Annotated in this window: 52 protein-coding genes (2 of these 52 cut by a window edge); 12 read left to right on the forward strand and 40 right to left on the reverse strand. The window is 35.9% G+C overall.

All coding sequences use genetic code 11. The features are described from left to right. Positions 1–556, reverse strand: the 5' end (the start) of a protein-coding gene (locus JOC48_RS06330; protein ID WP_204498234.1) for a glycoside hydrolase family 13 protein. It extends 1,112 nt beyond the left edge of the window; only the first 556 of its 1,668 coding nucleotides appear in the window; it begins with the start codon at positions 554–556; its stop codon lies beyond the left edge, outside the window. Between the two features lie 24 nt (positions 557–580). Further along, a complete protein-coding gene (locus JOC48_RS06335; RefSeq protein ID WP_476693104.1) occupies positions 581–1,201 on the reverse strand; it encodes an alpha-amylase family glycosyl hydrolase in 621 nt (206 codons plus the stop codon). A 288-nt stretch (positions 1,202–1,489) separates the two neighbouring features. On the opposite strand from JOC48_RS06335, the gene JOC48_RS06340 reads away from it, so the two are divergent. After that, positions 1,490–3,244, forward strand: a complete 1,755-nt coding sequence (locus JOC48_RS06340; protein ID WP_204498236.1) for an alpha-glycosidase — start codon at positions 1,490–1,492, stop codon at positions 3,242–3,244. Positions 3,245–3,411: 167 nt separating this feature from the next. Here the strand turns inward: JOC48_RS06340 and JOC48_RS06345 are convergent, their stop codons facing one another. From JOC48_RS06345 to JOC48_RS06360, 4 genes are all read right to left on the reverse strand, one after another. After that, positions 3,412–4,440 carry a LacI family DNA-binding transcriptional regulator gene (locus tag JOC48_RS06345; RefSeq protein ID WP_204498237.1) on the reverse strand — a complete coding sequence of 343 codons (1,029 nt, stop codon included), beginning with the start codon at positions 4,438–4,440 and terminating at the stop codon, positions 3,412–3,414. A gap of 217 nt (positions 4,441–4,657) precedes the next feature. After that, the gene (locus JOC48_RS06350) at positions 4,658–5,503 is read right to left on the reverse strand and encodes a sugar ABC transporter permease (RefSeq protein ID WP_204498238.1); all 846 of its coding nucleotides are present in this window, start codon (positions 5,501–5,503) and stop codon (positions 4,658–4,660) included. Positions 5,504–5,507: 4 nt separating this feature from the next. Continuing rightward, positions 5,508–6,839 carry a sugar ABC transporter permease gene (locus tag JOC48_RS06355; RefSeq protein ID WP_204498239.1) on the reverse strand — a complete coding sequence of 444 codons (1,332 nt, stop codon included), beginning with the start codon at positions 6,837–6,839 and terminating at the stop codon, positions 5,508–5,510. A gap of 161 nt (positions 6,840–7,000) precedes the next feature. After that, the gene (locus tag JOC48_RS06360) at positions 7,001–8,302 is read right to left on the reverse strand and encodes a sugar ABC transporter substrate-binding protein (RefSeq protein ID WP_204498240.1); all 1,302 of its coding nucleotides are present in this window, start codon (positions 8,300–8,302) and stop codon (positions 7,001–7,003) included. Positions 8,303–8,948: 646 nt separating this feature from the next. Here JOC48_RS06360 and JOC48_RS06365 point away from each other — a divergent pair. Further along, entirely contained in the window at positions 8,949–10,475 is a 1,527-nt protein-coding gene (locus JOC48_RS06365; protein WP_204498241.1) for an alpha-amylase family glycosyl hydrolase, read from the forward strand. Between the two features lie 71 nt (positions 10,476–10,546). Here JOC48_RS06365 and rlmN read toward each other — a convergent pair whose 3' ends face one another. Then, on the reverse strand, positions 10,547–11,617 hold the full coding sequence (gene rlmN, locus JOC48_RS06370) for a dual-specificity RNA methyltransferase RlmN (protein WP_204498242.1): 1,071 nt from the start codon (positions 11,615–11,617) through the stop codon (positions 10,547–10,549). Between the two features lie 476 nt (positions 11,618–12,093). Here rlmN and JOC48_RS06375 point away from each other — a divergent pair, with 476 nt between their 5' ends. Further along, on the forward strand, positions 12,094–13,107 hold the full coding sequence (locus JOC48_RS06375) for an LLM class flavin-dependent oxidoreductase (protein WP_204498243.1): 1,014 nt from the start codon (positions 12,094–12,096) through the stop codon (positions 13,105–13,107). Positions 13,108–13,239: 132 nt separating this feature from the next. On the opposite strand, the gene JOC48_RS21495 is transcribed toward JOC48_RS06375, so the two are convergent. The 8 genes from JOC48_RS21495 to JOC48_RS06410 form a co-directional block, all read right to left on the reverse strand. After that, positions 13,240–13,368 carry a hypothetical protein gene (locus JOC48_RS21495; protein WP_275580717.1) on the reverse strand — a complete coding sequence of 43 codons (129 nt, stop codon included), beginning with the start codon at positions 13,366–13,368 and terminating at the stop codon, positions 13,240–13,242. Positions 13,369–13,386: 18 nt separating this feature from the next. Beyond that, on the reverse strand, positions 13,387–13,608 hold the full coding sequence (locus tag JOC48_RS06380) for a heavy-metal-associated domain-containing protein (RefSeq protein ID WP_204498244.1): 222 nt from the start codon (positions 13,606–13,608) through the stop codon (positions 13,387–13,389). A 38-nt stretch (positions 13,609–13,646) separates the two neighbouring features. Further along, the gene (locus JOC48_RS06385; RefSeq protein WP_204498245.1) at positions 13,647–14,138 is read right to left on the reverse strand and encodes a helical membrane plugin domain-containing protein; all 492 of its coding nucleotides are present in this window, start codon (positions 14,136–14,138) and stop codon (positions 13,647–13,649) included. Further along, positions 14,113–17,103 carry a formate dehydrogenase subunit alpha gene (gene fdhF, locus JOC48_RS06390; RefSeq protein ID WP_204498246.1) on the reverse strand — a complete coding sequence of 997 codons (2,991 nt, stop codon included), beginning with the start codon at positions 17,101–17,103 and terminating at the stop codon, positions 14,113–14,115. The genes JOC48_RS06385 and fdhF overlap by 26 nt, the downstream gene beginning before the upstream one ends. A gap of 193 nt (positions 17,104–17,296) precedes the next feature. Beyond that, positions 17,297–18,541 (reverse strand): L-lactate MFS transporter, encoded by a 1,245-nt coding sequence (locus JOC48_RS06395; protein WP_204498304.1) that lies wholly within the window; start codon positions 18,539–18,541, stop codon positions 17,297–17,299. A 198-nt stretch (positions 18,542–18,739) separates the two neighbouring features. Then, positions 18,740–20,059: a multi antimicrobial extrusion protein MatE gene (locus JOC48_RS06400; RefSeq protein ID WP_204498247.1), complete on the reverse strand. Its 1,320-nt coding sequence runs from the start codon at positions 20,057–20,059 to the stop codon at positions 18,740–18,742. Positions 20,060–20,127: 68 nt separating this feature from the next. Further along, positions 20,128–20,640: a hypothetical protein gene (locus tag JOC48_RS06405; RefSeq protein ID WP_204498248.1), complete on the reverse strand. Its 513-nt coding sequence runs from the start codon at positions 20,638–20,640 to the stop codon at positions 20,128–20,130. After that, positions 20,637–21,113, reverse strand: coding sequence for a hypothetical protein (locus JOC48_RS06410; RefSeq protein ID WP_204498249.1), 477 nt, complete (start codon positions 21,111–21,113; stop codon positions 20,637–20,639). Before JOC48_RS06410 ends, JOC48_RS06405 begins: the two co-directional genes overlap by 4 nt. Before the next feature lie 262 nt (positions 21,114–21,375). Here JOC48_RS06410 and JOC48_RS06415 point away from each other — a divergent pair, with 262 nt between their 5' ends. After that, positions 21,376–22,338 (forward strand): D-2-hydroxyacid dehydrogenase, encoded by a 963-nt coding sequence (locus JOC48_RS06415; protein WP_204498250.1) that lies wholly within the window; start codon positions 21,376–21,378, stop codon positions 22,336–22,338. A 152-nt stretch (positions 22,339–22,490) separates the two neighbouring features. On the opposite strand, the gene JOC48_RS06420 is transcribed toward JOC48_RS06415, so the two are convergent. Both JOC48_RS06420 and JOC48_RS06425 read right to left on the reverse strand, forming a co-directional pair. Then, on the reverse strand, positions 22,491–22,667 hold the full coding sequence (locus JOC48_RS06420) for a hypothetical protein (protein ID WP_204498251.1): 177 nt from the start codon (positions 22,665–22,667) through the stop codon (positions 22,491–22,493). Between the two features lie 202 nt (positions 22,668–22,869). After that, complete coding sequence (locus JOC48_RS06425) at positions 22,870–23,934, reverse strand: C45 family autoproteolytic acyltransferase/hydrolase (protein WP_204498252.1); 1,065 nt, start codon at positions 23,932–23,934, stop codon at positions 22,870–22,872. Between the two features lie 332 nt (positions 23,935–24,266). Between JOC48_RS06425 and JOC48_RS06430 the strand changes: the two genes are divergently transcribed. Further along, positions 24,267–24,467 (forward strand): cold-shock protein, encoded by a 201-nt coding sequence (locus JOC48_RS06430; RefSeq protein WP_204498253.1) that lies wholly within the window; start codon positions 24,267–24,269, stop codon positions 24,465–24,467. A 134-nt stretch (positions 24,468–24,601) separates the two neighbouring features. On the opposite strand, the gene treR is transcribed toward JOC48_RS06430, so the two are convergent. The 8 genes from treR to JOC48_RS06470 all read right to left on the reverse strand — a co-directional run bounded on the left by treR (position 24,602) and on the right by JOC48_RS06470 (position 34,268). Then, positions 24,602–25,315 carry a trehalose operon repressor gene (gene treR, locus JOC48_RS06435; RefSeq protein WP_204498254.1) on the reverse strand — a complete coding sequence of 238 codons (714 nt, stop codon included), beginning with the start codon at positions 25,313–25,315 and terminating at the stop codon, positions 24,602–24,604. Positions 25,316–25,328: 13 nt separating this feature from the next. Then, positions 25,329–27,011, reverse strand: coding sequence for an alpha,alpha-phosphotrehalase (gene treC / locus JOC48_RS06440; protein WP_204498255.1), 1,683 nt, complete (start codon positions 27,009–27,011; stop codon positions 25,329–25,331). A gap of 105 nt (positions 27,012–27,116) precedes the next feature. Then, positions 27,117–28,550, reverse strand: coding sequence for a PTS system trehalose-specific EIIBC component (treP, locus tag JOC48_RS06445; RefSeq protein ID WP_204498256.1), 1,434 nt, complete (start codon positions 28,548–28,550; stop codon positions 27,117–27,119). Positions 28,551–28,817: 267 nt separating this feature from the next. Beyond that, positions 28,818–30,350, reverse strand: coding sequence for an alpha-N-arabinofuranosidase (locus JOC48_RS06450; protein ID WP_204498257.1), 1,533 nt, complete (start codon positions 30,348–30,350; stop codon positions 28,818–28,820). A gap of 65 nt (positions 30,351–30,415) precedes the next feature. Continuing rightward, positions 30,416–31,912, reverse strand: coding sequence for an alpha-L-arabinofuranosidase C-terminal domain-containing protein (locus tag JOC48_RS21655; RefSeq protein ID WP_204498258.1), 1,497 nt, complete (start codon positions 31,910–31,912; stop codon positions 30,416–30,418). 120 nt (positions 31,913–32,032) lie between these two features. Further along, positions 32,033–32,788: a sulfite exporter TauE/SafE family protein gene (locus tag JOC48_RS06460; protein WP_338024240.1), complete on the reverse strand. Its 756-nt coding sequence runs from the start codon at positions 32,786–32,788 to the stop codon at positions 32,033–32,035. 29 nt (positions 32,789–32,817) lie between these two features. After that, on the reverse strand, positions 32,818–33,636 hold the full coding sequence (locus JOC48_RS06465) for an SDR family oxidoreductase (protein WP_204498259.1): 819 nt from the start codon (positions 33,634–33,636) through the stop codon (positions 32,818–32,820). Between the two features lie 233 nt (positions 33,637–33,869). Beyond that, complete coding sequence (locus JOC48_RS06470; RefSeq protein WP_204498260.1) at positions 33,870–34,268, reverse strand: acyl-CoA thioesterase; 399 nt, start codon at positions 34,266–34,268, stop codon at positions 33,870–33,872. 148 nt (positions 34,269–34,416) lie between these two features. Here JOC48_RS06470 and JOC48_RS06475 point away from each other — a divergent pair, with 148 nt between their 5' ends. Then, complete coding sequence (locus tag JOC48_RS06475) at positions 34,417–35,937, forward strand: MDR family MFS transporter (protein WP_204498261.1); 1,521 nt, start codon at positions 34,417–34,419, stop codon at positions 35,935–35,937. A 176-nt stretch (positions 35,938–36,113) separates the two neighbouring features. Here the strand turns inward: JOC48_RS06475 and JOC48_RS06480 are convergent, their stop codons facing one another. After that, complete coding sequence (locus tag JOC48_RS06480; RefSeq protein WP_204498262.1) at positions 36,114–37,241, reverse strand: cysteine desulfurase family protein; 1,128 nt, start codon at positions 37,239–37,241, stop codon at positions 36,114–36,116. A 126-nt stretch (positions 37,242–37,367) separates the two neighbouring features. Then, a complete protein-coding gene (locus JOC48_RS06485) occupies positions 37,368–38,279 on the reverse strand; it encodes an AEC family transporter (RefSeq protein WP_204498263.1) in 912 nt (303 codons plus the stop codon). A 214-nt stretch (positions 38,280–38,493) separates the two neighbouring features. Between JOC48_RS06485 and JOC48_RS06490 the strand changes: the two genes are divergently transcribed. Further along, entirely contained in the window at positions 38,494–39,363 is an 870-nt protein-coding gene (locus JOC48_RS06490) for a Cof-type HAD-IIB family hydrolase (RefSeq protein WP_204498264.1), read from the forward strand. A 151-nt stretch (positions 39,364–39,514) separates the two neighbouring features. Here JOC48_RS06490 and JOC48_RS06495 read toward each other — a convergent pair whose 3' ends face one another. Further along, complete coding sequence (locus JOC48_RS06495) at positions 39,515–40,183, reverse strand: potassium channel family protein (protein ID WP_338024241.1); 669 nt, start codon at positions 40,181–40,183, stop codon at positions 39,515–39,517. Between the two features lie 196 nt (positions 40,184–40,379). On the opposite strand from JOC48_RS06495, the gene JOC48_RS06500 reads away from it, so the two are divergent. Both JOC48_RS06500 and JOC48_RS06505 read left to right on the forward strand, forming a co-directional pair. After that, positions 40,380–41,162: an HAD family hydrolase gene (locus JOC48_RS06500; protein ID WP_204498266.1), complete on the forward strand. Its 783-nt coding sequence runs from the start codon at positions 40,380–40,382 to the stop codon at positions 41,160–41,162. Between the two features lie 370 nt (positions 41,163–41,532). Then, complete coding sequence (locus JOC48_RS06505; RefSeq protein ID WP_204498267.1) at positions 41,533–41,670, forward strand: YjcZ family sporulation protein; 138 nt, start codon at positions 41,533–41,535, stop codon at positions 41,668–41,670. A 235-nt stretch (positions 41,671–41,905) separates the two neighbouring features. On the opposite strand, the gene JOC48_RS06510 is transcribed toward JOC48_RS06505, so the two are convergent. The 10 genes from JOC48_RS06510 to JOC48_RS06555 all read right to left on the reverse strand — a co-directional run bounded on the left by JOC48_RS06510 (position 41,906) and on the right by JOC48_RS06555 (position 53,362). Continuing rightward, positions 41,906–43,246, reverse strand: coding sequence for an ABC transporter substrate-binding protein (locus JOC48_RS06510; RefSeq protein WP_204498268.1), 1,341 nt, complete (start codon positions 43,244–43,246; stop codon positions 41,906–41,908). Positions 43,247–43,726: 480 nt separating this feature from the next. Then, a complete protein-coding gene (locus JOC48_RS06515) occupies positions 43,727–45,058 on the reverse strand; it encodes an ABC transporter substrate-binding protein (protein WP_204498269.1) in 1,332 nt (443 codons plus the stop codon). 621 nt (positions 45,059–45,679) lie between these two features. Beyond that, complete coding sequence (locus tag JOC48_RS06520) at positions 45,680–46,042, reverse strand: hypothetical protein (RefSeq protein WP_204498270.1); 363 nt, start codon at positions 46,040–46,042, stop codon at positions 45,680–45,682. A gap of 53 nt (positions 46,043–46,095) precedes the next feature. Continuing rightward, positions 46,096–46,875: an enoyl-ACP reductase FabI gene (gene fabI / locus JOC48_RS06525; RefSeq protein ID WP_204498271.1), complete on the reverse strand. Its 780-nt coding sequence runs from the start codon at positions 46,873–46,875 to the stop codon at positions 46,096–46,098. 199 nt (positions 46,876–47,074) lie between these two features. Then, complete coding sequence (locus JOC48_RS06530) at positions 47,075–48,088, reverse strand: TIGR03943 family putative permease subunit (protein ID WP_204498272.1); 1,014 nt, start codon at positions 48,086–48,088, stop codon at positions 47,075–47,077. Between the two features lie 13 nt (positions 48,089–48,101). Further along, positions 48,102–49,106: a permease gene (locus JOC48_RS06535; protein WP_204498273.1), complete on the reverse strand. Its 1,005-nt coding sequence runs from the start codon at positions 49,104–49,106 to the stop codon at positions 48,102–48,104. A 58-nt stretch (positions 49,107–49,164) separates the two neighbouring features. Beyond that, a complete protein-coding gene (locus tag JOC48_RS06540; RefSeq protein WP_239584226.1) occupies positions 49,165–50,202 on the reverse strand; it encodes a metal ABC transporter solute-binding protein, Zn/Mn family in 1,038 nt (345 codons plus the stop codon). A gap of 638 nt (positions 50,203–50,840) precedes the next feature. Beyond that, on the reverse strand, positions 50,841–51,551 hold the full coding sequence (locus JOC48_RS06545) for a DUF421 domain-containing protein (protein WP_204498274.1): 711 nt from the start codon (positions 51,549–51,551) through the stop codon (positions 50,841–50,843). Between the two features lie 70 nt (positions 51,552–51,621). Continuing rightward, positions 51,622–52,818, reverse strand: a complete 1,197-nt coding sequence (locus JOC48_RS06550) for a DHH family phosphoesterase (RefSeq protein WP_204498275.1) — start codon at positions 52,816–52,818, stop codon at positions 51,622–51,624. Positions 52,819–52,897: 79 nt separating this feature from the next. Further along, entirely contained in the window at positions 52,898–53,362 is a 465-nt protein-coding gene (locus JOC48_RS06555; protein WP_204498276.1) for a hypothetical protein, read from the reverse strand. A gap of 150 nt (positions 53,363–53,512) precedes the next feature. Between JOC48_RS06555 and JOC48_RS06560 the strand changes: the two genes are divergently transcribed. Continuing rightward, positions 53,513–54,040, forward strand: a complete 528-nt coding sequence (locus tag JOC48_RS06560) for a CBO0543 family protein (RefSeq protein ID WP_204498277.1) — start codon at positions 53,513–53,515, stop codon at positions 54,038–54,040. Between the two features lie 104 nt (positions 54,041–54,144). Here the strand turns inward: JOC48_RS06560 and JOC48_RS06565 are convergent, their stop codons facing one another. Then, positions 54,145–54,654, reverse strand: a complete 510-nt coding sequence (locus JOC48_RS06565; RefSeq protein WP_239584227.1) for a hypothetical protein — start codon at positions 54,652–54,654, stop codon at positions 54,145–54,147. 109 nt (positions 54,655–54,763) lie between these two features. Between JOC48_RS06565 and JOC48_RS06570 the strand changes: the two genes are divergently transcribed. Beyond that, on the forward strand, positions 54,764–55,951 hold the full coding sequence (locus JOC48_RS06570) for a site-2 protease family protein (protein ID WP_204498278.1): 1,188 nt from the start codon (positions 54,764–54,766) through the stop codon (positions 55,949–55,951). A 154-nt stretch (positions 55,952–56,105) separates the two neighbouring features. Further along, the gene (locus JOC48_RS06575) at positions 56,106–56,612 is read left to right on the forward strand and encodes a CBO0543 family protein (RefSeq protein WP_204498279.1); all 507 of its coding nucleotides are present in this window, start codon (positions 56,106–56,108) and stop codon (positions 56,610–56,612) included. Between the two features lie 129 nt (positions 56,613–56,741). Here the strand turns inward: JOC48_RS06575 and JOC48_RS06580 are convergent, their stop codons facing one another. Further along, positions 56,742–57,671, reverse strand: partial view of an EAL domain-containing protein gene (locus tag JOC48_RS06580; RefSeq protein ID WP_204498280.1) — the 3' portion only. The gene runs 279 nt beyond the window's last position; the window shows 930 of its 1,209 coding nt (coding positions 280–1,209); the start codon falls outside the window, past its right edge; its stop codon occupies positions 56,742–56,744.

Below are 57,671 nucleotides of genomic sequence, written 5' to 3' on the forward strand. Positions count from 1 at the left end.
TAATCATTTTATATAGATCTTTACGAACATCTGGATTCTCCCAGTTCAAATCAGGCTGTTTTCTCGAAAACACATGCATATAATATTCTTCCGTTTTTTCATCATATTCCCAAGCAGAACCACCAAAAATTGATTCCCAGTTGTTTGGTTCTTTACCCTTTTTACCTGGATGCCAAATATAATAGTCTCTGTATGGATTGACCTTTGATGAACGTGATTCAATAAACCAAGGATGTTCATCAGACGTATGATTAATCACTAAATCAAGAATTAATTTCATACCGCGACGGTGAACTTCTTCTAATAATTGATCAAAATCCTCCATTGTACCAAATTCATCCATGATATCTTGGTAATCACTAATATCATATCCATTATCATCATTTGGCGATTCAAAAATCGGGCAAATCCAAATCACATCAATTCCTAAGTCTTGTAAGTAATCTAACTTAGAGATTACACCTTGAATATCACCTATCCCATCGCCATTTGAATCCATAAAGCTGCGTGGATATATTTGATAAGCTACTGCTTCTTTCCACCATATTTTCTTCATGATTATCCCCCTAGTAGTTCCCATTTATAGTTGATAGATTCTCGCCTCATGCGGTCGTAACGTCACCTGCTTAATCGATGCAGAAGTAGTTACATCTTGATAATTTGATAATATCAGTTGTTTAGCTGAATCATCTAATTGATCTGATAATGTAAAAGCACTGCTCGTATCTGAGTGATTCAACAAAATCAACCAACGTTGCCCTTGATAAGTTCGTGTATACACATATAATATGTCGTCACCATCTGAAAAATCCTGATAATCCCCGTAAATCATAACCGGATTCTCTTTTCGTAGTGCAATCAATTTTTTGTAAAAATAAAATACCGATTGCGGGTCCTCCATAGCCTTTGCTACATGTATTTCTCTATAATTTGGGTTCACCTTAATCCAAGGAGTTCCTGTTGTAAATCCCGCTTGCTCAGAATCATCCCACTGAATTGGTGTTCTGGAATTATCACGACTAAGTAAAAGCAACTCTTCAAATACTTGCTCCGGATCACGTCCCTTTTTCACTTCTTCTTTGTACTTATTCCTCATAGCAATATCGTTATACTCATCTATCGAGTCAAACCGAACACCTGTCATCCCTATTTCTTCTCCCTGATATACATACGGTAAAACAAACGTTTGCGCAAAAATAATTGTAGAGAATTTGTGTTTAAAACAGACCTCTTTATTGTACGATGACTTTCATTTACAGGCAATAATTTATAATAATTTAATCACCAAGATAAACGCAAGTATAGAAACACTCCTATTTTATTCCAGAAATTTATGCAAACGATTGAATTATACTAACCAATTCAGAATAATTAAGGATTGTGGTTCACAGTTTCATGATTTTTGTTATAGTGAGTATTATGGGGTTCACAAATTATGTAACATTTTAACGTTTCCATTGCGCAAACGTTATCCCGAGGAGGAAAAAGCATGAATAAGGAAGCAATTTATCACCGACCAAAAAATAATTTCACTTATGCGTACGACAAGAAAACGCTTCACATCCGAATTCAAACGAAAAAAGAGGATGTCAATTCCATATCTTTGATTTATGGTGACCCGTATGATTGGAAGGAAGAAAAGTGGTCATATCAAACGATAAGTATGGTAAAGACTGGATCATCAGATTCACATGATTTTTGGTTTGCCTCTATTAAACCAACTTACCGTCGCTTGAGATATGGTTTTATTTGTATGAACAGCGAAGAAACATTCGTTTATACAGAAAGAGGAATTTATCAAAAAATCCCTACAGACATCGGTTGTTTTTACTGTTTTCCATATCTTCATGAAAATGATGTATTTCAAGCCCCCGTATGGGTGAAAGATACAGTTTGGTATCAAATTTTTCCAGAAAGATTTGCAAATGGAGATTCATCGACAAATCCAAAGAAAACTTTACCATGGGGAAGTGCTGCACCAACTCCCACCAATTTTTTCGGTGGCGATTTTCAAGGAGTGATCGACCATTTAGATTATTTAGAAGAGCTCGGAATCAACGGCATCTATTTCACTCCTATTTTCAAAGCTCACTCAAATCACAAGTATGACACGATCGATTATATGGAAATTGATCCACAGTTCGGTGATAAGGAGACGTTTCGTGAATTAGTTCAGAAATGTCACATAAGGGGAATTCGAGTCATGCTTGATGCAGTGTTTAATCATAGCGGTTACTATTTCCAACCATTTCAAGATGTTCTAGAAAATCAAGAGTCATCCCCTTACAAAGATTGGTTCCATCTATGGAATTTCCCAGTTGTTACCGATCCAAAACCGAACTATGATACGTTTAGTTTTGTTTCATCTATGCCTAAGTTAAACACGACCCACCCAGATGTTAAACAATATTTATTGGATGTGGCCCGTTATTGGATTGAAGAATTTGATATTGATGGATGGAGATTAGATGTCGCAAATGAAGTAGATCATGCATTTTGGCGAGACTTTAGAAATGTAGTAAAGGCTTCAAAACCTGACGCCTATATTTTAGGAGAAATTTGGCATGATTCAATGCCATGGCTTCAAGGAGACCAGTTTGATGCTGTCATGAATTACCCGTTTACTAACGATGTTGTGAATTTTTTTGCTAAGCAGGAAATTACTGGACAAACATTCAAAAATAACTTAACCAATGTTTTGCATATGTACCCAACAAATGTAAATGAAGTAGCATTTAACTTATTAGATAGTCATGATACACCAAGAATTCTCACTTTAGCGAACGAGAACAAAGAACGAGTTAAGCTTCTTTACTTATTCCAACTATCGTTTATTGGTACTCCTTGTATTTATTACGGGGATGAAATTGGGATGACCGGAGATCAAGATCCAGGTTGTCGTGAATGTATGGTGTGGGAACCCGAGAAACAAGATCGTGTACTATTTTCATTTTTACAACAGTTAATTCATTTTCGTAAAACATTACCGGCATTCGGTAATAAAGGTGGTTTCCGTTTTATAGATACTACTGACAATCAAAATGTGATTGCCTATGAAAAGTCGACTGATGGACAAAAGCTTATTTTCGTTTTACATAATCATCATAAAAACGCTAAAGCTATCATCGGTGAATTATCGAATAATAAGTACAAAGAACTTTTCACTGGACAAACCGTATCCTTTGACAAAGAAGGAACAATTGAGTTAACCCCTTATAGTTATCAATGTTTTTTAATCGAATAGCAATGTGCAACCAAAATATACATTAGAAAAACTCGACATTCGTCTCGTCCTATAACGAGTGTCGAAGTTTTTTTCTTATACTTCATTCCTAAAAATTTTTACGACGTCGAATTACTTCTCCGCTAAAAATTTTATACTTTCTTAACGTAAAAGTAAAAACGAGAGGTTTACCCCTCTCGTTTTTTACAGGTCTCCCGTTTCACTAACTTATGAGGAACAATTACTTTTGATCCTCCACTATCGGGATTCTTAATTTTATTTATTAAACAATTCGTTGCTTCCAATCCTAAGTCAAAAATATGAATGTCTACTGTTGTCATGGTTGGTGAGGATAATTCAGATATCATCACATTATTGAAACTAACGATTGAAATATCATCCGGCACTTTGACGTCCATATCATTAAGCATTCTTAATACTCCAAATGTCATGATATCATCAGCGACAATCAATGCTGTCGGGCGCTCCTTAATCGACATCAATTCAACAATGGCATCTTGCCCACCTTCGATTAATTCTTCATGGTTTACAATATACTCTTCTTTAAAGGGAATTTTCCCATTTGTTAATGCTTGTTTATAACCTTTTAAATGATCTATGGTAACAACATAATCCAAATTACCGCCGATAAATCCGATTCTTTCATGCCCTAACAGCATTAAATATTCTGTAACTGTTTTACCAGCTTTAAAATTATCATTATTTACATAGGTTACTTTATCTTCTTCAATATTATAGGGCCTTCCAATCAGAGAAAACGGAAAGTCTTGCTCAATTAGAAACGGCATCACCTTATCATTGATTCGAGAATAGAGTAAAATTATTCCATCTACTCGTCCACCGAATACCATTTGCTTCACTTCTTCAAGAATTTCGTCTTCCGTTTGTCCAGTTGACAAGTAAAGGCCGTACCCTTCTTGATAGGCCTTTGTACTAATCCCTCGTATAACTTCAGGAAAAAACGGATTCTGGAAAGAAATTTTAGCAGAATTCGGCATTACAATCCCTAACGTTTTTGTAGTTCTATTTGCAAGACTTCTTGCATTAAAATTAGGGTGGTATCCCAATTCTTTCATTGCTTCACGAACGCGTTCTTTCGTTCTTTCACTAATTCTAGAACTATTTGAAATCACTCGTGATACCGTCGACGGTGCAACGTTCGCTCGTTTAGCTACATCTTTTATGGTTGCCGCCATCGGTATCATCCCCCTCCAAATTCATTTCATGTTTATTTTACCTGTTCACATAAGATTCTACAATAATATTATTTTAACATAAATACTGTGACAGGCTATGATGTTGTTGCAATCCACAATAATAAGGTGCTGTATAAAATTAAACCTGCAGCAACTATTAATAAAAGAATAGAGATAAACTTGAATTTTTTCATCTAAAATCGACCCCTATCATCGATTACCCTTTTTCTGCACCAGCAGTTAACCCTTCAACAATATAACGTTGAAAAACAAAGAATAACACCATAAGTGGTATGGAAATCAGAACAGCTCCGGCCGCGAATACAGTGAAATTATTATTCTCTTGTCCAGAAACTAAAGTAAATAAGCCTTGTGCAAGTGTCCAATTCTCACTAGAACGCAAAATAACTTCCGCCATAATAAAGTCCATACTTGCACCAATAAAACTATTAAAAGCGATAAACGCAATAATCGGTGTCGCTAAAGGAAGCATAATTTTAATAAGAATATCTGAATTAGAAGCTCCATCTATTCGGGCAGCTTCTTGTAAACTATTTGGTATCCCATCAAAGAACCCTTTGACAATCCACGTATTAAAAGCGACACTTCCAGCTGCTAATACTAAAATATAACCGAGATGTGTGTCTAAAAGCCCGAAAGCTCCTAATAACGTATAAATCGCAATCATCCCCATAATTGTTGGAAACATTTGTAAAATAATAATTGCCATTAACCCTTGCCTTTTCCCTTTAAACTTAAATTTTGAAAAAGCATAGCCTGATAACACACCGAATGCAGTTGAAATAACCATATTGGCTGTTGCGATAAACAAAGTGTTTTTATACCAATTTAGGTAATCATGTTCTATAAACAAAGACTTGTAATGGCCCCAATTCCAATCAGCAGGGTTTGGAAAGATTTTTGATGAATGTAAAGATTCACCAGGGTTTACTGATCCAATAAATACAAAATAAACAGGAAACAAACAAATGAGAACTAAAAGAACCAATATACTATATACAATAATCAAGTTAATTATTTTATTCACTTTTGGACTAAACATATGATCACACATCCCCTTTCAAGGCTTTGGTATTTCTTAAGTTGAAATACGCAAACCCAGCAATGATCAGGAAGACTACTAAAGCAACAGCTGATGATATAGCATACTGCCCACTATCTAACGTCATTTTAAAAATCCATGATAATAAAATATCTGTATGACCAGCGTAATTGTAATCTGCGTTTACAGGTCCACCTTCTGTCATCAAGTAAATAAATGTTAATTGGTTAAAGTTAAAGGCAAAGGTGAAAACCATCAACGGTATAGCAGCAACCATAACAATCGGGAAGGTAATTTTACGGAACTGTTGAACAACCGATGCTCCATCAACTTCTGCTGCTTCATACAATTCTTTACTTATGGTCGTTAATACAGCCGTAAACAACGCCATCCAAAAAGGAAAACCTAACCAAAGATTCGTTAGCAACACAGCGACTTTTGCCCACATTGGATCCGACAGCCAGCCAATCGCAGGTAAGCCTACCGATTCTAACATCTTATTAATAACTCCAAATTGACCGTTATACATATTTCTAAAGATCAAAATACTTACAAAACCCGGTACAGCCCAAGGTATAATATAAATATTTCTCCAAAACTTTCTATATTTCACTACTTTTTGTGATAATACTACCGCAACAAATAGACCCGCAAACACTACTAGCAAAGTAGATAATATAGCCCAAGCAATTGTCCAAGAGAATACACCAAGAAATGTACCTCTCCAAGATTCCATCGTAAATAAACGAGCAAACTGCTCAAACCCAACCCAATCAACTAATGCCCTTGGCGGTAAATAGTTCGGGGATGAATAATTTGTAAAAGCAATCAATGCAGTGTATAAAAGCGGAAAAACAGTCAAAAGAATCATACATACCGCAGTAGGGGTTATCAATATATATGGAAAACCATTATCCCATACATATCGCAAACTCTCTTTAAAGTTCATAACTTTCTGCCCTTGCTCACGCAACTTCCCTACCATATAGGCATCCTTTACACTTACATAATAGATAGCCAAGATAGCTATAAGCGCAAGAAGCACCAAAAGACCCTCTGCCATCAATAAGATAGAATGATCTCCAGGGTCAACTACTCTTCCTCTTTCTCTAACTTGCGGAGTTTCACCTAAGGTAAACAATCCCCATAAACCTCTAGCAATTGTATTAGTAAAAAAGATTAATACCAACAATTCAAACAACGCCCAAAGAGCACCTTTTATATATTGTTTATTATAAATTTGTCCAAGCCCCATAAAAAGAACAGATAACCAAGCCGCTATTTTTCTGTAGCTTTTCCCTTCGTGTGTCAGTTGAGACTCACTCTTTGTTGACATAAAGGATTCTCCCTTCAACTAGAATAACAATGATTTCATTACTTCATGCAAATTGGTCAGTAAGGTAGCTTTAGAAGTCTCACCCCACTGACCTATAAAATGATTATTTAAATTATTTAATTTTATATACTATTTTCATCTTAGTACTGAACAAAAAGCTTCTATTGTTGCTGTTCTTCAATAGCAGTTTCAATCGTATCTACTGCTTTATCTAATGATTCTTGTATATCAGCATCATTATTCCAAATTTCTGTAACTGCTGCATGGAACGGATCCCAAACAAGAGGCATTTCTGGAACATTTGGCATAGGAACTGCATTAGCAGCTTGCTCTAAGAATGCAACACTAAACGGATCTTCTTGTATCACTTCATTATCAATTAATGCTAGACGTGGTGGTAAAGCGCCAGTCATTTCATAGCTTTTCAGTAGGTTTTCTTCGTTTGAAATAAACTTCGCTAATAACGATGCCGCATCTGGATATTCCGTATATGCATTCACATAGAAAGCACGAGTACCCGAGAAGCTTGTTTGCTCTTCGCCGTTCTCAAGTTTTGGAAGTGGAGCAACCGCGAAGTTCACAGGCGCTTCTTCATACCCCGGTACGGCCCAAGGTCCATTAATATCGAATGCTAAATTACCTTCATTGAATAAGGCAGTACGAACATCATACGTAATATCTTCGGCTTTCATATCAGGAGTTACCTCATCACGAATGCGTAAAAATGTCTCCATAGCCTTTACAGTTCCATCATTATTTAAGCCAATATCACTTACATCAGTATTATTATCACCAAATACGTAACCGCCATTGGCACCAATTAAGCCATACTGGAAGTAAAGGTTAGCTGGTTCCATCATAAATCCATATGTGTCACCTTCTGTTAATCCTGCAGCAACTTCAAGTAACTCATCCATTGTTTCAGGAGCTTCTTCCACTAAATCGGTATTATAATATAATGCATAGGTCTCAATACCTGTTGGATATCCGTATAAAGTACCATCAAATGATGTAGCTTCGATTGCTCCATCCATAAATGCTTCTTTATATTCGTCTGGCCAGAAGTTTTCAATAACTAAACCGGAAGAAATCGCTCGACCAATACGATCGTGAGTAGAACCAAATACATCAGCAGCCAAACCAGCAGGACCATCAGTAGCCAAGCGGCCAGGAGCTTCTTCTTGGTTTACCTCTTCTACTTGTACTGGAACACCATACTCTTCTTCAAATTTTTCAGCAATATACTCAGAGAATTCAAGTTGTTCATCACCGTCACTCCATAGTAATAACTCCGCACCGTCTTCAGGTACTACTTCAAAGTCTTCAACTGCATCCTCACCCGCAGCACCTTCTCCTGCAGCGTTTTCATCTTCGTTGTTATCCTCTGCTTCTTCGCCACCACATGCAACTAGACCAAATATTAAAACACTAGTAATCAATAAGAAGAACAATAGTTTTTTCATTTAAGTAAACACCCCTTCATTTTTCAACAGGCTCTTCGCTTATACCTATCACGAAAGCTCTCGAATTTTCATTTGTAGTAAACAACCTTAGTAAAATCAAAAAATAGTGAAGAACAACAATAGCAATTATTACTTCTCCTAATCACCCCCTAACAGCAAACGATTGCACACACAAATAAATTTTTTAGTATCCGAAAGTGTTATTTACTATACAAGACATCCCAAAAATACAATCGTTTGCGCAACTTTTGTTTAAAAAATACGTTTTCTTCTCAAGAAAGAATTGAAAACGTTTACTTTGTTAGTAAAAAATTATACTATCATAGGCTGTTAATAGCAATTATTTTTTTAAAAATTGTTTTGCTAGCTAAACTTTTCCTAAGTAAGACGACTTTCACAACAATGGATACAGTAATTATACTATTTTATCTCCTATTTGTAAGAGACGATGAAATCGATACAATCCAAATGACAAGCGATTGCATTACGAATCACAAATTAAATACTACAATGTACTTTTTTTAACGTCAACAATTATTTTAATTTTTATATGAAACCGCTGTGAATATTTTTGTGCAACCGTTTCCCTCGAGAGGGAATTGTGATATACTATCTCACAATCATTTAACAATATTGGGAGGCTACTATGAAAAAACATATGTGTGCTATTTTATTATTAATCATTACTATCCTATCAGGTTGTAGTTCTATGTCCCCTTCTGAATCAACGAAGGAAAAAGAATTGTTAAGCTCCCCTCCTCACGGTGTTTACTATGAAATTTTTGTTCGTTCTTTTTATGACTCGGATGATGATGGTATAGGAGATCTAAATGGAGTAACGGAGAAACTTGATTATTTAAGTGATTTAGGAATTGAAGGAATTTGGCTAATGCCAATTAATAAATCCCCAAGTTACCACGGTTATGATGTAACAGACTATAAATCAATTGATCCAGATTACGGTTCTTCAGAAGACTTTAAAACATTAGTTGAAGAAGCGCACGAACGAGATATAAAAATTTTAATGGATCTGGTTGTCAATCATACGAGTAAAAGACACCCTTGGTTCGAAGATGCATCCTCATCTGAAGAAAGCCCATACCGCGATTGGTATATTTGGGCAAATGATGAGACAAATACAACAGAACGTGGTGAATGGAGTCAAACACTATGGCATGGGTCAAGCGGTAATAAGTATTACGGGGTCTTTTGGCAAGGTATGCCTGATTTAAATTTTGATAACCCTGAAGTTAGAGAAGAAATGATAGACATTGGTGAGTATTGGCTAGAGGAATATAACATTGACGGATATCGTCTAGATGCAGCAAAGCATATCTTTGATTCTGAAGAAAAAAATCATGAATGGTGGAGAGAATTTAACAGTGCTATGAAGGACATTAATGAAAACGCTCTATTAGTTGGAGAAGTTTGGGATTCAGCAACCATCGTTGGACCTTATTTGGATGGAGGACTTGATTCAACATTCAACTTCGATCTTTCTGCAAACATTTTAAATTCTGTTAAAAACGAATCTGATGGCATTGTGAGCAGCTTAACACGAACTAGATCGTATTTTAATGATGTATCAGATGAGTACATTGACTCTACTTTTATTACAAATCACGATATGAATCGAGTAATGTCCGAGCTTAACGGGGATGTTGAACAAGCAAAAATGGCAGCCTCCATTTTATTAACACTCCCAGGAAATCCATTTATCTATTATGGCGAAGAGATTGGAATGGAAGGACAAAAGCCAGATGAAAATATTCGTGAACCGATGATTTGGTCAGTTGACAAGGAGAAAGAAGGACAAGCTTCCTGGATGATAGCAAAGCATAACAAGGACAGAGAAGCAATTTCCGTTGAGGCGCAAATGGAAGATGATAACTCTTTATTAAACCATTATAAAAAATTAATTCATACACGCCGTTCCACTGAGATTCTCATTGAAGGAGAAATAGAAAAATCAGACTTTAGAGAGGATGGAATTCTTACTTTCAAACGCACACTTGATGATCAATCACTACTTGTCATTCACAATTTAAGTGATGAAGAAAAACAGATAAGCTTGGGTCAAGAGTATGAACAATTTTTCTCAACAAATGATGAAGTATCGCTAGAATCAAGCGATATTATCATTCCTGGAAAAACTACTACTATTCTTGAATAATCCAAATTAAATAAACATCCCTCACCATATTGGTTGAGGGATGTTTATGATATATTGATGGTCTTTTTTCTTTAAGATCGTACTTTATCTTTTTTCATTTGCTTACTTCTTAGCTGTCCACAGGCTGCATCGATATCTGTACCATGCTCAACACGAACCCCACAGTTAATTCCATTTTCCAATAAGATTTCATAAAATTTTAAAATGGATTCTTTTGTGCTACGCTCATATTGATTATGCTCACTAACCGGATTATATGGAATCAGGTTAACGTAGGATAAGTGTCTTTTATTTCTTAACAGCTTCACAAGCTGTAATGCCTCTTTCTCATGGTCATTGACATCTCGAAGCAAAATATATTCAAACGTAATTCTCCGATTTGTTTTCTCCAAATAATAATCGATTGCCTTCATCAGCTTTTCGATTGGGAATGCCTTGTTAATCTTCATAATCTTTGTTCGCAGTTCATCGTTTGGTGCATGAAGTGATACTGCTAAATTTATCTGGATGTTTTCATCGGCAAATTCATATATTTTATGCGCAAGTCCACTTGTTGAAACGGTAATGTGTCTAGCCCCAATAGATAATCCTTTTTGATCATTTACAACACGTAAAAAGTCCATCATGTTGTCATAATTATCAAAAGGTTCACCTATTCCCATTACGACAATATGACTTACTCTTTCGTCTTTACCGACCTGATCTAAATGGTGTTGAACATTCATAATTTGCTCCACAATTTCCCCACCAGATAAATCACGGTTTTTCTTTAAAATGCCGCTTGCACAGAACGTACAACCGATATTACAGCCAACTTGTGTTGTTACGCAAACGGAAAGTCCATAGTTAAACCGCATTAGAACAGTCTCAATCAGATTCCCGTCACTAAGCTTAAATAAAAACTTAATCGTACCGTCTTTAGACTCCTGTTTAATTTCTTCGGTTAACGTTTGAATGTCAAAATGCTCTTCTAACAGATCAGTACATTCTTTATTCAGATTCTTCATATCCTTGAAAGATGTTACTCGTTTTTTATACAACCAATCCCATACCTGAGACGCACGGAATTTTTTTTGTCCATGTTCGACAAGCCAAGTCGTTAACTGGTCAAAGGTCATACCATATATTGATACTTTACTCATGTTAAAAACCTCTTTTCACTTCCATATACTTAAGGTCTCCAAAAATACAGACCTTTATTATAATCAACTGACTAACCCGAAGGCTTTCATAATGCTGGCAATTTGCCTTACCTCGCTTATTAAACGAAAAAACAAGCCAACAAATCGTGGCTTTTGACAGACAACTTATCATTTTAAGCATTCTATTTTCTATACTACTTAAAGTATTTCAAGCTAGCAACCAAAATATAATGAAAAACCCTAGAAATGTGTTAATGAAATGGTATTTTTAACCAAAGGTGTGCAATTTTTTTATTTTTTGGGCTATGTTAAAGGATAGTGTTGATTTTTAAAATGAACATTTACATAATGATTCAATAATCAACATCGAACTTTTATACAGACATTTTTCATGAAGGTCGTGAGCGTATAATTAGACCAAAGTTAGGAAGAGGCGTATATTTCTTATCTAGAAAGTTTAAAAAGGAGTGAACCAATTGACTTCATCATATAAACAGTTTCAACAGGTTCCGTTGTCAGTTCTAGACCTTGCTCCAGTTATTGAAGGTGGAACAGCGGAAGAGGCGTATAAAAATAGTTTAGACTTAGCGCAGCATGTAGAAAAGTTAGGGTTTCACCGATATTGGCTAGCAGAGCACCATAATATGCCTGGGATTGCTAGCTCGGCTACATCTGTCTTAATTGGACATATAGCAGGTGCCACCAAGTGTATTCGAGTTGGCTCAGGCGGAATCATGCTTCCAAACCACGCCCCATTAGTTATAGCGGAACAATTTGGAACACTTGAGTCGATCTATCCAGGAAGAATTGATCTTGGTCTAGGGCGTGCACCTGGTAGTGATCAAGCAACGGCACGGGCTTTAAGACGAACGTTAAACAGTGGAGCAGATGATTTTCCGGAACAGCTGGAGGAACTTGAGAACTATTTTAGCAGAGATTCCTTTCAGCCTGTTAAAGCATATCCAGGTACAGGACTAAATATCCCTATTTGGTTACTCGGCTCCAGTGGATTTAGTGCACGTCTTGCAGCACAAAAAGGATTACCGTTTGGATTTGCTAGTCACTTTTCACCGGATTATACATTGCCTGCTCTAAGGATTTACCGTGAAAACTTTGAACCTTCAGATGAATTGCAAGAACCGTATGCGATGGTTGGTGTAAATATTGTTGCGGCAGATACACAGGAAAAAGCAGAATGGTTAGCAACTTCTCAACAGCAGCAATTTTTAAGCTTAACTAGAGGAAAACCAACGAAGTTAAAGCCGCCGTTAGATAATCTCGATCAAATATGGACACCTTATGAAAAAGCTGCAGTTGAAAGAACATTAAATTCAAGCTCTACGATTGTCGGTGATCCAGAAACAGTTAAACAAAAACTGAAAAAATTCTTGAAGGAAACCGAAGCAGATGAGGTAATTATTCATTCGCAAATCTTTTACCATGAAGATCGCCTGCGATCTTATGAAATTATTGCTGAAATGATGGATTAGAAATTAATTTTTATAGAAGATGTTTACAAAAAGTGCAAAAAAGTTGTCGTACCAAGGGTAGTACGACAACTTTTTTAATCTTTGCATTTAAACTGTCAACCACACTAATAGCTAAACTTTTTCATCGATTAATTATTCAACATCAGAAATACGATTAATTGTATGCTCAGAGCATTCTGGGCAAACATCAAGTATATCGTATGGCCGCCCTTCTTTTTCCACTTCTTCTATTCGTCCACATACTTCACAGATCCTTCGCATAACGTATCCCTCCTATTTCTAAAAGTTGCCTTCTAATTTATTTGCTTCATACCCCAAGTCAATAATAGCCTGCTGAAAATCCATTAATGATCCAGCTTCTTCGTGATAGGAGATGATTGCTTCTTCTGTTTGAACATTGATTTTAACGTTTCGCACTCCCCAAACATCGTGCAATGCTTTGCTGATTTTTTGCTCATCCTCTTTTTTAAGGTTAGGAATAGAAAGCTTGTGTGTAATCATATTATCACCGTCCTCAGTAAACTTCCGATTTTTATTTCTTAATGTACTTTATCATTTTTTAACCCTTCTCCCATTCCTTCCAGAAAATGAACCATCGTGCTAAGAGAGGTTTTTACATTAGGATCACGCATTGCTTTTAACATGCCAAAAGCACCAATTTGATTATTTTCCTCAGTACCTTCAGACGCTTTTTCTAACCCTTTGTTTAATCCTCCAAAAATTGCGTTTAATCGATCGGGATCCATCGAAGACAATAACTCAATACTGTTAAACATATTCCTTATTAGTTGATGCATGGAAGGTTGATTAAGCTGTTCCACTGCGATAACACCAACTTTTTCTTTCGTCCTTAAGAACCCTTTCACCATATCGAGCACACCGCTTTTATGAAGCTCTTCGAGGATAGTTAAACTATCCTCAATCGCTTCTCGATTATCTGCAATCTGTTTTAGAATTGCTCCTAAATCTTCTGATCTCTCTTCTTCTACACTACTCTGTTTTCTTTCAATTTGCGTGATTGCTCTCGCCATCAATGTATCCCTCACTTCTTAAGGTTTCTGGAATAGGTGTAAAATCTGCTCGTTTCCATTTCTTCTCTATCTCAACACCAATATGCGGCTGTGGATTCCCAAAGCGATAGTTATGCAATGGTAATGGAGATTCACCGGCATGTTCCAATAGCTCCATTTTCACGGATGCCTCTTTATAATTTGGTGTATGGGTATCTTTATCGTGATAACTACTTGTTAGCTTGTTAACAGCTTTTTCATTATCCGTTGTATTCATTGGTAAATATAATTCTTTACCTTTTACCGCATCTGTCACTAGTACTCGTACCTTCACCTTCCCATATGGTGAGGTTAATCGCACGAGTGCACCTGTTTCTATGTTTCGTTCTTTAGCGAGCTCTTCAGAAACTTCTAGCCAAGGTCCCGGAACAAGATGATTAATTCCTTCTGATTTTGCTGTCATGTTTCCTTCATGGAACTGCTCGAGTAATCGACCGTTATTTAAATGTAAATCAAATTCGTCACCGTACTCTTTAGGAGGTGTCCAGTCAACCTTGAACAGTCGAGCCTTGCCATCAACGAATTTAAACTTATCTTTATAAAGTAACGGTGTACTTTCTCCATTTGGCTGGACTGGCCAAATTTGACTGTCCCATCCTTCCATACGTTCATAGCTTACTCCTGCAAAGATTGGAGCTAGCTGAGCTGCTTCATCCATAATTTCCGATGGGTGTGTATAATCCCAGTTTGCACCTAGCTTATTAGCGAAGTCACGGAATATCTCCCAATCTGGCTTACAATCTCCGAGTGGGTCAAGTACCTGGTAAAAGCGTTGAATTCTTCTTTCCGTATTCGTAAAGGTTCCTTCTTTTTCTAAACTAGGCGCTGCAGGTAATACAACATCTGCAAACTGTGCTGTCTTTGAAAAGAAAATGTCTTGAACTACAAAAAAGTCTAATTTTTCAAATGCTTCATGAACGTAGTTGATATTAGAGTCAACTAAGCCCATTTCTTCTCCAAACAAGTACATTCCCTTCACTTGACCATCTGTAATTGCTTCCACAATCTGGTGGTTATTTAAGCCTGGTTCTTTCGGAATTTTTGTACCCCACGCTTGTTCAAATCGTCCTCTAACCTCGTCATTTTCTACCGGCTCATAACCCGGAAGCCAATTCGGCATCGTGCCAAAGTCACTAGCACCTTGTACATTGTTATGCCCACGTAATGGGAAAGCCCCTGCACCTGGTCTTCCAAAATTTCCTGTCACTAACAGTAAATTAGCGATAGAAGTACTCGTATCCGTTCCTCCAACATGCTGAGTAACACCCATTGCCCATAAAACACAAGTACCATCTGATTCATGAATCATCTCTGCAACTTGAATCATCGTTTCTTTAGATAGGCCTGTCACTTCTTCTGCATATTCAAGCGAGAACTTTTCCAGAGAAGACGTAAATTCTTCTACATTATTAACACGTTCATTTAAAAATTCTTTGTCTTCCCAGCCTTGGTCCAAAATATATTTTGTAACTGCAGAAATCCATACTAAATCTGTTCCCGGCTTTGGGTGAATATGGAGATCTGCTCTATCTGCTAATTCATGTTTTCTTAAATCAGCAACCAATAGCTTTTGATCGTTAAGCTTATGTGCACGCTTCACTCTCGTTGCCAAAACTGGATGAGACTCAGCAGGATTTGCCCCTACAACAATAATTAAACCTGCTTTTTTTATGTCTTCAATCGTTCCAGAATCACCACCGATTCCAACGGTACGCATTAACCCAGCTGATGCAGGTGTTTGGCAATATCTTGAACAGTTGTCGACATTATTTGATTGAAAAATAGAGCGAGCTAGCTTTTGGAACAGGTAGTTTTCTTCATTCGTACATTTAGACGATGCAACGAAACCTAAGGCTTCAGGACCTTGTTTTTCTTTAATTTCGGTAAATTTTTCCGCCATAAGAGTGAGCGCTTCTTCCCATGTTGCTTCATAAAATTTGTCACCTTTACGAATTAGAGGCTTCGTTAACCGCTCTTCACTATTAATAAAATCCCAACCAAATTTTCCTTTTACACACGTGGAAATACCATTAACAGGTGCATCCTCTGTCGGTTGAACCTTTAGAATATCTCGCCCTTTTGTCCAAACTTCAAAACTACAACCAACCCCACAGTATGTACACACCGTTTTTGTCTTTTTAATTCGATCTTCACGCATCGTTGCTTCCACATTCGATATCGCAAAAATTCCTTTATAACTTGGTTCGACTTCTTTGGTCAAATCGATCATTGGCTCAAGGACATTTTTTGACATTCCGGTCATATATCCCGCTTCCCCAAGCATGGACTTTTCCATTAAGGCATTACATGGACAAACTGTCACACAGTGTCCACACGATACACAAGATGATTCATCAATCGGAACATCATCATCCCAAATCACTCTCGGTTGTTCTCTATCCCAATCAATACTTAATACTTCACTTACTTGAACATCTTGACATGCTTCTACACAAAGTCCACACAAAATGCATTGATCTGGTTCATAGCGATAAAATGGGTGCGTTGTATCTGGTGGATATGGTTTTGGTGTAAATTCATACTTTTGATGTTCAAGCTCTAAATATTCTGCAGTGTTATGAACGACACAGTTACCATTGTTGTTGTCACACACCGTACAATAAAGTTCATGATTTTTTAATATTCGTGACATACCTTCTAACTGAGCTTCTTTGGCAACATCTGAAACAGAGTTCACCTCCATATCAGGCTCTGCTTCCGTTGCACATGCTCGTTTCAACTCCCCATTTACTTGAACATAGCAAGTATCACATGTTTGAATGACACCAATTCCCAAGTCTGGTTGTGAGGAACAAATACCTGGAATGTACACGTTATTTTCTAATGCAGCCTCTAGAATGGATTGACCTTTTTTGGCTTTAATCTCATTGTCATTCACTTGGAAAGTAAAACTTTTTTCTTCCATATTGACAAACATCTCCTCAAAGCATAATTATTTACAGTATTTACTATAAAAAGAATAATTATTACAAATGATTTTTAATCATTCATGTATAAAAAATTTTGTTAAAGGCCTTTAGGAGAGGGACTTTTAGTTGAGTTATACTTAATAACAAAAAAAAAGGACCAACTAATGATCCTTTTTGTTCGTTATTGTATCAAGAGGATTGTTGAGCTCGTTGTTTTTTAATGCTTCCTTTCATAAATAGAGATACAACCAGTGCTGTTGCGAGTAAAAATGCAAAGACATAAAAAGTAAAGTTATAGCTTTCCGTTGTCTCACGAATATAGGCAACAGCCATAGGTCCGAGAATACCTGCTGTAGACCATGCTGTTAATAAGTACCCGTGAATCGCTCCTAATTGCTTTGTTCCAAACAAATCCCCTATAAAGGCGGGCAAAGATGCAAATCCCCCACCATAAATTGTTAAAATGATAAAAATAATAATTTGAAATAATAGGGCATTTGTTGTATAGGGAAGAATTAAAAAGAAAATAAGCTGAACAACAAAAAATATAATATACACATTTGCTCGTCCAATATAATCCGAAATGGCTGCCCAGCCTACTCTTCCTCCACCGTTAAAGAGCCCCATTATACCAACCATCGTTGCAGCTGCAATCGCAGTCATACCAACCTTTTCTTGGGCCATAGGTGAAGCAACAGATATTAACATAATACCAGCAGAAATGTTAATAAGCATCATCCACCACAACATCCAAAATCTTCCTGTTTTTATTGCTTCATTGGCAGTCATTTGCGAAAGATCCTGTTTAACTCTCGTTTCGCCTTCCTCTGTTTTCTCCTTCATTGATGCTGGTTTCCAATCTTCAGGAGGCTTTACAATATAACTTGCACCAAGAGCCATTAATATAAAGTAACCAATTCCTAAAGAGTAGAAGGTAAATGGTATTCCAACTGTACTCATTAACCATTCAGCTAAAGGACCTGCGATTAAGGCACCAGCACCAAAACCAAATACAGCCATACCAGTCGCTAGCCCACGCCGATCTGGAAACCATTTAACGAGAGTAGATACCGGTGAAATATAGCCAATACCAAGCCCAATTCCACCTATTGCTCCATATGTGAAATAAAAACCATATAATGACTCAATACTTAAAAAGAATCCCGCTCCAATCATTCCCCCACTAAATAAAACGGCCGCAACAAATGCAGAGATACGCGGTCCGTATTTTTCAACAAACCTTCCAAAAATGGCTGTTGAAAGTCCTAGAAAGAAAATGGCAATCGTAAAAGAAAATGAAACACCTGTTGCGTCCCATCCATATGCATCTGATAAAGGCTCTTTAAATACACTATAAGCATAAATTGAACCAATTGATAAATGAATCGCAATCGCACTCAGTGCAATAAGCCAACGATTTTTCTTCACAACAATTCACGCCTTTCTTTTTCGTTTCTGTTATTTTTCCTTAAGTGGATAGTTTTATACAGCAGAGCAGGAGGTGAAAACAATGCACAGTGGTTACCAATAGTTAGAAAAAATTAACATTCGTCTCGTCACGTATTTTTTAATCGCAAAAAAATCCCCCTGACGTCCACTTTTGACACTAGGGAGAAGTTTTGGTGTTATATCTTAACTACTAGCTACTGATTTTTTCTTACTTTTATCTTTATTTCTTTTTCTTTGTAAAATAATAGAAACGGTTATTAACCCTGCACACTCTCCAAGTGAAACTGCTATTGCTCCATTAACACCATTAAGAGAAGGGAAGTATTTGGTTAAGAAAAACAGACTAATGAACACAATTAAAAAGTTGTTTGCCTGTGATATGACCATTTTCTTCGTCTCTCTAGCAAGCATTAAGAAGCCATTTAAAAAGTCAACCCAAGGGAAAAGCATTGTTCGCAAAATAAAATATGCTAAAACAGTTAGCGTTGCCTGCGCCAATTCATCATCAGCACCCATTACTACTTCCATAAACCAATTTCCTAACGGGGAAAAACATAGCACGGTTAGCATCAAAGTTGGAATTAAACTTAATAAAATCATAAAACGAACCAACTTTTGTCGGTGATCTTTATAAAACTGTACAACGAGTTGGTGTGTATACATAAAAAAGCTCTGCAATAGGTTAGCGACACTTAACGCTAATGCAAAGGAGGCAATACTCATCTCCACTTCCTCTGTTTTAGCGATAAAGGCATAAACAACTGGAATCATAATCGTCTGAAAAACAAAGTAAAACACGAGCGGTATGTAGAAATGCAAAATTGTTTTATTAGATAGATACGGCTGCTTTTTTCCTTTGCTCTCTTTAAGTAATTGATGTCCCTTCCAAACACTAATCACACACTCTATAAACATACCAATTAAAAATATTGCTGCTCCTGCCATGCTTGTTACTACATCAAAAAATACAAACAAATAGCTAACAAGGAACATAAATGACAGCCGAACGATAACACCAATTGTAAGCCATTTTGTCTCCAATCGGCTAATAATGACTCCTTGATATATCCCTCGAATTCCAGAAAAAATAAACACAAACATAATAACATTAAAGGAATAAGAAATCGTTTTCACCATTGCTTCATTAGCATTAAAAAACCGGATAAATAGCCAGTCACCAATCGGAGTATAACCGATGACGATACTAATCAGTAAAATAATTGAGATTACGTAAACAAAAATCCTGCTTACAGCTTTAAAGGTTCGGAGGTCTTTTACCAATACCGAACTCGTTTGCCTAAATACAATAATTGGCCTTTCTAAAATCCCAAACAAGGCAAAAGCAACGGCATAACATGCAATGATGAAGGCTGCATTGTCTCCACGACTTAGTGTACTATTAATAATCACATGGGTAATCGACGTTAAACTCGCTGATACACCCAGTGGGATAAAGAAGGCAAATAACTGTTTATAGGACATATCACCATCTGAACTTTGCAACGAAAAACTCCCTTTCTATTACTCTTGATGACCTATACCTTGCAACCCCTTTCATTCTATCACAATGACTAAAGAGAGTGTTGATTTGTACCTTTCATCGATGGGTGGGTATTTTGAAGAAATCGGAAAAACAATAAAGTCAATGCAAGCATTACTAAGTAATAGCAGAAAGAATACGGCAATGCCCATCCTTTATAATCAAAGACATGATAATGAACTGCGAGAAATTCGATGCATGATGAAACAACTGTTCCACCAATGACATATAATTGGATCATCATTCCTTTCAACTTCCACTTATCATAAAAATAAGCAAGGAAGTAACCAAAAGGACCATATAAGATATATACGAATACATCAAAAAGCTCGTACTTTCCAGAGTCCATTACATTATAAAAATTAATATCTGATGTAGATAGTAAATGATCGCTAATTCTTGCAATCGTCAACGTAAACAGCATAACCAGAATGGAAATACTCAAAGGAAATCGCTTAGGTAAAACGAAAACTGCTGTATAGAAAATTACTAATCCTATGAGAACAAACCACTCATTTTTATCGAACTGGACAGGTAATATCAAGAATGAACGACTCCTTCTTTTTTCATTATCGACCGAAAACAAAGTCGTAACACAAAGACTAATCCTAGCAATATTGCTTGTCCTAGTATAGACATCCAATAGTTCCAATCTTTATAAATGATGACATCCCATTCAACCAATAAATATTCCGTACTAAGAAAAGCTAAAATCGCAATTAGTGTTAAAAGTAGCTTTTTTAGCCTAGTCGTCATGAGTGAATAAAAATGAAAATAATAAAGATAGAGTAATGGCAAAATAATTACTTTATAAAGATGAAAAAAAATAAACAAGTTCTTTTTCTGTTCAACCGACCATACTTCATAGTTAATTGTTAAAAATGCAAAATAACTGGTAGACAAAAATTCTAACAGTAAAAACAAGAAGATAATTTCCAGCGTGTGAAGACTTTTCTTTAGTAACAAAAATGTTGTAATAAGTAGGATGGCAAGAATGACGATTAATGTAAACTTCATATGCGTTCAACTCACATCCTTCGTTTTTTTATGTTCGCCTTTTAGTATGGATAATTTTCACGTTTATATAAGTAATGTTAAATAAGGTAAGACGGTCAGATACTACATGCATATAACCAAAACAATGAACAAAGCCAACTACTTTAGTGCTTAATATCAAAAAATTCAGGCAATTTATGATAAAATAAAGTAAAACAATCGGTGTGTTAGCTTACAGTATCTGACAGACATTGCACCGAATAGGACAAAGGAGCGGATGTATATGGGAAAAAGAAAAATGGTTGTTGCAAAAAACCTTCAGCAGGAGCTTGCTAGAAAGCTGCAATCTTCTTTATCGGATTGGGAAATTATTATTGGAAAGGATAAAGATATTTGGCAAGACCATGTACAACAGGCAGAAGTGATTGCCGGGTGGAACAATGAAGTAGAACGATTGTGTTTAGAACACGATTCAAAACTTCGTTGGGTTCAAAGCTGGAGTGCTGGTGTCGACAGTTATCCGTTAGATAAACTTGCTAAAAAAAACATTCATTTAACTAGTGCTAATGGTGTTCATGGCTATCCAATATCGGAAACAATTTTTGCACTAATGCTCAGTTTAACACGTAACATCCATTCCTATGTTCGGAATCAGGTCGAAAAAAAGTGGCATCATGCTAACTTACGTTTGGAAGTACATAAAAAAACAATTGGTATTATTGGAATTGGTGCAATAGGAAAAGAAACAGCGAAAATTGCCAAGGCTTTTGATATGGATGTGATTGGTGTTAGAAATACACAAAAAGATGAAGCTTATGTAGATAAAATGGTAACGACTGATCGATTGGATGAAATACTTCCAAGCTGTGACTATGTTGTCTTGACTGTCCCATTGACTAAAAATACGTATCATCTATTTGGCGAGAAGCAGTTTAATCTGATGAAATCTTCCAGCTTCTTTATTAATATCGGACGTGGGGAAGTAGTAGACGAAGCTGCAATGATTCAAGCATTACAGGAGGAAAAAATTGCTGGAGCCGGATTAGATGTTTTTGAAACAGAACCACTGGAGAAAGAAAGCCCGCTATGGGACATGGAAAATGTGATTATCACTCCGCATACCGCAGGAGCTACGGAAGAATATGACCAGCGTGTAGTTGAAGATATTCTGATACCTAATTTACGTAATTATATCAATGAACAAATACCCTCTATTAATCTTGTAGACTATACAAAAGGATATTAATTTATTCAATTTTTACTACGTCGATTAACTTCAGCGCTATAATTTTATACTTTCCAACGTAAAATAAATAGCTTCTACTTATTTTTTTGAAATAAGTAGAAGCCTTGCATTGTTGATTGTGTATCATAATTGCAGTAGACCAAAATCATTTTTTATTTTGCCTTCAACCATGAAACGAAGCCAATTTTCCCTTTTCCATCACAGTCTCTACATCCAAGTAAACCTTCTCCATTGCAAGTTTTACATTGGTGTATACCGAAATCAATCCCTTCTCCCGAACATTTTCGACACTTGATTAATCCATCGCCATCACAACTCTTACACTTCATAACAGTACCTCCCATTTTCTTTTAGGAGCCAAAAGTGTAGTTGAATGTCTGAATAAGGAATTTATTTTTTTAAAATCTTGTAGCTCCTTTTCACTATATATATTAACAGATTATGCACGAATATGTGTAAGAATATATTACAAATAAATTAAATATTTATTTCAAGTTTTTAACTACCGGTGGGGGGGGGGTGTTCCAGAACTTAATTGTTTCTATACCAGGTTACATTTTCATTCATATGTACAAACGGTAAGTCGGTATCTACCTGCCCATTTATGTTTGTTATCTCTACCTGTTTCCCTTTCAACCATTGTCCAAAGTCAAAAACAGTTGGTTGTTGATTACCACCTAACGTAATCCAGACATTCATATCATTGGGAAAATAGGCTGTTGTATGGATGGTACCTGCCCAACTTTTGTATTGCGTGGAAAAAACGCCTTTATCCATATCATTAAGCAACTGATAGGTAGCATAGGCATCTGATTTGTTTGCATACTGATCGATTATTTCCTTTCGGCGATAAGAGTCCACCAAATAGTTTCGGTTTTCCTGCTTCATTATATCAAAATGGTTCGTACAAGCATTAGATTGTCGTACTTCAATCCCCCTTGGACTAGCTTCTACAATAAACGTTTCTCCACTACCGTCATAAACGATATAGCTAAACGAGTGACGATGAGGAATATCATTTAACATTTTTACCGCTTCCTTTACATTTGCACAACCTTCTAAAACTAATCTTGCTATCATTGCACAAATAAAACCATCACCTGGCTTTTTCCGATGCATAAAATTATATCCGACAACTAAACCATGTTCATTGATTCCATCCGTTCTCCCGACTACTCGTTGACTCGGACCAACAAATGCATATCCGCCATCTGTCGGTTGAAAAAATACGAAACGACCTTCATAAGTTTTCGGATGATAATCGTAATTCCGAATAAAGAAATCATCGCCCGTTACAATCGAGCAACCTGAACGCACATAATCCAAGCGATACCCGCCAAATTCCTTGAGAACACGCTCCATCGACCATTCCAGTGCATCTCCTAATCCTATCAACTCCTCCCAAATTGCCGGTGAGAACCTTGTGATAGCATCCTTTGCCTCTTTTTCATCAATGATAAAACGAGGCTTTCTTACCCTCCACTGCTTTTCCCGATTTTTTATCAAATAGGAATTCTTTAGGTTTTTCCCTTGCATCAAACCAAAATCGTAATGTGTTCCACGGAATTGAATAATATTACTATATATCTGCTTCATCATATACACTCCTGTCATAAAAAATACGCCGCCTCGACCTTCTCATCAACTTTTTGAACACGCACTTAAAAGGGTACATTAATTTTAAGAAAAAAGAAAAGAATGATTTAAAAGCATTACACTTACCTTGTTATCTCCCATCTTTTTAAAAACGCTTTCATTATTTTTTGTTTTAAGGTTGACAATTAAAATTCTTTTGTTATAATAAGAATTAGCTATTTTGTTCGTGCAAACCTTCAAGTAATACGTAACGTAAAGTTTTCGTTTTTGAGGCAAGAGCAAGAATAGTAATACATTTGTGTGGAAGATCCACACTAGGAGGAAAAAGTTACATGGTACAAGGTACAGTAAAATGGTTTAACGCAGACAAAGGTTTTGGATTTATTGAAGTAGAAGGACAAGACGATGTATTCGTTCATTTCTCTGCTATCCAAGGCGAAGGCTTTAAAACACTTGAAGAAGGTCAAAGCGTTTCTTTCGATATCGAAGAAGGCAACCGTGGACCACAAGCTGCTAACGTAGTAAAAGGCTAATTTAGCTAGCAATAAAAAAGGCAAACCCAATATTGGGGTTTGCCTTTTTTTATTTTTTGATTATGTTAAAGTTTAGTTAGACCCCTATCAAAAAACAAACGCTCGAATCTGAGCGTTTGTTCAACAATTATTCTTTAATGATTTCTTCTAGCAAAATCGACAAAACGGAATCGATCGGGTCTATGCCTCGATTCTGTATATTGAAAAAGGCTAGCATCATCTAAATATACATAATTTTTAATTACTACAACATTATGGAATCCTTCCAAATCCAACAATTCTTGGTCTTCATCTGTTGGTTCCACTACAATAATCTCTTTCTTCGCAAAGCTTATTGTTAAATTGAGTTCATTTTCCAAATAACTATAAATGGAATCGGCACATATGTCTTCTGTTAGTAAAGGAACATATTTTTTTACAAGAAAATCTTTATCAAGAATGATTTTCTGACCCGCTATTTCTCTTGTTCGAATCACTTGCCAAATCGATTCATTGCTTGTCACACTCAGTTGTTGTTGCAGATATTGACTAGGCTTGATTAATGTTAGGTCATTAACCAACGTTCTTGGTGGAGGGTCCATTTTTTGTGCAAGCTCTTTAAAGCTCACTAAGCCAGAAACAGGAAAATCAAACTTATTAAAATCGATAACAACAGAGCCTTTTCCCCTTACTTTTTGAATAAAACCATTTTGAGAAAGTAAATTTAATGCTTTACGAATCGTTTCTCTAGATGTTTCGTACATTTCTGCTAACTCATTTTCTGATGGCAGAAGAGATTCTGGTGCAAGTTCACCTGTCTTTATTTTTTCTTCAATTTTTTTGTAAATCGATAAATACTTATTTTCCATCGTAATACCCCAATTATTTTTTAAAATGATAAACAATTGACTCATAAGGACGTAAAGTTAATCCGTCCAGATTCGTTGATGAACCAGGATAATTGGATAACAATAAATCCTGTGAATAGCCCTCTAAATGAACAGAATTAGGTAGATAAAATGTTGTTCCGGTGCCATAAAAATTGTTAACAACGAGGATTTTTTCATCTTTCGTATTACGCATGTAGGCAAAAATTTGATCGTGATCAGGCATTAGCAATTGATAATCCCCGTCTGTAATAATATCATACTTTTTCCTTATCCAGATAAGCTTTTTGTAATAATGGAAAATAGAATCTTCTTTCGACACAGCACTTTCAGCGTTAATCTTTTTATAATTTTTGGCAACTTTAATCCAAGGCTCTCCTGTTGTAAATCCAGCGTTCTCCTCTGCATTCCATTGGACTGGAGTTCTAGAATTGTCTCTAGATTTTTCTTTTAAAATAGTCAAAATCCCTTCCACAGACATGCCCTTTTCTTTCATGATTCGATACATATTTAATGACTCAACATCTCTATATTCATCGATGGAATCAAATTTAGGATTCGTCATCCCAAACTCTTCACCTTGATAAATGTAAGGTGTGCCTTGCATGAGGTGAATCGTAGTTGCCAGCATTTTGGCAGATTCTTTATGGTATTCTTGGTCATCACCAAAACGTGAAACAACCCTTGGCTGATCATGGTTGCACCAAAACAAGGCATTCCATCCTCCACCTTCATGCATTTTTGATTGCCATGTTGATAGAATATCTTTTAATGCTAAAAAATCAAAATCAGCAGCTGTCCACTTCTCACCATTCGGATAATCTACTTTTAAATGATGAAAATTGAATGTCATGTTTAACTCATTTCGATTAGGATTTGTATATTTAATACAGTTTTCAATCGTAGTCGAGGACATTTCTCCAACCGTCATCATGTCATACTTAGAGAATACTTCTTGGTTCATTTCTTGAAAATATTCGTGAACCCGTGGACCATCTGTATAGAATTTTCGACCGTCACCAGGAGGGACAGAACCATCGTCATTCGGAAAGTGTTGATCCTTTGAAATTAAATTAATCACATCCAGCCGGAAACCATCCACACCTTTTTTAAGCCAATAATCCATCATCTCATAAATTGCTTTTCGCACTTCTTCATTTTCCCAGTTTAGATCTGCTTGGGTAACATCAAACAAATGCAAATAATATTGTCCTGTTGTTTCATCATATTTCCACGCTGATCCACCAAATTTTGATTGCCAATTTGTCGGCGGATTACTATCCTCTGCATCTTTCCAAATATAAAAATCACGATAAGGATTTTCTTTCGAGGCTTTTGACTTTTGAAACCACTCATGTTCTGTAGATGTATGGTTAACAACGATATCCATAATAATTTTTAAACCACGACTGTGTGATTCTTCTAAGAGTTGTTCAAAATCTTCCATCGATCCGTATTGCTCATATATATTATAATAATCACTGATGTCATAGCCGTTATCCTTTTGTGGTGAATCATAAATCGGTGTAAGCCACAGCACATCAACACCTAGTTCCTTTAAATAATCTAGCTTCTCAATAATGCCTTGTAAATCGCCAACCCCATTACCTGTCGTATCGTTAAAGCTTTTCGGATAAATCTGGTAGACAACAGCTTTTTTCCACCATGGTTGTGTCATTTTTACGCACCTTCCTGTAAATAATTGTTAAAAATGGAATAGGATGTTTCGGAAAAGAGAAGACACTCCTTCTATCGAAACACCCCCTTCCAATAGTCATTCAGTTTATTTCCCTAACCGCTTGTAGGCGTTAACACCCATCTTCGTCTTGGAAAGGATTACTGTTAAGATGAATGGTACGACGATTGCAACTACCATCGCTACAGCGAAAATAATCATAAACTGTACTTGAATCGAAAGTATTCCTGGAATACCACCAACACCTATAGAGTTAGCCATTACGCCGCTTCCAACTGAAATTACTGCTGCAACTGCTGACCCAGCCATTCCAGCAAAAAATGGAAATACGTATTTCAAGTTAATACCAAACAATGCTGGTTCAGTAACCCCTAGATAACATGAGATTGCTGCTGGTACTGATACCTGTTGCTCTTTTTCATCTTTTCGATTCAAATAAATCATTGCAACTACGGCAGAACCTTGAGCAATATTTGACAAAGCAATCATTGGCCAAAGATTTGTTCCGCCAAATTCACTCATTAGCTGCAAATCAATCGCATTCGTCATGTGGTGTAAACCGGTAATAACGAGAGGAGCGTAAACAAAACCAAATACAGCAGCGAACAACCAACCAAACGCAGATGTAAGTCCTGTGTAGACAACATTAGAAATCCAAGATCCTATTGTCCATCCTATTGGCCCTAGAACAACATGCGCAATTAGTACTGCAGGAATAAGTGCAAAAAACGGTACAAAAATCATAGAAACAACACTTGGGATAAATTTACGTAACCATATTTCTAAATACGCTAACACAAAACCTGCTAGGATTGCTGGAATCACTTGTGCTTGATAACCAATCATTTCAACAAGTGCAAATCCAAAATCCCAAACCGGAATATCTTCCGCTCCTGGTACTGCGTAAGCATTTAACAGCTGTGGGGAAACAAGTGTGATACCTAAAACGATTCCAAGAATTTGTGTCGTACCCATCTTTCTGGAAATAGCCCAAGTAATCCCAACTGGTAAGAAATGAAAGATTGCTTCACCAATTAACCATAAGAAGGAATGAACACCAGCCCAGAATTGCGAAGCTTCTACAAGCGTTTGCGTTCTTCCATTTACCATATCAATTTGTCCGATAACGTTCCGGAAACCTAAAATCAGACCACCAACAACTAATGCAGGAATTAAAGGTGTAAAAATATCTGCGAGATGTGAAATTAATCGCTGCAAAATATTCATGTTTTGTTTCGCAGCTTCTTTCGCATCATCTTTTGAGGTGTCACCTACACCTGCAATTTTAGCGAATTCATTGTAAAAAGAGGCAACTTCATTCCCAATAATAACTTGAAATTGTCCTGCCTGCGTAAACGTACCTTTTACGATATCCATTTCATCAATTTTTGTGACATCCGCTTTTTCTGAGTCGTTTAGAACAAAGCGCATTCTGGTGGCACAATGTGTAACGACATTGATATTATCACTACCACCAACGAGCTCTAGCAGCTCTTTGGCCGAGCCTGTGTATTTACTCATCTTAAATCCTCCTCATTTGTAACATCATGATGATTGCGCTTTCTTGATTGTTCACATGCTGAAATTTGTATATACAAGTCAAGATTGCGTTCACATTATACCTTGTATATACAAGTTCGTCAATCAGTTTATTTCTTTTATTTTTTTTCCATCTGTTAGAAATATGTATCGATCAATTAATCTTCACTTTACTGGGGAAATGCTTTCTCAACGTGCAAAAGAAAAAAGGCATTGGTTGTTAACCAATGCCTTTTTTCGCATAAAACATTATTTAATTGTTAACACAAGTACAGACTTTGCTGGAACCTGAAGGCTTAAAGTATTCTCACTTACTTTTACATCATGAAATCCTTCTGGTTTAACATTATTTGGATGCTCGAACGTATTGTGTTCATTCATATATTCAGCGGTTAGTATTCTTCCTGAAATTTGCGATTTATCCGTGATTCCATCTAATTCACATGTAACCTTCTCTGATTGATTTGGGTCAATATTACAAATTGAAATGTGAATTGTACCTGATTGGTCCTGAGAAGCCGAAGCATTAATTTTTGGTAAGGTGTCCTCACCATAAACATAATCAGGTGTTCCAACATTAATTGGAAGCAACGTTGCATCCTGATGGACCTTGAACATATCAAATACATGGTACGAAGGTGTGAGAATCATTTTTTCTCCTTCTGTCAAAATCATTGCCTGCAGCACATTGATCACTTGAGCAATATTCGCCATATGCACTCGATCACAATGGTTATTGAAAATATTCAAGTTGATTCCTGCAATCAGCGCATCACGCAACGTATTTTGTTGGTACAAAAATCCAGGGTTCGTACCAGGCTCCACACTAAACCACGTTCCCCACTCATCAATAATCAATCCAACCGTCTTGGCTGGGTCATATTTATCCATAATGGCAGCATGATTTTCGATGATTTCTTCGATTTTCATCGTTCTTCTCATGTAATCAAACCATAATTCCTCATCAAACGCTGTCGCTGATCCATAATTAGTACGATTACGTGTATAATAATGAAGGCTTATTCCATTCATTTCAGGTCGATGATAATCCCAAATGTTTTCAATAACTGCGTCTTGCACTGGCTCCGTCCGATCCATACCTTCTCGCATCATTACTTCCATCCAATGATAGTCAGCTTCTTGCGGACCACATGCTATTTTGTAGATTTCGTTACCTGAAAGATCTTTTACATAGGTTTGGTAGTTGCGGTATTTATCGGCATAATGCTCTACACGCATCTTACCACCACATCCCCAGTTTTCATTACCAATCCCAAAATATTTCAATTTCCACGGCTTGTCCCGCCCATTTTTCTTACGCAGTTTAGCCATTGGAGATACGCCATCAAATGTCAAATATTCGACCCATTCCTGCATCTCTTGTACCGTACCACTACCGACGTTTCCACAAATATACGGTTCAGTCTCCAGCTGCTCACATAAATCCATGAATTCATGCGTACCAAAATGGTTATTTTCTGTGACCTTTCCCCAATTCGTATTAACGATTTCGGGTCTATCTTCACGTGGACCAATCCCATCCTTCCAGTGATATTCGTCTGCAAAACAACCACCTGGCCAACGTAAGTTCGGAATGTTAATATGTCGAAGTGCTTCAACTACATCGTTGCGAATACCACGTGTATTTGGGATAGGAGAATCTTCGCCAACCCAAATTCCTTCATAGACACATCTACCAAGATGCTCAGCAAAATGTCCATAAATATGCCTGCTAATTTGATGTTTTGCTGCTTGTTTATTAATATTTAGAATCGATGTCATCACAGTCTCTCCTCTATTAAATAATTCAAGTTCTATCACGTTTATTTACGAATCCGCTTCCATTATTAGTGAAATACAAGAACATGAACAGAATGTGGCGGGAGATTAATCGTAAAAGGATCACTCTCAGGTACTATAAATTCAGTTTCATTGATTTTAATCTTATCTGGGTTATCCACATCATTAAAATCATCTTTCGAATCAGACTGAAGACTATACACCTTTACATTTTCAAACCGATCCAATTCCTTCATGTTCATACTAATTTCTTTCGATTGATCTGGATGTCTATTAACAACCGAAACACTTATTTTACTACTATTTTCATGAGAGGTTGCCACAATATCTAAGCTAGGAACTTCGACTACACCTTCTTTAGCTTCTACTTGAAACGAATCTCCGTTGCTTGTCCAAGTATCAATCACTTGATCCCCCATGTATTTCGTGAACATTTCAAATATGAAATACGTTGACCTCAATACGATACCATCTGAATGTGTGAAAATTGCCCCTCTTGTATTTACTGTAGGAGAAAAGTTAGCCATCCCAACTACATCACAGTGCTTTAAACATTGATTTAAAAAACAAGCAGTAAATACAGCATCTGCCATCGTGTAACTGGCATTCAAATCATTTTTATCTCTTGGGGTTAGAAAGTCTTCCGTAACCGAATCAACATGTGGATGATGCCACCCTCTCAGATTCCATTCATCAAAAGCAATCTTAATTTTCCCTAAATAACCCAATGAACCAAGGATATACTTCGTTTTTAATATTTGCGGTTCAATTTTCAAGGTATAAGTCATACACGTTTCATAATCGGACAAATCATTAACTTCATTTAATGTATCCCAGTAGCCATGTATCGAAATCCAATCCAAATACTTTCCAGCTTCTCTTAACAAGTTGATGTTCCAATCTAAATCTGAAATGCTGGCTGCAAATAGTTCTATGCTAGGATCAACTCGCTTCATCATTTTTGCAGACTCTCGAACGAAACGGCCCCACTCTTCGATATCCTTTGCACCCATTTCCCAGTGACCATAGTTTTCATTTCCTATACTCCAATACTTAACATGGTGTGGATCTATGTAGCCATTTTCTACACGGAGCTTTGCCCATTTCCCTTGATCCTTTAAATTACAATATTCTACCCAGTCACTCATATCCTCGGAGCTACCTGTACCAGCATTCGTACAAATGTATGGCTCCGCACCTACTTTTCTAGTAAAAGAAATAAATTCGTCTGTCCCAAATTGATTACTTTCCTCAACACGCCATGCTTTGTCAAAGAATGGCATGCGAGTCTGTCCTACACCATCCTTCCAAGGATAATTAGAGACAAAACACCCACCAGGCCAACGGATCGTTGGAACGTCAATATTTTTCAATGCTTCTATGACATCCGTACGAAATCCTTCCTTATCTGACAATGGATTACCAGGATCATAGATTCCACCATAAATTTGTCGGTGAAAATGCTCAATAAAATGCCCATAAATCATCTTGTCTCTTTTTCCTAAAACTCGATTGGGATTTACTTCAATATATGCTTTATTCACTTTTATCTCTCCTTTAATGAAGCAGAATGTTCTTGTCATCGAAGTAAAACAAGGTTGTCCGTTAAAAGCACAGGGGCAGCCTCTAAGAGACGTCCCCGTTAGCTTTTAATAATCGATCTTTTAAACAAAGAGAAGTCGTAACGCTCCAATCGCTGCAAAACCTAAGATGAGCATTTGAAATGTTTTTTGTGGGATAAGGGTTAATACCTTCACACCTATAAATGCACCAATAATGATTGTTGGAGCTAACCATAGATTAAAAGTAATAGAATCAAAGGTAATTAAGCCAAGATTGATATAAAACGGAATTTTAATAACATTAACGAATAAGAAAAACCATGCACCAGTACCTACGAAATCCTTTTTCGGTAAGCCTTTAACGAGTAAGTAAATTGCCATGACACCACCAGCAGCATTACCAATCATTGTTGTGAAACCAGCCAAAATCCCCATTAGTAATGTAAACCAACGTGAAGTAGGCAGCATCTGATTAAAACGTACCCCTAAACGCTCCCTACTTACATGTAATATAATCAACGCAAGTACTAACGATCCTATCATTGGCTTGAGCTGATTATCGTTGACTTGATCCAACACAAAGTATCCAATCATAATCCCTGCTATCACCCAAGGCATCAAAGAAAAAAGATACTTCCAAACAACATTGCGACGATAATAGATAACAGCAAAAATATCACCGACAATTAACATCGGGAGTAAAATTCCAACGGACTCCTTAGCAGGAAAAATATACATTAAAATTGTAACAACTAAAATACCAAGGCTGGACACACCTGTTTTGGTAAAGCCGATAAAAATAGCACTGACTAATACAATGAGCCATTCCAGTATAGATAGGTCAAAAATAGTGACCACCTCACAATCTTTTTCTTCCTATTCAATCATTACTTCTTCAAACGCAGCTTTAATAAATCGGCTGAAGAGTTATCATCATCCAGTTGTTTTTTAAGTTCATCTGCATCGTCATATACAGAAACCACTCGACCAGAAAATTCATCCAGTTCACCAGAAGCTAAATGAAAAGCCCATTGAGGTGCTTGATATGGAGCAACATCAATGTTCTGTTCAAATAAATTCTCAATTCCACTTAAGTATGTTTGACCCACTTCAGTTTCCCTTTGATAACGGGTCATGTCTGTATCATTTAGTCCTGGATCAAGAGCGAAAGCCTTCACCGGTGACCCTTCTAACTCAGCATCCAAGTTTTCTGTAAATCTAGCAATTGCCGTCTTGGATGTGCCATAACCATTTCCATACTTAAATGTATCAATGGTTCCTCCGCCTACTAGATTAATGATTCTACCAAACTTTTGCTCTAGCATAATAGGAACAATTGACTGCACACAGTGGAAGGTCCCAAATAAATTCGTTTTTACATCGTTCAACCAGTCCTCGACCTTTACTTCCCAAGTAGGACCAATTGCCATAAAAGCACCAGCATTATTTATCCAGACATCAATACGGCCAAAAGCTGTTCTAACTTGTTCAATAACCTGGGAAATTTCACTTGGTTTCGTTACATCCATCACCCATGCTTTACTATCCGAAGAATTTTGCTGAAGTTCTCTCTCTAATGCTTCTAGTTTCTCTTTGCTTCTTCCCGTAGCGATAACGGCATAACCATTTTCTGCAAAAAATAAAGCAGCATTCCTTCCAATTCCTCTGCTTGCACCTGTAATAACAACTACTTTTTGTTCTGTCATACGATTCCGCCTCCAATCTACTTTTGATTATGTAACCGATATCAATATTATAAAGCATAGAACAAGTTGCTGAAATAATTAAGTCTTGGAACTTACCGGTATAATATATGTCATTTGGAAATTGTCCTATGTTAAAGGCAATTGATTTATACAACTTTTATCTGTTTATGTGCACCGCCACGGTATTACGCTCAACTTTATTCAGAGATTAGACGCACTGTTTAACGACTTACTTATCCCTCGTAAATATATTCTTGCAACTTTTTTCTAACATCCTCTGGAATTCTGATAGACTGCTGGCTTTTAAAATCAAAATGGACCATTACTGCTTTTCCAAGTGCAATAAGTCCTCGATCATTTTCGATACGGTGGATAAGTTCAAAGCTGCTGTTTCCAATTTTATTTACCTGTGTTTTGGTAATTAGTGTTTCATCAAAATATGCTTGCTGTTTATAGTCACAAGCAGTAGATGCAACAATATAAGACCAATCGGCTATATCCATTGAAACACCTAACTTTCGTAAAAAGTCGATCCGAGCTTCTTCTAAATAAATATAGAAGCTTATATTACTTACATGCCCTAACCCATCTGTTTCATAGAATCTTACTGTATTTTCTGTTTCGTGTATCATCTTTTCTCCCCCTATTTTACTTGTCCTTATATATATTCCGAACTAACTTTCCTTTTTCCTTCTTACATCTTATATTTTAATTAGTTGAAATTTTTTCTCATTACTATACATTGGTAATTAGAGACTTTTTTGAAAGAAGGCATTCATTATGCGTGAAGGATTACAATTAAATTCAGGTAAACAAACAAGAAGACCAATTGTACTTGCTGCACTTGTTATTTCCATGTTTATGGCAGCAATTGAGGGGACAATCGTTGCAACAGCCATGCCTGACATCGTAGGTGATCTTGGTGGCTTTTCCGTGTATAGCTGGGTGTTTTCTGCTTTTTTACTGATGCAGGCTGTCACTACCCTCATTTATGGAAAACTTGCCGATCTTTTTGGTAGAAAACCCATTTTCCTTGTTGGTGTTATTATTTTTTTAGTTGGTTCTATTTTATGTGGACTCGCTACAACAATGACGATGCTGGTAATCTTTCGAATTATCCAAGGAATAGGTGCAGGAGCTGTACACCCTATTGTAACAACAATCGTAGGGGATATGTACACGATTGAAGAACGCTCTAAAATTCAAGGCTATTTAGCGAGTGTATGGGGGATTTCATCTGTCATAGGTCCACTTGCAGGAGGATTTATCGTTAATTTTTCTGATTGGAAATGGATCTTTTGGATCAATGTCCCTCTCGGTATTCTGGGCATGATTGGCGTTATTTTATTTTTTCACGAGGATGTATCTAAAGAGAAAAAATCCATTGACTATATCGGATCTAGTTTATTTTTTATTTCCATTTCAGCCCTTATCGTTGTATTGGTTCAAGGAGGCGCGACATGGCCTTGGATTTCCCCACAAATAATAGGACTTCTTATTCTTTTTATTATTGGATCCTTTTTGTTCATCTATCAAGAATCAAAAGCAACTTCACCGATGATGCCCTTACACATATGGAAGAACAAATTGATCACAATTGCTAATCTGGCTACCTTGACCTCTGGGATGATTATAATTGGATTAGCCAGTTTTTTACCAACCTATGTACAAGGGGTAATGGGACATTCTGCGATTGTTGCTGGTTTTACCTTGTGTACACTATCGATCGGTTGGCCAATTTCTGCAACAATAGCAGGACATCTTGTGCTAAAGATCGGCTTCCGGACTACAGCCATTCTAGGTGGTACCGCCTTATTAATAGGTGGAACATTGTTTCTTTTTCTTGATCCAAGCAAAGGACCTCTATACGCTGGATTTAGTTCTTTTGTTGTCGGTATCGGGATGGGTCTTTCTAGTACAACCTTTATCGTATCGATCCAAAGCAGTGTTGATTGGGAAATGCGAGGAGTTGCTACTTCCTTAAACATGTTTATGCGAATTATCGGAAGTGCCTTAGGTGCAGCATTCCTTGGTGGAATTTTGAACACGAAAATGAATCAATCGTTGTCTGAAACAGGAGATGATTTGAACGAAGAATTTTCGATTAGTAGTACAGATATATTATTAGACGAAGAGATGCGGAGTCAATTTTCGGAACAAAGTCTTTCCCTTATACAGGATTCCTTAACAAATGGATTACATGCCGTTTATGTTGGGGTATTCATAATAGCATTCATTTCTTTTCTACTAACTTTACTCTATCCCAAAGTTGAGAAAGGTAATAAAAGAGCTCAGAGGTAACAGTAGCTTGTACTACCTCTCTGAGCTTTTTCTTTTTTCGAAAACACCACATATAAGGCTTTGTGCGACATCTCATCTTCTTAATTTCTATTTTGCGCGTCGCACGAGGGCTTCGTGCGACACAATCTATCATGGTGAATGCAAAAAAGTTTCCCTCAAAAAAGGACAACTCTTTATTATGATAGAACTATTCTACTTTTCAACAGGGATAATGCATCTTCCAATTCTTCCTTGGTCGTATATCTACCAATACTAAATCGAATCGCACCTTTTCCGACATGCTCAGAAACCCCCATTGCTTTTAAAACAGAAGAGAGTTCGACGTTACCAGAATGACAAGCTGATCCAGTAGAGGCTGCAAGTTCAGGTACTTTTTCTAAAATTTTCTCCCCTTCTACCCCAACAAAACTAACACTCAACGTATTTGGTAAACAATCATCCAGCTCTGTATTTAATACGATGCTATCTCCATAAATTACTTTCAGTTGCTCCCAAAAATAGTTTCGAAGGGCAGCAAGTTTGTTTTGAGTCGCTAACTTCTTTTCTGCTAATTCACATGCTTTTCCTAATCCAACAATATAAGGAGTATTCTCTGTTCCAGCTCTTCTCCCATCTTCATGGCCTGCACCGTGAATGAAAGAAGTAATAGGAGTTCCTTTCCTTATATACAATGCTCCAATCCCTTTTGGTGCATAAAGCTTATGTCCCGCAATAGATAATAAATCCACACCAAGTTCGTTTACGTTAACAGGAATTTTGCCCATCGATTGTGCAGCATCCGTATGAAAAACAATTCCGTGTTTTTTTGCGATATTACCGATGTCTTTGATTGGTTGTATCGTACCTACCTCGTTATTCGCATGCATAACTGTAATTAAAATAGTACTTTCCGTTATCTCTTTTTCTATTTGTGCTGGGTTTACTTTTCCATATTGATCGACATCTACGTAGCTTACCTTTGCACCAATAGATTCCAAATATTCACAAGGTGATATAATTGCAGGATGCTCTATTTTCGAAGTTATCACATGATTACCCTTACTACGTAAAGCTTCATACAACCCTTTTAGCGCTTGATTGTTCGACTCGCTTCCTCCACTTGTGAAAATAACTTCATCGGAATCGCACCCTATTAAACGAGCAACTTGACTTCTAGCTTTATATATCGCCTCTTTTGCCTCGCTACTAGCCCAATGAGAAGAGGATGGGTTACCGAATTGATTCATAAAGTACGGTTCCATCGCTGCAAAAACTTCCGGACTAATGGGTGTACTTGCATTGTAATCCAAATAAATTTTTTTCAATACAAACGCTCCCTTTCACACCAATTTTAATAAATTAATTAGTAAATTCCCAACAAAATCCCTCTCATTTTAAGCGCTTTAACAGTACAAGCTACGGAACACCCAGCTTCTCCCTTCTGCTTCCAACTACATGATTAAATTAGCGATAATCCACATGAGAACAAAGCTTATGATAATCATTATATTAGAAATAGTCCCTATCAATTTACGATTATAATTAAATTCAGCAGCGTAAGGTAATGCAGAAATAGCCGTAGGTAAAATCAAACTAATTAGTACTGTATATTTAAACATATCATCATAAGGCAAGAGGAAGAACAAGACTAATCCAATCGCTAAACCTACAAGGTATCTTACTCCCAAATACTTTAAGACTAGTTTTCTATCACTTTTTTCAAACGTAAAACTCAAATAGATTCCTAGTAAAAGTAAAGATAGCGGCATATTAGCCTTGGATACAATGCTAGAAACATCCACTACAATATTGGGTAACTGCCAACCAATAATATTTAAGGTGCATACACCAATATAAGTCATAAACGGAATGGATTTTGACATTTTTAAGGGAATAGTTTTTACGTTTAATGTAGCTTGTCCACTAGAATAATAACTACCAATAAAATAGGATAGCCCAAAAATAACAAACGCATTTCCTACATCCAGCATACCAAAATGCTGAATTCCTTCTTGTCCCCAAATACCTTCTACTAAGGGATAAGCAAATAGTCCAATATTAAAGCCTGGCATCATCATTACTAGCATACCCTTTGTTTGTCTGCTTTCTTTTCTAAATACAAACAGGCCAATGAAACAAATAAAAAATCCATAAACTAATCCAATAATGATCAATACAAATAAGGACGGTTTAAATTGAAAATCACTAAACGTATAGATAAGTAATGCAGGGAGAGTAACATTAAAAATGATTCTTGCTATACTATCTCCGTCTTTTTGCTTAAAAATATGTGCCCGCTTCAAAATATATCCAATTGCAATAATCATAACAGAATATAAAAACTGATAATTAAAACTATCCAACTGACATTTCCCCTATTTTATTCATGATTGGATTTTCATTCTCTTCCGTTTAGAGGAATGAAACATAATAATTTACTATAACACAATTGGTTGTAAGCAAAAAGGAAGCAGCCAGTACATTCCGTTTCCTATGTATTTTCGATGAAAATACAGGCAAATATAAGAACGTTCATGATAGACTTAGAGAAGATTATAATTTGATAAGGAGATTACTATGAAATTAATTGCTACAGATTTAGACGGAACATTATTAAACGAAAACCATATGATAAGCTCAGAAAATGCGAAGGCAATTGAAAAAGCACAAGAACTAGGTATTCAAATCGTTGTTGCAACAGGGAGATCCTATAGTTCAGCACGAATACCTATGGAAAAAATGGGGTTAACCTGCCCAATTATTTGTTTAAATGGGGCACAAGTGTATATGTCAAACAAAGAATTGATCAGGAATGTTCCTTTAAGCAAAGAAGTTGCACTGCAAATTCACAATGCCTGTCAAAAACAAGGGATTTATTTTGAGCTCTTTACAAACAAAGGTGTATTTTCAGATAGTAGAGAGAACTTCATTCAAGTCATGGTAGACATCATGACGTCAGCGAATCCAGACTTAAGTAAGGAAGATGTAAGGTCCCGTGCAGAAATGCGATTCCAGGATGAGAGAGTCGAAATCGTTGAAGATTATAATGCTATATTTCAACAGGAGGATCTTGACATCTATAAATTTTTAGCGTTTTCAGTTAAGGATGAAAAACTAGAGTCTGTGAAAGCGGATCTTATAGATGATTCAGAAGTAGCTATCACCTCTTCGGGTTTTGATAACCTTGAATTTAATCACCCAAAAGCCCAAAAAGGAATAGCACTAGAGTTTTTATCCAATAAACTTAGTATAGACATGAAAGATGTTATGGCCATTGGTGATAATTATAATGACGTATCGATGTTAAAGGCAGCTGGACGAGGAGTAGCAATGGGAAATGCCGACGATGAAATTAAACAGCTTTGTGATGTTAGTACGAAATCAAATAAAGAAGATGGAGTGGCTTACGCGATTGAGAAAATGTTGAAGGATAGACAAATGATTTAAAGAAAAGAGGCTGTCCCAAAAGCAAAGGGGCAGCCTTTTCTCTTTCTAAGTATAATTTTTACTATGACAATAAAAAAACTTCTGTTGCTTTCTTATGTTAGCGACAGTTCTTCTCAATTCGTACAATAAGCATCTAATACTTTTCATAAACCTAAACCCGCTTTTCTTCAAATTCCGCTATATCACTATTTTTGCCAATTGTTACAATAATATCACCTTGTTTTAAAGTTACATCCATCGATGGTGTGATGATAATATTTTCATTATTTTTCTTAACAGCAACGATAGAACAGTGAAAATTATCACGAATATCAAGGTCCATTAATTTTTTCCCAGCAAGCTTTTTACTAACAACTAATTCTACAATACTATACTCCCTGGACAATTCAATATAATCTGTTACTGCATCATTCCCTATATGATGGGCTATTCTTCTAGCCATGTCTCTTTCTGGGTGGATAACACGATCTGCTCCGATTTTTTCTAAAACTTTTTCATGATATTCATTTCTTGCTTTCACCCATACTTGTTTAATCCCCATTTCTTTTAAAACCAATGTAATTAATATACTTGACTGAATATCTTCGCCGATGCTAACGACCACATAGTCGAAATTGCGAATTCCCATTGATTTTAGTGCTTCCTCATCTGTAGCATCTAGTTCAACTGCATCAGAGACGATTGTATTAAATTCTTGTACTCTTTCTATATCCTTGTCAATTGCCATCACTTGAACACCAGAGCTCGTTAACTCCCTACATAGACTTCCACCAAAGCGACCTAATCCTATGACAGCAAAATCTTTTTTTGGATGTTTCACAAATATGTCCCTTTCCACTTTTTTTATAGCTTTTCCCATTGAAATATATCTTATAAGTCTTGACTTTACAATGCATGGAGTTAATTTCACGTTTGCTACAAACATGTATGCATAAGTTATCAAACTTTATTTTTTCTAACACCTGCTTTTGTGATAAAATTTACCGTAAGTGCAGACAATGAAAAAGGAGATTCCAATGAACTATAAAATCTTATTTTTAGACATTGATGGAACAATTTTACGAGCAGACCACACGATTGAAGCCTCTACAAAAGATGCCATCCATCAAGTAAAAGAAAAAGGGATAGAAATTTTTATAGCAACAGGACGACCACTTCATGAAGTATATGATATTGCAGAAGCTTTACATATTGGTTCCTTTATTGGCTATAATGGTGCCTTAGCAAAATATCAAGACAAAGAAATAGTAAACGAGACAATAGATTCAAGCACGATACATGACTACTTAGCTACTGCCAAAAAACATGGACACGAAATGGTGTTATATACAAGCAGCAAAAACACATTCACATCAATGGATGCACCTGTAGTAAAAGAATTTATCAACTATTTTGACTTGAAAGAAAACGAATGGTTCAGATCAGATGTTATTAATGATATTCTTGGCATCACGATAATGAATGTAAAGGAAAATGAAGCTTCTCTTTACGAGACGGAAGACATTTATTTATCTCAAGTAAATGTTGAAGGCCTAAAGCATAGTTATGATGTAATACAAAATCGTGTCAATAAAGGTCGGGCGGTAAATGCAATACTGAAGCTTCTTCAAATACATCCCGATGAAGCCATTGCCTTTGGGGATGGAATGAATGATAAAGAAATGCTGCAAAATGTAGGAGAGAGCTTTGCAATGGGAAACGGGCATCCTGATCTTTTTCAATACGCAAAGCGAAGAACATCTTCAGTCATGGATTCCGGTATCTTTAATGGATTAAAGTCTATTGGTTTGGTTAAATAATAAAAATATCACCTTCACATTATGCCAATAAAAAAACCAAAATACGGGGGGTATTTTGGTTTTTTTATGCTAGTTTTACGTAGCGGACACCTATTAAATAAACGGAGAGCAATGAATCGACTTAAGGTATTTGCTGCACCTATAAGTTCATAGTCTTAATTTATCACATGTAACAAAACACATCTTGTTTTTTGTTAGGTTTTCTTACGTTGTTTTTGAGGTTTTCTATATTATATTTAGTACTTTTATCCATTACTTTTTTTAAAATCTATTCTAGGTTTTGCCTAAATTTTCAGTCTTAGCCTCTTGTCCCGAACAATACCTACGCTCAATCATACGATATATTAGAAGAAAATGAGGGGGTGTTCTAATGGGCTTCTATGGCGGCTATGGACCTGGATACGGCGGGTGTGGCTATGGCTACGGTGCCGGTTATGGTGGAGGCTTTGCCTTGATCGTTGTACTATTCATCTTATTAATTATCGTTGGCGCTTCTTTCTACTATTAATTCCATTCCATCTCCTAAACTGGCAGAGGGAGTCTTTGACTTCCTCTGGTTTGTATAGACTCCATTTTATAAATGACTCAGTTTCATAATACTTAGTTAACGCCATTAGTATACAACAGATAGTTGGATCAAACCTTTTCCAACTGCCTATAACGAGTGTAGAAGTTTTTCTTATACTTCTTTACGTGTAAAAAAACAGGGCACGCTGATACATGCCCTGCTTTTTATTTTCAACTTATTCTGTAATTACTGATTCAACAGCCTCTTGTGCTTCGTTTAGAGCTTCCTCAGCTGTTTTCGTTTGTTGTCTTAGAACATTATTCGTTGTGTTTGTATTTAGTTCAGTAGCTACGTCTGGAATATTCTCAGTAATATTTACAGCGTTGATTTCGTCTTTGATTTCGATTAGAGTATCAAAGATATCTGTTCCAAAGTATTGGAAAAACTTATTGTCTTCCATAACTTCTTCACTTTCCCACACATCAGTACGTGGAGGATCGAAACCAAGTACTTGCCATAGCTTTACGTTTGCTTCTTTAGATAGCTTAGCAAATGCTAAGAAGTCTTGAGCAAGCTGTGCATGTTCTGTTTGATTTGTTACTACTGTACCAGTACCACCCATACCAGCTGAGCGATTGCCGCCTTCTTCCCATGCAGGCAATGGACGAACTGCCATTTTACCTTTAAGATCTGGCATGTAGTCAGTGAAACGTCCCATGTACCACATTGGCATAAAGATCGAAGCAAACTGACCTTCATTCATTGCTGCATAGAACTCCTCTGCGTGCGGCTGTCCACCTGGAGTTATTTCAGCAACTTCATGTACATAAACCATATCGTGCAAGAATTGAAGTGTGTCAATATTTTCTGGTGCATTTAGAGTTAGATTTCCTTCTGCATCAAACCAGTCAGAGTCACGTTGGCTAATTAACTGCCACCATGTTAAATAATCATCTGTAGAAACTGCAGTCATCTTCGCATCTGTGTTCGCAGTTACTTGCTTACCTGCCTCTACATAATCATCCCATGTTTGTATAGAATCAATATCTACACCAGCAGCATCCATAATTTCTTGGTTATAGTACATAACAGATGCCCCTACGTGTGTTGGCATACCGTAATAGTTACCTTCTTTTGAGTAAATATCAAAACGTGCTTTAACAAAATTATCAATCTCTGGTTCAACGTAATCATTCATTGGCAACATTTGTGGTTGCCCTTGTAAGAAGTTCGGGAAACGACTTACTTCAATGTCTGCTATATCTGGAGCACCTGTGCCAGATTGTAAAGCTAACAATAAGTTATTGTGCATTTGATCATAAGGATATGTTTCAGCAACTAGTTTAATTGGACGATCAGGATTAGCTTCATTCCAACGTGGAACTGCATCTTTAAAGAAATCCATGTGTAATTCCACAAATGTCCAATACGTTAATTCTGTAGCATTCTCTTCTTCGCCACCAATAACCTCAGACTGTTCTGCATCTCCACCGGCGTTTTCTCCGCCTCCCCCACATGCTATTAAAACGAGTGCCATGAAGCCAAACAATAATACTAAAAGACTTTTTCTATTCATTATCTCTAACCCCCTTGTTTAATTTAAGGTCTAATAAAGCGCTTACACAAATCACAAAAAATTATTTTCTAATTTCAAGTAACCCCCCCCTAAATAAGAACCCTTTCGAAACCGCTTACACAATGTGCAAAAAAGTTGTTTAAGTAGAGTATCTTAATTAAAGGTAAGTTTTTCACAAAAAACAATTTCTTAAATGTTTAGATCATTTGTAACCGCTTTATTAACTATAATTTAGCATTAAAGATTAATAACGTCAACATATTTTTTAATAATTTTTTTAAAGTTATTGACGACTTTAATGATATTTTCATATTGTCGTATGCATATCTTTAAATATATTGTTTGCACTTATTTATTTAAATCATACTAAAATAATAGAGGTCATTTAATTTAAACCAATGACAACTTTCATCTATTATACGCTAAACAAAAAAACTTGTTGGAAAAATATTTCCCAACAAGTTTTTATCAGCTAACATTTTAATTCATACTTGCTTCAACAGCTTCTCTTGCTTTTTTCAGAGATTCCTCTGGAGATTCAGATTGCTGTCTCAGTACATTATTTAACGTATTCGTGTTTAACTCAGTCAAGATATCTGGATATTCTGGTGTTACATTGAAACCATTAATTTCATCTCTAATTTCTAATAGTGTATCAAAGATGTCATCACCGAAATAATCATAGAATTTGTTATCACCTTGTACAGCTTCACTTTCCCAAACATCCCAGCGTGGAGGATCAAATCCAAGTACTGTCCATAGTTTTTCGTTCGCTTCTTTAGAAAGCTTTGCAAACGCTAAGAATTCTTTTGCAAGTTCTTCTTCCTCTGTTTGGTTTGTTACAACTGTACCTGTACCACCGATACCAACAGAACGACCTGCTCCTTCTTCCCAAGCAGGCATTGGGCGAATCACCATTTTCCCTTCTAGGTCTGGCATATAATCAGTAAAACGACCCATGTACCACATTGGCATAGAAATGGAAGCAGCTCCACCTTCATTCATAAATGCATACCATTCTTCTGCGTGCGGTTGACCCCCAGGAGTTAATTCAGCAATTTCGTGTTCATAAATAAGATCATGCAAATATTGTAATGTTCTCACGTTATGGTCATTATCAAGAATAATATCACCGTTTTCACCAGCTAAGTCTGAACCGTGTTGTGTAATCATTTGTTGGAAGGTTGTAGCATCTCCAGTATGAACAGTTGTCAATAATGCATCTGTATTTGCTACAACTTGTTTTCCAGCTTCTACATAATCATCCCACGTATTAATGGAATCAATATCGACACCAGCTTCATCCATAATTTCTTTATTATAGTACATAACTGTTGCCCCTACGTGTGTTGGCATTCCATAATAATTTCCATCTTTTGAATATACTTCAAAACGAGATTTAATAAAATTATCCATTTCAGGTTCTACATACTCATTCATTGGTAGTAGTTGTGGCTGCCCCTCTAAAAAGTTAGGGAAACGACCAATTTCAATATCAGTAATATCTGGTCCACCTTGTCCTGATTGCAATGCTAGTAATAAGTTGTTGTGCATTTGGTCGTATGGATAAGTTTCAGCAACTAGCTTAATTGGGTTATCAGGGTTTTCTTCATTCCATCTTTTCGCTGCATCTTGGAAAAATTCCATATGCATTTCAACAAATGTCCAATAAGTTAATTCAGTAGCATCTTCAATATCATCACCAACAACTTCTGATGCATCAGCTTCAGAAGCGGAATCTCCACCGCCTCCACAAGCCATCAAAAACATTGCCATCAATCCAAAAAGCGATAAGATAAAAGCTTTCTTCATTTTTTTACCCCCATTTTTTCAGTCTATAAGCGCTTTCATTTAAAATAAAATTATTAGAAATTACTGTCGGATCACCTCCTGAAGTTAATAAAAAAGACCAAATCGTCAGCAAACGCTTTCAATTCTTGCACAAAAACAAAAGATGTTTCAAAACTTAATATCATACTACGAATCTAGTAGAACTTATTTAAAAAGAATCAATTAACTGTTACATACAACATTAGCATTTAACCAGATGGTAGTCAATATGTTATTTCGAATTTCAACAAAGTTATTGATAACTTATTCACTTGGATTGTTTTATATTGTACGAAAGTGGCTCTTAATCAAGTAATAATATTTGTAGTTTATTTAATGAACATACTTATAAAATAACCTTTTCAAGAAGTTACTTAAATACTAATATCCAATTCAACGTCCGTTTATCATGTACTTACAAGTTAAAAGTGATAAAGGATATTCTTAAAATAACTCAGAAAATAACTTCATATTTACATAAAAAAAGACCTCTTAAAGGCCTTAACAATTGTCCAATAAGTACACTTGATTAACGATTCTCAATCACTTCACACGTAAAAGTAGCTACCCCCAGAGGTCAGAATCCTTGGGGGTAGCTTCGAATTATTTGCTTAATAATTTGTAAATCATAAAATGGAAAAGAATTAGTAAAATCAAGCTAAATGCAAAGAACAATATACTGGATAAGAAAGGTATATTAATAAACATCAGTTGTTGAATAACAGAAACAATCATAATAACTATCATACTAATGATTAATCTCTTAACTGTTTCTTTCCAGTTCTGTAGATTTCGGTGTATTCCCGTAATTGCCAACGCGATAAACCAATAAATGATAGCCGTAACAGTAAATACAGTTAAATCCTTCCATGGATAGAATGAAACTACACTAGATAAAAAACTAGCTAAAAAGAAAAGTAAAATATAACTTCCATAAAGTATTATCGGGGTTATTTTAATTAACATGGCTGTCTCCTATTCCATAAAAATTTTAAGCCTCTGAAGTTCTTTTTCTACTATTACCCCATAATATGATATCCTGAATCAACATGCACTACTTCTCCGGTTACTCCTCTTGATAGTGGACTAAGTAACGTAATCGTCATGTCACCTACCTCTTCTTGCGTCACATTCCGCTTTAACGGTGCCTTTGCTTCAATATCATGAAGCATCTGATTAAAAGTTGGTATTCCCTTTGCTGCAAGAGTTCGAATCGGACCAGCTGAAATAGCATTGACCCTAACATTTTCACGCCCTAAATCTAATGCTAAATATTTCACAGCAGACTCTAGAGCAGCTTTTGCAACTCCCATAACCTTATATCCTTCCAATGCTCTTTCTGCTCCAAGAGCGCTCATCGTTACGATAGAAGCACCATTTGCTAAAAACGGCTGAGCTTCTCTTGCGACTGCTATTAATGAATACGCACTCGTATCTTGGGAAAATGCGTAACCTGATCGAGTTGTTTCAATAAAGTCACCTTTTAAATCTTCACCATGGGCAAATGCAATCGAATGAACGACACCATGAATATGTTTCACTTTTTCACCAATCTGGGCAAATGCTTGGTTTAAACTTTCATCATCTGATACATCGCATTGCACGACCATTTCTGCAGCTAAGTTTTGATCAGCTAATAACTTGTTTATCTTACTTAACGATCTTTCTTTTCGATATGTAAATACAATCCTTGCTCCAGCCTCATATAAAGATTTTGCTACCCCCCAAGCCAGACTTCGCTCATTTGCAACTCCCATTACAACAAACACTTTATTTTCAAGCTTTAATAAATCGTTCATATAATCCTCCATAATACAAAAATTTCCTTACCATTCATTGTTATAACCAATAACTGCTGATAAGATTCTATCATAGGTTCAAATTATCGTATAGAAATAAAGTTAAAAAAATGGTATTGTAATTTTTCATCTAAATACATCAAATAGAATAAAAGGAATTTAAAAAAGCAACCGAATTTCGGTCGCTTTTTCATTTATATTATCTTATTTTTATATTCAATGGATACAGATAGGGTTGTTCAGGTTCTTCAATTTCCTTTGATTCCGTTACACTAATCGTTGGTAGTTCTACACCATTATACTCTTTTATATGAATTGTGCCGGTCACTTCTAACCAAGTATCTTCTGAGATAGATTCCACACCACCGTTAAACTCTGATAAAAATCCAATAATACTCGCATCCGCTACACAATGTGTAATTAAATACCTTCCAACCACCAATTGATTTTTTGCAAAGCCGTCTTCCTTGTAAACAAAACCATTAATTGAGATTTCTTTCCCTTCAAACTTCGCCAAATCCATATTAATTGCTTCATAATAGGTGGCATATACTTGATCAGTCATCTCAATCGTATCAACTTCTTTTAATTGATCAATGATTTGTTGATACGTGTCTTGAGTAACTGTATTAGAATAAAGATTAGGATCCTGTGGATTATCTGATGGTTGGCCTTTATTGTTTATATTAGGGCTACTGTCAAGCGCCCCCTTTTCTTGATTATCTCCCACAGAACGTTCGGATTGATTTGGTCGTTCTACCTCTGGTTCCGCACTAGCTTTACTTCTATCCAATTGATTTCGCTTCGCACTGTTTGTTAAGGAAACCATTGTTCCTTTCTTATCAGCAATCGATGAATCTAATGTAGATGGGGGCATCATAAACCCGGTGACTAAAGGTAATATTAAAACGCAATAAGAAACAAGCTTCTTTAAATTGATTGGTGAATATCCATGGTCATGGTTATGGTCAGCACCATCATGGGTGTGATCATGAACATGAAGATGGTTATTCGATTTCTGTACCGGTGTCCAAATCCTTGGAAGCTGCGCAATAAAGAGGACTAAAAAAAGAATGGCCCCTATTTGGCTAATCGTATCATATTTTGGATTAATCAGCTTATGAATATCTCCAGTGTAATGTAGTTTAATGATAAAGACTGCAAACATTAATAATACTATTGCTCGAAAAGCCTGTTGAAAATAGAATCGCATAGCTAAACGCTCCTTAATAGATGCCCTGTGAAAGGATTAATGTGCAAAAAACAACAGCGGTTACTAATCCAACAAAAACCAACACAAATTTAGCTTTAAATACACTTAGCATCATCATCGTGTTTTTTAGATCAATCATTGGTCCGTATATTAGAAAACCTAAAATAGCTGTAGTAGGAAATACATTACGGAAGGAAGCAGCGATAAACGCATCAGCCTCTGAACATAATGACAGAAGATAGGCTAGCCCCATCATTACCAATGTTGAAGACGCCAATCCGCTTCCTAATTGAACGAGTGCTCCCGAAGACACATAGGTTTGTACAAATGCTGCCAAAAGTGCACCCATAACTAGGTATTTACCCATATCAAAAAATTCATCCACTGAATGCCGCAACATACTGCCAATCTTTTCAACGAATGATGTAGCGGATGGTTGATGATTTGATACTGTACTGCTTGTAATTGAACTTTGATTGAACTGATTTGTACGATATAAGAAACTTATTATTAACGCTACCGTAATTGCGATAACAAAACCAATAACCATACGCGATGCAGCAATTTTCAAATCATTTCCGAACGCCATATACGTAGATACAATGACAATTGGATTAATTAATGGACCTGTAAGTAGAAAACCAATACCAGCATATATAGGAACACCTTTTGCAATTAATCGACGAACAATTGGAACAATTCCACACTCACAAGCAGGAAAACACGCTCCTACTACACAGCTCATTGTCACTGCCATAAACTTATTTTTTGGAATCCATCTTTTCAAGTGTTCTTCCGTTATAAAAATTTGAATCATTCCTGCTATCAAAACACCAATTAACACAAAAGGAGTGGCTTCTATTAAAATACTTAAAAAAATAGTATTCATATCGTAAAGCGAAGACGGTAATGAAATCCATCCTTGATAAGACTCGCTAAACGAAATAAAGTAAACAACAATACCAAATAAGGCAATTCCCATAACATCTATCAGCAATAAGGGAAACTTTCGAGACATACTTATCCTCCAATAATTTAATGAGGGATGTCGTATATAAACATCCCTCATTATTATACTATTCTTCTAAAGCTTTCTCTAGCACATCTAGATTTTGATACATTAATGTAAAATAATCTTCATCGTTATTTCGATCTTCTTCTGTTAGAGTTGATAGATTATGAATGTGCAAGGCTTCTAGATTTGCTTCATTTTGAATGACTTTCGCAACTTTCGGTTCAATATTTTGTTCGAACAACAGATACTTTATATGATAATTTTTAACGGTATCTATCACGCGCTCAATTTGTTTTTGAGATGGTTCATCAAAAGAAGATAGACCTGCAATGGAAATCTGTTTCAAACCATATGCTTTTTCCCAGTAGCCATAAGCAGCATGGGTTACTGCAATTTCGCTACGTTCCTGTGATTCTAATTTTCTATGAAAATCTTCATCAAGCTTTTCTAATTTAGCCTTTAAGTCATCAAAGTTTTTTTCAAAGTCTTGTTCAGCACCCGGCTTCAATTCAACCAATGTATCTTTAATGTTTTCTGCAAGTGAAATAGCACGAATTGGATCTAACCAAACATGCGGATCTACATCTCCGTGATCATGATCCTGTGCATCTTCTTCGTGTGCGTGTTCGTCTTCCTCATGTCCGTGCTCTTCTTCTTCGTGTGCGTGTTCGTCTTCCTCATGTCCGTGCTCTTCTTCGTGTGCGTGTTCGTCTTCCCCTTGATATTCAAGTAACGCAATTCCATTAGAAGCTTCTACATGTATTACAGATTCGTTTTCTAAAGCATCCTGTATTTTTTTGGCATAGGTTTCTAATTGTGCTCCGCTATAAATAAATGCATCTCCTGTAGCTATATCCGTTAATGTCTTAGAGGTAGGCTCATATGTATGATGATCCGCCCCAGCAGGTAGGATAGAAACAACTTCTACATGAGTACCACCGATCTCTTTTACAAAATACTCTAGTGGATATAATGTTGTATAAATGTTTAATACATCACTTTCTTCACTTGATTGGGTGCTTTGTTCTGTAGCACATCCACCCAACACAAAAAGAGTGAAGGCAATTGCTAGCATGATTGTTTTTGAAATATAAGTCATTCTCTCTTCTCCCCTTTAACTAAGTCAGATGAATTATATCGTAATCATTACGTTTTGTAAATAGTAATCATTACGTTTTGTTCGATTAATATAGACAGTTATAGACAACTTATTCCTTGCTGTTTTTTATTACACAGTTGACACATAATGCGCAACACGGTGATAAATTTGTAAACCGCTGCGGAAATACACTTCGCTTTCCGTGGGCGGCTGGTGAGCCTCCTCGAGCTTTCGCTCTGCGGGGTCTCACCGATGCCATTCCTCCCACAGGAGTCTCCGTGTATTTCCTCCGCTTATCGTGGAAATTTTCAAAACAACTATAATTGCTTGATAAAAACAAATGTATTAAAGTTCTTTACAACGTACTATGAATGGAAGTTGGACAATTTTTCATACTTGATTAAGAAAAGTAAATCCAAGCTGTGGAAAAATGCGAGACTCCTGCGGGAAAAGCAAATGGTTTTCGGTGGGGCGAGTAATCGCAGTCCCAACAGCTGAAAATCCCGCAGGAAGCGTTTTTTGCTTCCGAGGAAGTTGAAGCGTTGCCCGCGGAAAGCGAGTGTTTTTCCACAGCGGTATCCTAACGCTAAATTGATGAAAGTATAAAAAAAGCGCCCTGATTCGGACGCTTCATCTAACTATAATTTTTGCTTTACGGTATCAACCGTTAAGGAATGGGTATGATCATTTACATAGGCATAAAAAATATGCTGTATTTGATGATAACCCTTTGCTTCCAGCTCTTTCATTAACCATTCTTTATTTTTATTTATTAGCCGCAAATTTCGATACTGAATTCTACCTTCAACGATGACGGAAATCGGTAAACCTTTGTAATCCGTTTTGATATTCAAATCCTTTGAGCTAACTGGTGTTACATCCTGGCTTTTAATAACACTAATTTGTCCATTAGGCTCTAATAAAGCATAATCAATGTCTTTAATATCAGGATTTCCAGCAGCACGAATACTTGATAATAGCTCTGCCAAAGAGTAGTGACTTCTTCGCAAATTTTCCTCAATAATCTTTCCATGTTTAATTAAAATCGTTGGTTCTCCAATGATAAAGCGACTAATCGGTTGTATCAGACTTAATCGAGCAATCGCTAGATAAATGATGCCAATTAAAATGATGCTTAACACTGATTGAAAAAAGTTGATAAATTTAATTGCAGCAAACGCTGAGTAAGAAAGAAAAACAATGGTCACCAAATCATAGGGTGTCCATTGCGATAATAGTGATTTTCCTAACAGTCGCATAACAACAAATATTAATAGGAATAAAATGACTAATTTTAACAATTCCATCCACATGTAGAATCCCTCGTTAATCCATGATATATATATCATATAATGACCAGCAGGATGAATTTCTATTCTATCTTATACATACTTGAATCCTTGTACATCCAAACAAAACTCATGAACTACTTTCTGTTTTCTTCTTATTCACTTCATGAATTAAATAACTTACAAATGCCTCATCTCTTTCTAACCATGCTTGGTACTTTCTTTTTAAAAAAATCTCCGCTTCATCAAAACTGGAAAAGGCTTTCTCCATATCCTCATGATTTTTTTCAATCGCCCATTCTCGTTCACTTCGTTGATATAGCAGAAAAATGTTATCCGAACGATCTTTATATAAGGTACCAAATGATGAATCTTTTTGATTAAATCGGTTGCGCTTAGCATCTTCTTTTAACGGTTCAAGTACAAATGTCTTAGCAACAAACTGCTTATACGCCTCTTCAGTTAGGATAGCACCAGATGCCTTCTCATGGCCACCTCCACCGAAAAGACCCGCCACTTCAGAGACATCAACCCCATCATGAATGGTGCGAAATCCCATTCGCTTCCCACCTATATTTAATATAACAATATAATCAAGATGTGGATATTCTTTACCGAGTTCATTTCCGAGTTCAGAATGATAGGACTCTGCATAAACAACACCTGCATAATGCTCACCTAATTCAGTTTGGACCAATTCCCGCCTTTTACGACGTATGTATCGCTCGATATTTTTCTCTTCCATCTCTAATAATTTCAGTTCAAATTCATCAAAGTGAAAATGTTCACTTGTACGTAATCGATTCACCATTTTTTCTTCAAAATCGTTAATCGACATTAAGAAAAAAAGGGTATTCAAACGTTTTGCTTTCTGGTTGTCATTTTTTTCCCATTCCCAAGTATCATACTGTCGAACCAACTCGACAAATTCCTCAATCACATTTGATGGCTCCATTAATTCCTGTGATAAAAGATATTCATAAAGAAGAGAAGTTGCCGAAGTAAGAGTCCCATCTTGATTTTGAACGACCACTTTTCCCCAGTCATAATCATTAAAGGATAATGCCGTTTTATGATGATCAAGAAGCTGTACTCCTCCTTTATCTTGATAATACTCCTCCAGTCGTTTTTCATTTTCTTCATTTACTGACAAGTCTGTAATCATTAAAAAAGTATTACTATCGTGATTTTCTAAAAAATACTCAACTTCTCGATTGAGACCCGAAATCGAATTATAACGAACTTGTACTTGGTCACCAAAAGCAAGCTTCGCTATAATACCACATCCTACTCCATCTAAATCATTATGAGACAATAATTTATACATCTTTGATCACCTCGACATCTAGTATAAGTAGATGGTCGAAATATTATAGGAGATAAGAACAATTTATTTCAACCATAGATTATTTCAATAAAGTGGAATCATTGATAGATGATTCTTTTGAACTCACTTCATTATTTAAAATAAACACTTGCATATTTTCTAACGAATAACTAAGTGGATATTCACGCATATAAACTTCACAATTGTTCATTAATTTTTCATATAAAGAATGAAAGTAAAGCTTATTAATTAAGATGATCTGTAAACGTTGCTGAACCAATTGTTTATTGCTCGTTTCCCTCATTTTTAGTAAAGCTTGAATCGCTTTATATTTGGATTTATACAATAGCTGGTTGAAAAACTTTGTATGTCTTCGCGTAACGAGCTTTTTAAATGGATAAATTGCAGTATTTATTTCAATCTTGTCTATTTTTGATATAAGTAGTTGTAACTTTAAATGAAACTCCACTTGGTCAATCTCATCTTTTTGATAACCATCTGTCACGTCGATTAACTCTTCTAATAGTTGTATTATTTGTTCCATTTTTACTATGTCACCCTTTGCTGTCAGTTATCCTTGGACCTCCTTTATTATATGTAATCATATACTTTCTCTTTACTTTGTGAATGATGCATCGTATTACATAAAATTTCATAAGAAGCGACAGTATAAATGCAAAGAGGTGAAATAAATATGAATAATCGTTTAGAAAAAAGTATTGAGATTTCAGCATGGATAGTTACTAGTTTATTGTTATTAAAATATATCCCTAAAAACAGAATTCGAGAAAGTCTTGTATCTTTTACTTTTAAACAAATGGTTACATGGATTCTCGGTTTAATTGTTGTTGAGAAAAACCTTATTACTTATCCTTATCGTTTATTTTTCAAAAAATCGAATAAAGCTAGTTTCACCTTTGAATACTTTGTTTATCCAGCATTATGCACATTTTTCAATTTGTATTATCCAGAAAAAAGAAATAATTTTATTAAATTCCTCTATTATTTTTTCCATTCTTCCATTATTACTATTTTTGAAATTTTTGCGGTAAAATACACAAACTTAATCACCTATAAGAAATGGGCTTGGTATTGGAGCTTTATCTCACTATGGATGACATATTATCTTTCTCGTCTTTATCATCGGTGGTTTTTTAAAGACAAATCATTCAATGAAAAAGTGTTTTACAATTTTTTTAACCAGCAAGAGGGTAACCATTAATAGATGGTTACCCTTTATGAGAAGGCTTATATCGGATACTTTATAACAACAATTTGATAAAAAAAGAAAAAACCACTTTATAAAAAGCGGCTTCTAAAATGAACCTATTTAAATAATTTAACGACTTTATCTAAGACTTTTTCATCCTTCGATGTAATCGTCTTTGGTTTTTTTGGAGTTACAGGGAGAATGCCTTCTTTTGAATTATCGACTGTTACAATCTGCAAATAAAATGGTTCAGATTCTTTGTCACCATTTAAATAGCCTCTTAAAATTTTAACTTTTTTGGCTGAACCAGTCATTTTTCTCGTATAATCCCATTCTATCCCGTGCTTGTACCTCTTATCGATTCTTTCTTTTAAAGCAAAGGCTTCTGAAACTGCTTCTTTTGGAGTGTTAAAAAATGAATTTTTTCTATTCAATCCTTTCATTTTAAAACCATCGCCAACTTTTGCTTGATACAACGTACTTGTCATTTTGGTCATCCTTTCTGTATTGGTCTCACACCCTCTGCCGGTGAGTCTATACACCAGAAGACCAAAGGGTTTTATTCCCCCATTCTTATTATTATAACCTTTTTTACCAGTAATTACTACCTTAATCTTCTTATTCACTCAAAATTAACACAGCCCTTAAAGAAAACATGGTTCAGCTCCTCGTTCTCAATTACTAATGTAACCAAATTATTTATGGTAAAATTAGCAATGGATAGGGGGAAGTATCATGCAAACAACACCAAAACGCAAAATAAATAAAAATGCTTGGGGATGGATCGGTTTAATTGGATTCTTTTTACTAACAAAAATAAAATGGGTATTTGCCCTTTTAAAGATTGGAAAATTCACAACATTAGCTTCTATGTTTGTATCGCTTGGAGCCTATGCTTTATTTTATGGATGGAAATTTGCCATTGCGATTATCTATTTAATTTTTGTTCATGAAATGGGTCATCTTGTTGCAGCTAAAATTAAAAAAATACCAACCAGTCCCGCTGTTTTCATTCCATTTTTAGGTGCTGCTATTGGAATCAACCCAAAAAACATAAAAAATGCACAAACAGAATTTTTTGTCGCTTATGGTGGGCCACTAGCGGGATTATTATCTATTTTACCTGCTATAGCTCTATACCTCGCAACAAGCGATCCGTATTGGGCACTTGTTACACAATTAGGGGCACTAATCAATTTATTTAACCTTTTTCCAGTTTCACCACTCGATGGCGGCCGGATCGTTAGTGTATTATCGACGAAAATATGGTTTATCGGGCTAGTAGTTCTAGCAGTGATGCTTTTTATTTCGCCAGATCCAATTCTTATTCTAATTCTTATATTCGGTTTAATCACATGGTGGGATCGATTAAAAGAGCATACTAAAGTAGAGATTTTAAAACACGAAGAACAAATATTGGTTGAGATAAATGAAGACATACAAGCTGCTCAGAATCAAGCGAATGAAGTAATAAACGGTAATTACGAGAAAAATGAAAATGGACATATTTATGCGTTTCATTTATTAGCTAATCAATTGCACAAACGAAAGGTTAGAATGGACTATTTACTTGCAAATGAAACAGATTCAAGCCAACTTATTATGCCGAAAAAGAAACGACTGCAAATTAAAAAATGGAAGGCAGAGAAGGAACAATTAAATAGAGTTCTAAATAAAATGCAAATGATGAGAGCTAATGCAGAGGAACAGCTCAACATAAATATGGAAGACTTGAGAGATTATAATGAAAAGAAACTTCAAGAAGTTAGAAAAGAAATAAATAGACTAAAAACCTATTATGACTCCTCTTTACCAACGAAAGCCCGTGCATTAATCTTGTATTTAGCATTGGCAATCGTGTTAGCACTGCTTCTCGTCTACGCCATGAACATTCTAGATTCGAATCAGCTAACAAATTTTTAAACTAACATTGAGTTCCCGGATTATATAAAATTTTCCGGGATTTATTAATTTAGAACCCTTTAACAGGCCCTTTCATTGTAAATACATTCTCCCTAGATTATAAATTCCTACCTTCTGGGAAATATAGTACTAATCTGTCAAAAGGATTGGTATTATGTACATTTTAATTAATGTTTTTTTTCTAATTGCAGCACTTATATGGGGGGATTGGAGAAATTGGAGGAAATATTATCCGACCATTCTTTTCTTTATTATAGGAGATTTTTTATATAATTTTTTACTTTATAAAAAATCAATGTGGATTTTCCATGACATGATTCTACCTAATCACACAATCATTACCCTTCTCGCCATGGCTGTTTCTTACACTGCAACCGTATTAATATATTTAGGTAAATTTCCTGAAGATTGGAAAAAACGGTCTTTATGGTTTTTATTATGGTTTGGTATTTATTTATCCATTGAGATTGTTAATAGCAATCTAGGATTTATTACCTACCATAATGGTTGGAATATAGGCTGGTCTGCTCTTTTCACTGGTATTATTTTTATTATTTTGCCAATTCATCACAAAAGACCGTTGACCGCTTGGTTGTTGTCTATAGTGATTATCATAGCTCTGTTAAGTATCTTTGATGTAAATATGAATGATATGAAGTAGTCACAAGCGCCCTTACACTCCAGTAATGTTATAATTTCTGGGCCATTAAAAAGGAACTAGTGAATAACAGTTTCACTAGTTCCAAATAACATTCAATACGATCCATTTACGCTTCACCCACTATGAAAACTAAATTAGCAAAGATTCATTTTCATAAATGAAAGAATAACGGATATCAATAAACAAAAAATACTGATCTGATAAAGGAAAGCTAAAGGTTCGGATCATTTCCCGAGTTTCAATATCTGAATAAATATCAGACAGTGTACCTCTGCTCCATGTTTTCATTTGCATCATATTTTCTAAAAAATATGGACGAAATGCCCAATTTGAACCTTTTTTATGTGGCTCCATTTCCCATCCATTTTCACGTTTCCGAAAGTTAGATGATATTTGTTGTCCATTACTATTACAAACGTACATCCGAAAACTTTCTTTATCAAAGTGGTCCGTAACAACTTCGATAAAGGCATCTACTTTTTTCGTTCCTTCCCACTGAGGTAGAGTTTCCTTTACCTTACGTTCCCAATTCAATACATGGGCAAGTCTTTGCTCAACCAAAGACTTTTCGCGAGAAATATACTCTGCAACTTTTTCGCCAACATTCACTGATAAAGAATCTATTGTTTCAAACTCCGGCTTTGCTAAGTAGAATCCTTGATAGTAACGCCCACCATGTTTCCAAGCAAAATGCAGTTGAAAATCATCCTCAATATTTTCAAACAGCAAGGCTGCTCCAATACGACGAGCTAACATGGATAGAGAATGCATAATATCCTGAAAGCCATCAGCATTGTGACTACGGATGATTTTTGTATCAATTTTTAAAATATGAGGCTCTAACTGACGAATCCGATCTATGTTGGAGCTTTTTGCACCTACATGATCAATCGCAATTTGTATCCCATACGTTTTATAATACAGAAGTAAATGGCTAAGTCCTTCAAAATCTTCATCAAAATCATGTTCCGTAACCTCGATGACAATTCTGTTCATTGCAAATCCTTGTTGTTCAAACAGAAGCAGCGTTTGTAATAAATCATCACCGTCATTTACCAT

Source organism: Aquibacillus albus (assembly GCF_016908325.1).
GTDB lineage: Bacteria > Bacillota > Bacilli > Bacillales > Amphibacillaceae > Aquibacillus_A > Aquibacillus_A albus.

Bases quoted from the DNA above. Each gene is read 5' to 3' on its own strand.
- JOC48_RS21495 (WP_275580717.1), bottom strand. From the start codon at position 13,368: ATGCGAAGGATCTGTGAAGTATGTGGACGAATAGAAGAAGTGGAAAAA.
- JOC48_RS06545 (WP_204498274.1), bottom strand. From the start codon at position 51,551: ATGATATATATATCATGGATTAACGAGGGATTCTACATGTGGATGGAA.
- fabI (WP_204498271.1), bottom strand. From the start codon at position 46,875: ATGAACGATTTATTAAAGCTTGAAAATAAAGTGTTTGTTGTAATGGGA.
- JOC48_RS06450 (WP_204498257.1), bottom strand. From the start codon at position 30,350: ATGACATCGATTCTAAATATTAATAAACAAGCAGCAAAACATCAAATT.
- JOC48_RS06430 (WP_204498253.1), top strand. From the start codon at position 24,267: ATGGTACAAGGTACAGTAAAATGGTTTAACGCAGACAAAGGTTTTGGA.
- JOC48_RS06350 (WP_204498238.1), bottom strand. From the start codon at position 5,503: ATGTTTAGTCCAAAAGTGAATAAAATAATTAACTTGATTATTGTATAT.
- JOC48_RS06570 (WP_204498278.1), top strand. From the start codon at position 54,764: ATGCAAACAACACCAAAACGCAAAATAAATAAAAATGCTTGGGGATGG.
- treR (WP_204498254.1), bottom strand. From the start codon at position 25,315: ATGGAAAATAAGTATTTATCGATTTACAAAAAAATTGAAGAAAAAATA.
- JOC48_RS06410 (WP_204498249.1), bottom strand. From the start codon at position 21,113: ATGAAGTTTACATTAATCGTCATTCTTGCCATCCTACTTATTACAACA.
- JOC48_RS06555 (WP_204498276.1), bottom strand. From the start codon at position 53,362: ATGGAACAAATAATACAACTATTAGAAGAGTTAATCGACGTGACAGAT.
- JOC48_RS06345 (WP_204498237.1), bottom strand. From the start codon at position 4,440: ATGGCGGCAACCATAAAAGATGTAGCTAAACGAGCGAACGTTGCACCG.
- JOC48_RS06535 (WP_204498273.1), bottom strand. From the start codon at position 49,106: ATGTCTCGAAAGTTTCCCTTATTGCTGATAGATGTTATGGGAATTGCC.
- JOC48_RS06505 (WP_204498267.1), top strand. From the start codon at position 41,533: ATGGGCTTCTATGGCGGCTATGGACCTGGATACGGCGGGTGTGGCTAT.
- JOC48_RS06500 (WP_204498266.1), top strand. From the start codon at position 40,380: ATGAACTATAAAATCTTATTTTTAGACATTGATGGAACAATTTTACGA.
- JOC48_RS06530 (WP_204498272.1), bottom strand. From the start codon at position 48,088: ATGCGATTCTATTTTCAACAGGCTTTTCGAGCAATAGTATTATTAATG.
- JOC48_RS06380 (WP_204498244.1), bottom strand. From the start codon at position 13,608: ATGATTACACACAAGCTTTCTATTCCTAACCTTAAAAAAGAGGATGAG.
- JOC48_RS06540 (WP_239584226.1), bottom strand. From the start codon at position 50,202: ATGACTTATATTTCAAAAACAATCATGCTAGCAATTGCCTTCACTCTT.
- JOC48_RS06360 (WP_204498240.1), bottom strand. From the start codon at position 8,302: ATGAAAAAACTATTGTTCTTCTTATTGATTACTAGTGTTTTAATATTT.
- JOC48_RS06340 (WP_204498236.1), top strand. From the start codon at position 1,490: ATGAATAAGGAAGCAATTTATCACCGACCAAAAAATAATTTCACTTAT.
- JOC48_RS06490 (WP_204498264.1), top strand. From the start codon at position 38,494: ATGAAATTAATTGCTACAGATTTAGACGGAACATTATTAAACGAAAAC.
- JOC48_RS06465 (WP_204498259.1), bottom strand. From the start codon at position 33,636: ATGACAGAACAAAAAGTAGTTGTTATTACAGGTGCAAGCAGAGGAATT.
- JOC48_RS06550 (WP_204498275.1), bottom strand. From the start codon at position 52,818: ATGTATAAATTATTGTCTCATAATGATTTAGATGGAGTAGGATGTGGT.
- JOC48_RS06560 (WP_204498277.1), top strand. From the start codon at position 53,513: ATGAATAATCGTTTAGAAAAAAGTATTGAGATTTCAGCATGGATAGTT.
- JOC48_RS06355 (WP_204498239.1), bottom strand. From the start codon at position 6,839: ATGTCAACAAAGAGTGAGTCTCAACTGACACACGAAGGGAAAAGCTAC.
- JOC48_RS06515 (WP_204498269.1), bottom strand. From the start codon at position 45,058: ATGAAGAAAGCTTTTATCTTATCGCTTTTTGGATTGATGGCAATGTTT.
- JOC48_RS06420 (WP_204498251.1), bottom strand. From the start codon at position 22,667: ATGAAGTGTAAGAGTTGTGATGGCGATGGATTAATCAAGTGTCGAAAA.
- JOC48_RS06470 (WP_204498260.1), bottom strand. From the start codon at position 34,268: ATGATACACGAAACAGAAAATACAGTAAGATTCTATGAAACAGATGGG.
- JOC48_RS06365 (WP_204498241.1), top strand. From the start codon at position 8,949: ATGAAAAAACATATGTGTGCTATTTTATTATTAATCATTACTATCCTA.
- JOC48_RS06520 (WP_204498270.1), bottom strand. From the start codon at position 46,042: ATGTTAATTAAAATAACCCCGATAATACTTTATGGAAGTTATATTTTA.
- fdhF (WP_204498246.1), bottom strand. From the start codon at position 17,103: ATGGAAGAAAAAAGTTTTACTTTCCAAGTGAATGACAATGAGATTAAA.
- JOC48_RS06425 (WP_204498252.1), bottom strand. From the start codon at position 23,934: ATGAAGCAGATATATAGTAATATTATTCAATTCCGTGGAACACATTAC.
- treC (WP_204498255.1), bottom strand. From the start codon at position 27,011: ATGACACAACCATGGTGGAAAAAAGCTGTTGTCTACCAGATTTATCCG.
- rlmN (WP_204498242.1), bottom strand. From the start codon at position 11,617: ATGAGTAAAGTATCAATATATGGTATGACCTTTGACCAGTTAACGACT.
- treP (WP_204498256.1), bottom strand. From the start codon at position 28,550: ATGAGTAAATACACAGGCTCGGCCAAAGAGCTGCTAGAGCTCGTTGGT.
- JOC48_RS06475 (WP_204498261.1), top strand. From the start codon at position 34,417: ATGCGTGAAGGATTACAATTAAATTCAGGTAAACAAACAAGAAGACCA.
- JOC48_RS06575 (WP_204498279.1), top strand. From the start codon at position 56,106: ATGTACATTTTAATTAATGTTTTTTTTCTAATTGCAGCACTTATATGG.
- JOC48_RS06510 (WP_204498268.1), bottom strand. From the start codon at position 43,246: ATGAATAGAAAAAGTCTTTTAGTATTATTGTTTGGCTTCATGGCACTC.
- JOC48_RS06385 (WP_204498245.1), bottom strand. From the start codon at position 14,138: ATGGCGAGAGCAATCACGCAAATTGAAAGAAAACAGAGTAGTGTAGAA.
- JOC48_RS06415 (WP_204498250.1), top strand. From the start codon at position 21,376: ATGGGAAAAAGAAAAATGGTTGTTGCAAAAAACCTTCAGCAGGAGCTT.